Origin of the sequence: Agriterribacter sp., from assembly GCF_035444585.1 — a bacterium.
Taxonomy (GTDB): Bacteria; Bacteroidota; Bacteroidia; order Chitinophagales; family Chitinophagaceae; genus Agriterribacter.
In genome coordinates this window covers 6,917-53,384 of the sequence record NZ_DAOMOZ010000006.1, presented here as the reverse complement: position 1 = coordinate 53,384, position 46,468 = coordinate 6,917, and the positions used below count along the sequence as shown (strand labels likewise).

The 46,468-nt window shown below is 44.3% G+C and carries 36 protein-coding genes and 1 pseudogene; 17 read left to right on the top strand and 20 right to left on the bottom strand.

What is annotated here, in order from left to right:
- Positions 1–1,900 (top strand): SusC/RagA family TonB-linked outer membrane protein (locus tag PLH26_RS01265; RefSeq protein ID WP_324584158.1); only part of this gene is annotated, 1,900 nt, incomplete at its 5' end.
- A gap of 17 nt (positions 1,901–1,917) precedes the next feature.
- Positions 1,918–3,435, top strand: a complete 1,518-nt coding sequence (locus tag PLH26_RS01260) for a RagB/SusD family nutrient uptake outer membrane protein (protein ID WP_324584157.1) — start codon at positions 1,918–1,920, stop codon at positions 3,433–3,435.
- A gap of 235 nt (positions 3,436–3,670) precedes the next feature.
- Here PLH26_RS01260 and prfB read toward each other — a convergent pair.
- From prfB to PLH26_RS01230, 6 genes are all read right to left on the bottom strand, one after another.
- A protein-coding gene (gene prfB, locus PLH26_RS01255; protein WP_349770408.1) for a peptide chain release factor 2 occupies positions 3,671–4,772 on the bottom strand; the annotation gives its coding sequence in 2 pieces (ribosomal slippage) (positions 3,671–4,711 and positions 4,713–4,772; 1,101 coding nt in all).
- Between the two features lie 273 nt (positions 4,773–5,045).
- Entirely contained in the window at positions 5,046–7,106 is a 2,061-nt protein-coding gene (locus tag PLH26_RS01250) for a putative porin (protein ID WP_324584155.1), read from the bottom strand.
- A 28-nt stretch (positions 7,107–7,134) separates the two neighbouring features.
- Entirely contained in the window at positions 7,135–7,956 is an 822-nt protein-coding gene (locus PLH26_RS01245; protein WP_324584154.1) for a purine-nucleoside phosphorylase, read from the bottom strand.
- Positions 7,957–8,447: 491 nt separating this feature from the next.
- The gene (locus PLH26_RS01240) at positions 8,448–9,281 is read right to left on the bottom strand and encodes a DUF2911 domain-containing protein (protein WP_324584153.1); all 834 of its coding nucleotides are present in this window, start codon (positions 9,279–9,281) and stop codon (positions 8,448–8,450) included.
- A gap of 192 nt (positions 9,282–9,473) precedes the next feature.
- Positions 9,474–10,814: a carboxypeptidase-like regulatory domain-containing protein gene (locus PLH26_RS01235; RefSeq protein ID WP_324584152.1), complete on the bottom strand. Its 1,341-nt coding sequence runs from the start codon at positions 10,812–10,814 to the stop codon at positions 9,474–9,476.
- A gap of 145 nt (positions 10,815–10,959) precedes the next feature.
- Complete coding sequence (locus PLH26_RS01230) at positions 10,960–11,445, bottom strand: RNA polymerase sigma factor (protein ID WP_324584151.1); 486 nt, start codon at positions 11,443–11,445, stop codon at positions 10,960–10,962.
- 236 nt (positions 11,446–11,681) lie between these two features.
- Between PLH26_RS01230 and PLH26_RS01225 the strand changes: the two genes are divergently transcribed.
- The 3 genes from PLH26_RS01225 (at position 11,682) to PLH26_RS01215 (ending at position 15,478) form a co-directional block, all read left to right on the top strand.
- Complete coding sequence (locus PLH26_RS01225) at positions 11,682–13,658, top strand: vWA domain-containing protein (protein WP_324584150.1); 1,977 nt, start codon at positions 11,682–11,684, stop codon at positions 13,656–13,658.
- Between the two features lie 195 nt (positions 13,659–13,853).
- The gene (locus PLH26_RS01220; protein WP_324584149.1) at positions 13,854–14,816 is read left to right on the top strand and encodes a bile acid:sodium symporter family protein; all 963 of its coding nucleotides are present in this window, start codon (positions 13,854–13,856) and stop codon (positions 14,814–14,816) included.
- A 44-nt stretch (positions 14,817–14,860) separates the two neighbouring features.
- Positions 14,861–15,478 carry an FMN-binding negative transcriptional regulator gene (locus tag PLH26_RS01215; protein ID WP_324584148.1) on the top strand — a complete coding sequence of 206 codons (618 nt, stop codon included), beginning with the start codon at positions 14,861–14,863 and terminating at the stop codon, positions 15,476–15,478.
- A 23-nt stretch (positions 15,479–15,501) separates the two neighbouring features.
- Here PLH26_RS01215 and PLH26_RS01210 read toward each other — a convergent pair whose 3' ends face one another.
- The 4 genes from PLH26_RS01210 to PLH26_RS01195 form a co-directional block, all read right to left on the bottom strand.
- Positions 15,502–16,269: a YdcF family protein gene (locus tag PLH26_RS01210; RefSeq protein ID WP_324584147.1), complete on the bottom strand. Its 768-nt coding sequence runs from the start codon at positions 16,267–16,269 to the stop codon at positions 15,502–15,504.
- A gap of 118 nt (positions 16,270–16,387) precedes the next feature.
- Positions 16,388–17,473: a redoxin domain-containing protein gene (locus tag PLH26_RS01205; RefSeq protein WP_324584146.1), complete on the bottom strand. Its 1,086-nt coding sequence runs from the start codon at positions 17,471–17,473 to the stop codon at positions 16,388–16,390.
- Positions 17,474–17,540: 67 nt separating this feature from the next.
- Positions 17,541–18,422, bottom strand: coding sequence for a 3-hydroxyacyl-CoA dehydrogenase NAD-binding domain-containing protein (locus PLH26_RS01200; protein ID WP_324584145.1), 882 nt, complete (start codon positions 18,420–18,422; stop codon positions 17,541–17,543).
- A 202-nt stretch (positions 18,423–18,624) separates the two neighbouring features.
- Complete coding sequence (locus PLH26_RS01195) at positions 18,625–19,266, bottom strand: carboxypeptidase-like regulatory domain-containing protein (protein WP_324584144.1); 642 nt, start codon at positions 19,264–19,266, stop codon at positions 18,625–18,627.
- A gap of 151 nt (positions 19,267–19,417) precedes the next feature.
- On the opposite strand from PLH26_RS01195, the pseudogene PLH26_RS01190 reads away from it, so the two are divergent.
- Positions 19,418–20,512 (top strand): annotated as a pseudogene (locus tag PLH26_RS01190) (Mrp/NBP35 family ATP-binding protein).
- A 44-nt stretch (positions 20,513–20,556) separates the two neighbouring features.
- Here the strand turns inward: PLH26_RS01190 and PLH26_RS01185 are convergent.
- Positions 20,557–21,252 carry a uracil-DNA glycosylase family protein gene (locus PLH26_RS01185; protein ID WP_324584143.1) on the bottom strand — a complete coding sequence of 232 codons (696 nt, stop codon included), beginning with the start codon at positions 21,250–21,252 and terminating at the stop codon, positions 20,557–20,559.
- A 75-nt stretch (positions 21,253–21,327) separates the two neighbouring features.
- On the opposite strand from PLH26_RS01185, the gene PLH26_RS01180 reads away from it, so the two are divergent.
- Positions 21,328–22,359, top strand: a complete 1,032-nt coding sequence (locus PLH26_RS01180) for a phosphotriesterase family protein (RefSeq protein ID WP_324584142.1) — start codon at positions 21,328–21,330, stop codon at positions 22,357–22,359.
- 23 nt (positions 22,360–22,382) lie between these two features.
- Here PLH26_RS01180 and PLH26_RS01175 read toward each other — a convergent pair whose 3' ends face one another.
- Both PLH26_RS01175 and PLH26_RS01170 read right to left on the bottom strand, forming a co-directional pair.
- Positions 22,383–23,348 carry an NADP-dependent oxidoreductase gene (locus PLH26_RS01175; protein ID WP_324584141.1) on the bottom strand — a complete coding sequence of 322 codons (966 nt, stop codon included), beginning with the start codon at positions 23,346–23,348 and terminating at the stop codon, positions 22,383–22,385.
- An 80-nt stretch (positions 23,349–23,428) separates the two neighbouring features.
- The gene (locus PLH26_RS01170; RefSeq protein ID WP_324584140.1) at positions 23,429–24,118 is read right to left on the bottom strand and encodes a helix-turn-helix transcriptional regulator; all 690 of its coding nucleotides are present in this window, start codon (positions 24,116–24,118) and stop codon (positions 23,429–23,431) included.
- 379 nt (positions 24,119–24,497) lie between these two features.
- Between PLH26_RS01170 and asnB the strand changes: the two genes are divergently transcribed.
- Positions 24,498–26,174, top strand: coding sequence for an asparagine synthase B (gene asnB, locus PLH26_RS01165; protein WP_324584139.1), 1,677 nt, complete (start codon positions 24,498–24,500; stop codon positions 26,172–26,174).
- 411 nt (positions 26,175–26,585) lie between these two features.
- Here the strand turns inward: asnB and PLH26_RS01160 are convergent, their stop codons facing one another.
- Complete coding sequence (locus PLH26_RS01160) at positions 26,586–26,789, bottom strand: hypothetical protein (protein ID WP_324584138.1); 204 nt, start codon at positions 26,787–26,789, stop codon at positions 26,586–26,588.
- 206 nt (positions 26,790–26,995) lie between these two features.
- Here PLH26_RS01160 and PLH26_RS01155 point away from each other — a divergent pair, with 206 nt between their 5' ends.
- Positions 26,996–29,926, top strand: a complete 2,931-nt coding sequence (locus PLH26_RS01155) for an FAD-binding and (Fe-S)-binding domain-containing protein (RefSeq protein WP_324584137.1) — start codon at positions 26,996–26,998, stop codon at positions 29,924–29,926.
- 228 nt (positions 29,927–30,154) lie between these two features.
- Here PLH26_RS01155 and PLH26_RS01150 read toward each other — a convergent pair whose 3' ends face one another.
- The gene (locus tag PLH26_RS01150) at positions 30,155–30,901 is read right to left on the bottom strand and encodes an NYN domain-containing protein (protein WP_324584136.1); all 747 of its coding nucleotides are present in this window, start codon (positions 30,899–30,901) and stop codon (positions 30,155–30,157) included.
- Positions 30,902–31,136: 235 nt separating this feature from the next.
- On the opposite strand from PLH26_RS01150, the gene PLH26_RS01145 reads away from it, so the two are divergent.
- Positions 31,137–34,619, top strand: a complete 3,483-nt coding sequence (locus PLH26_RS01145; protein WP_324584135.1) for a DUF8818 domain-containing protein — start codon at positions 31,137–31,139, stop codon at positions 34,617–34,619.
- 57 nt (positions 34,620–34,676) lie between these two features.
- On the opposite strand, the gene PLH26_RS01140 is transcribed toward PLH26_RS01145, so the two are convergent.
- A complete protein-coding gene (locus PLH26_RS01140; protein WP_324584134.1) occupies positions 34,677–35,654 on the bottom strand; it encodes a DUF8428 domain-containing protein in 978 nt (325 codons plus the stop codon).
- A gap of 36 nt (positions 35,655–35,690) precedes the next feature.
- On the opposite strand from PLH26_RS01140, the gene PLH26_RS01135 reads away from it, so the two are divergent.
- Positions 35,691–36,419: a ribonuclease H-like domain-containing protein gene (locus PLH26_RS01135; protein ID WP_324584133.1), complete on the top strand. Its 729-nt coding sequence runs from the start codon at positions 35,691–35,693 to the stop codon at positions 36,417–36,419.
- A 56-nt stretch (positions 36,420–36,475) separates the two neighbouring features.
- On the top strand, positions 36,476–37,474 hold the full coding sequence (holA, locus tag PLH26_RS01130; protein WP_324584132.1) for a DNA polymerase III subunit delta: 999 nt from the start codon (positions 36,476–36,478) through the stop codon (positions 37,472–37,474).
- A 55-nt stretch (positions 37,475–37,529) separates the two neighbouring features.
- Here the strand turns inward: holA and PLH26_RS01125 are convergent, their stop codons facing one another.
- Positions 37,530–37,955, bottom strand: a complete 426-nt coding sequence (locus PLH26_RS01125; protein WP_324584131.1) for a c-type cytochrome — start codon at positions 37,953–37,955, stop codon at positions 37,530–37,532.
- Positions 37,956–38,124: 169 nt separating this feature from the next.
- Here PLH26_RS01125 and PLH26_RS01120 point away from each other — a divergent pair, with 169 nt between their 5' ends.
- A complete protein-coding gene (locus PLH26_RS01120) occupies positions 38,125–39,072 on the top strand; it encodes an NAD-dependent epimerase/dehydratase family protein (RefSeq protein WP_324584130.1) in 948 nt (315 codons plus the stop codon).
- A 148-nt stretch (positions 39,073–39,220) separates the two neighbouring features.
- On the top strand, positions 39,221–40,474 hold the full coding sequence (locus PLH26_RS01115; RefSeq protein ID WP_324584129.1) for a peroxiredoxin family protein: 1,254 nt from the start codon (positions 39,221–39,223) through the stop codon (positions 40,472–40,474).
- A gap of 10 nt (positions 40,475–40,484) precedes the next feature.
- Here the strand turns inward: PLH26_RS01115 and PLH26_RS01110 are convergent, their stop codons facing one another.
- The gene (locus tag PLH26_RS01110; RefSeq protein WP_324584128.1) at positions 40,485–41,132 is read right to left on the bottom strand and encodes a J domain-containing protein; all 648 of its coding nucleotides are present in this window, start codon (positions 41,130–41,132) and stop codon (positions 40,485–40,487) included.
- 89 nt (positions 41,133–41,221) lie between these two features.
- Between PLH26_RS01110 and PLH26_RS01105 the strand changes: the two genes are divergently transcribed.
- Together PLH26_RS01105 and PLH26_RS01100 are read left to right on the top strand one after the other, a co-directional pair.
- The gene (locus PLH26_RS01105; RefSeq protein ID WP_324584127.1) at positions 41,222–42,574 is read left to right on the top strand and encodes an aspartate aminotransferase family protein; all 1,353 of its coding nucleotides are present in this window, start codon (positions 41,222–41,224) and stop codon (positions 42,572–42,574) included.
- 159 nt (positions 42,575–42,733) lie between these two features.
- A complete protein-coding gene (locus tag PLH26_RS01100; RefSeq protein WP_324584126.1) occupies positions 42,734–43,096 on the top strand; it encodes an aminotransferase class III-fold pyridoxal phosphate-dependent enzyme in 363 nt (120 codons plus the stop codon).
- Between the two features lie 62 nt (positions 43,097–43,158).
- Here the strand turns inward: PLH26_RS01100 and PLH26_RS01095 are convergent, their stop codons facing one another.
- Positions 43,159–43,788 (bottom strand): porin family protein, encoded by a 630-nt coding sequence (locus PLH26_RS01095; protein WP_324584125.1) that lies wholly within the window; start codon positions 43,786–43,788, stop codon positions 43,159–43,161.
- Positions 43,789–43,974: 186 nt separating this feature from the next.
- Between PLH26_RS01095 and PLH26_RS01090 the strand changes: the two genes are divergently transcribed.
- A complete protein-coding gene (locus tag PLH26_RS01090) occupies positions 43,975–44,901 on the top strand; it encodes a DUF2279 domain-containing protein (protein WP_324584124.1) in 927 nt (308 codons plus the stop codon).
- Between the two features lie 29 nt (positions 44,902–44,930).
- Here the strand turns inward: PLH26_RS01090 and PLH26_RS01085 are convergent, their stop codons facing one another.
- Positions 44,931–46,178, bottom strand: coding sequence for a 4-hydroxy-3-methylbut-2-enyl diphosphate reductase (locus PLH26_RS01085; protein ID WP_324584123.1), 1,248 nt, complete (start codon positions 46,176–46,178; stop codon positions 44,931–44,933).
- Positions 46,179–46,468 lie beyond the last annotated feature (290 nt).

Here is a 46,468-nt window from a genome sequence, read left to right as displayed (position 1 = left end):
GCCGCGTATGGTTACTGAAGAGGTTCCTATTCTCCCCGTAAAATACCCCGACGGCACCTGGGCAGGTAACAGTGATATTGACGGGCTTGAAGGTGGCGCCAATCCTGTACATATTGCACAGAACCGGTATTCGCTCAATAATAATTTTCAGACACTGGGCAATACCTACCTTTTGTTTCACATAACAAAAGACCTGGATTTTAAATCTGATTTCGGATTTAATTTGAATGATCAAAAAAATAATTTTTATTCTGCAGGAGACTTACATAACCTTTCGCAGGACCAGGGTGGTGTTGCCAACCTGAATACTTACAACAATATTTACTGGCAGTCTGAAAATTATCTTACCTGGAATAAGGAATTTAATAATGGTCATAAGATGACCGCTTTACTGGGTGCCTCCTGGCAGCAGTTCAACCAGGAAAGAATGAGAGCAGAAGCGCAGAATTTTATTGATGACATTTTCCAGTGGCATTATTTACAGGCCGGATCTGTTCGTTCTGCCGAAGAGTCGCAGGATTATAAATGGGCGATGAACTCTTATTTTGCGCGTGTTACCTATAACATCAGCGACAAATATTTATTTACGGCAACAGGCCGCTACGACGGTTCTTCCAAATTCGGTACCAATAATAAGTATGCATTCTTTCCTTCGGTAGGCGCTGCATGGAGGGTATCGGAAGAAGACTTTATGAAGGACAATATCAATAGTATCATCAGCGATCTGAAGATCCGTGCCAGCTATGGTACTTCGGGCAATCAGGAGATCGGGCAATACCAGTCTATTGCACAAACACAACCAAGCACTACGGTGCTTAACGGTAGCCTCCAGTCAACCCTTATTCCAAACTATCTCGGCAACCCCGATCTGAAATGGGAAATTTCATTACAGGCCGATGCAGGTGTTGAACTCGGACTGTTCAATAACCGGGTAACACTCACGGCAGATTATTATAACCGCGTTACAAGAGACCTGTTGTTGCAGGCGCCTATTCCATGGTCGGCAGGCATGAACAGCAATTTTGTTTACATCAACGTGGGCTCTGTTAGAAATGCAGGTGTTGAATTGAACCTGAATACCGTTAATATTCAAAGCAGGGATTTCACCTGGTCAACCAACTTTATTTTTGCCACCAACAAAAACAAGATCCTCAAGTTAAAGGACGGGGATGCTGATATATTCCCCGGGCCCAATTTCCTGGGGCAAACGAATATTTTGCGTGTAGGAGAAGCTATAGGATCATTCTGGGGAAGAACAAGGCTGGGCACCTATAGTGACAAAGAAGCTGATCTTGCCGCCTCACAGGGTTTGAAGCCGGGCGACAGAAAATACCTGCTCAACCCCGACGGCTCCGAACACTACGGCATCATAGGAAGGGCTTACCCCAAATGGACGGGCAATTTCAGCAGCACCATGAATTACAAAAACTGGGACTTTACTTTCGACATCCGCTTTGTGCAGGGTGTAAATACAGCTGCCACATTCAAGCATTCTTCGGAAGACAGGCAAACGATCGCCAACAGCCTGAAAACGGTACTGGATGCGTGGACGCCGGACAACCAGAACACGATGATCTCGCAGGTAAGGAACTATAAATTTGCGCAGGACTCCAAATTTGATACCTGGTGGGTAGAAGACGGTTCTTTTATCCGGGGGCAGAATTTTGTGCTGGGCTATTCATTACCGTCTCAAACCCTGGATAGGCTTAACATAAACAGGTTGAGGATTTATGCAAGCGTTCAGAACCTGTTCATCATTACCGATTATACAGGGTATGATCCGGAAGTGGACACCTATAACAGTTCTTACGGCGCCAACGGTTCATTTTCACAGAACCTCGACTTTTTCTCTTATCCGCGTCCACGCGTATGGAACTTAGGTGTTACGCTCAATTTCTAATTTCAAAACAAATGAACATGAAAAAGATCATCTATATAGGTATCGGGGCGGCTATTTTCCTGACCGCTTCGTGCAAAAAATTCCTCGAAGAAGAACCCGCGAATTTTATTACGCCCGAATCATCTTTGTCGAGCGTTAAAGTGGCGAGAGCTTTTGCGAATGCCTGTTACCAGAACCTGCAAAGCTCCATGCTGGGTGGCCAACCTTCCTCCTATGGCGGCAATACCTGGAATTTAATGGAGTTTATGACGGGGAAATCAAACAGCGACCTGGGACAGACAAATTTTACCCTTTTTCAAAATCTCAGCTATAATGCTACTTCCTTTTATGTGGATACCTGGTGGCAGAACCTGTATAAAGGCGTAGGCGCCTGCAACCAGGCTATAGCGCAGATCCCCGGCATCACTGCACCCGGTTTAACGGATGAGATGAAAGCCAACCTGCTTGCAGAGGCGCATACGCTCCGGGCTTTGTATTATTTTTTCCTCGTAAGGATGTATGGCGATGTTCCCAATATAACGGAAGTGCCTGAATCTGTAGACGGGTTAAACCTTTCCCGCTCTCCGGCAAAGAATATTTACGACAGTATTATTATACCTGATCTTTTGCTGGCAGAACAATCAACACTGCCCTGGCAGGATAATACAGGCCTGGTTTCCATGAGTGCCGTAAAATCCATTCTGGCAGATGTGTACCTTACCTATGCCGGCGCCGCGATCAATGGCGGGGATGCCGCTTACGCCGAGTCGGCCAAACGTTCGCTGGATGTTATTACCAATGGCGGCTATACGCTGTTTCCCGAGTATACAGATATGATTGACCCCGCCAATAAAAATAAAGGCGAATTTATTTTCCAGGTGCAATATGCGGCCAGCGTACCTTCCACCAACCCGTTAACGCCTTTGACCATTCCCAACTATTCGGGTATCTCCAAATACTCCGACGAATACGGATCGGTATATCCCACTGCAGAGTTTATCGCTTCTTTTCCGGCAGGCGATAAGCGCGTAGAGGAACGCCAGTTCTTTTACAGCAGCTATCCCAGCGAAAAATCACCCGGAACAACCGTAACCTTTAAGGGGCCTTATATTTACAAATGGTTCGATGTTGACGCGGTGACCAATACCGTTAAGTCTGACCTCAACTATACATTGTACCGGCTGGCAGATGTGATGTTAATGTATGCCGAAGCATCCAACCGTGCCGAAGGCGGGCCTAATTCAAAAGCGATCCAGTATGTGAATGATATACGTGAGAGAGCCGATCTTGATCCTATCGGTTCCATGAGCCAGGATGCTTTTGAGAAAGAAGTCTGGCTGCAGCGCTATTTTGAATTGTGTTTTGAAAATAAGATGTGGTTTGATATGCTCCGGACCAGAAAAGTACACAATGATGTAACCGGTAACTGGGATGATTTTATTGGACATACCACCGTATTTAATGCAACATTTACAGAGAAACAATTGTTGTTCCCTGTGCCCAAGCAGGAAATAGATGTTAATCCAAACCTGTTGCCGAACAATACGGGTTTCTGAATATAATGTGCCGGTTCATTGATAAAGGGCTGCCGTTAAAAGGGTAGCCCTTTTCTTTTTGTATAACTGTTCAATAGCGGTTTTTATGAAGAATATGTACGAAGCGAAGACGCTTCGTATAGCAAAAATCTTCGTATAGCAAAAATCGCATAGCAAAAATTTGAAAAGAGGCCTGTGTGAAGCGTCTTCGCTTCACACGCGAATATTGTAGCCTCCGGCTACAAACAAACATATATTATGACTTGTTGCTTTCCGCTTCCTTTTCCATCATTAAGTAGGCCTTAATGAAGCCGTCTAACTCACCATCCATCACCGGCTGTACATTTCCTACCTCGTAATCTGTGCGGTGATCCTTGATCATTTTATAAGGATGGAATACATAAGAGCGGATCTGACTGCCCCATTCAATTCTTTTTTTGTTGGCATTTGAAGCATTCTTCAATTCCTCCCGTTTGCGTATTTCTTCTTCATACAAACGGCTCTTCAACATTTTTAATGCTTTTTCCCTGTTCTCTCCCTGCGTGCGGCTTTGCTGGCATTCTACAATGATGCCGGAGGGAATGTGCTTTAACCGTACAGCGGTTTCTACTTTGTTTACGTTTTGGCCGCCCTTGCCGCCACTGCGGTAGAACTCCCATTCCAGGTCGGCCGGGCTTACCGCTATATCAATGGAGTCATCTACCAGCGGGTATACAAATATGGAAGCAAAAGAAGTATGGCGCCGGGCATTGCTGTCGAATGGTGAAATGCGAACCAGCCGGTGCACTCCGCTTTCTGATTTTAAAAAACCATAGGCAAAAGGGCCGTCAAATTGCAGCGTAGCAGATTTTATCCCGGCTCCGTCGCCTTCCTGCCAGTCTAGCTCCGTAACGCTCCAGTCTTGTTTTTCGCCATACATTCTGTACATGCGGGCCAGCATCTCAGCCCAATCCTGGCTTTCTGTTCCGCCTGCACCACTGTTTATCTGCAGTACGGCAGGCAATTCATCTTCCGGCTGATTGAGCGTGCTTTTGAATTCGGCTTCTTCAATACGGTCATTGGCGAATTCGTATGCCGCTTTTACTTCTTCTTCCGATCCTTCTCCTTCTTTCCAAAAGTCGAACAGCACAGTAAAATCTTCCACTGCCGTGTGAACATCTTCATACAGCTTTAACCAGTATTCATTTAGCTTAATGTCTTTAAGGATCTGTGTAGCCCGTGCATTGTCGTCCCAGAAACCGGGGGAAAGGGTGAGCTGCTTATCACTTGCTATTTTATCGCGCCTGTTGGCAACGTCAAAGAAACCTCCCCAACACGCCAACGGCAAGTCTCATATCTTTTAATTGTTCCTGTGTCATGGCCGCAAAAATAAGGGATATCGGGGATTTGACATTTGAAATTTCAAATTTGAAATGTCAAATCTCAAATACATTCACCTGCAACAATCCTTTTTTACAAATAATCCTTTTAAAAAATGCAGGAAGGAAAATATGATCTTTTTTGTTGTCATTTCTTCTTTTTATCCGGGAATCAAAGTGCCGGATGCAAAGGTACGAAAAAGGCAATCAGTGATCAGCTTCAGCTATGAGGTGTGCTGAAAGCTCAATGCTGAAGGCTGAAAGCCAACAACCCTAGTTCACAAAATTCCAGAAGATGCCTACCTTAAAGAGCAGTCCCTGGTAAGGATACAGGGGCGCCGCCATATTGTTGTTGGTGAAAGAAAAGCCATCCAGCTCCAGCGTATTCAGGTTTTCCAGTCGTACAAAAGCGCTAAAGCTCCTGATCCTGAAGTTTACAAAAGCCGCGATATCGGGTAAATTGGCTATGCGGATGCTGTCCTGCGGGAAGAACTGGCCGGTTACGGGAGAGTAATTGTCGGCAGTGTAAGGCGTATAATACCTCGAATCTAACCCGAGGGCAATGTTCAGGTTTTTAAAGAACCGCCCCTGGAAAACAAGACGGTTCCGCAGGTAAAGCAATGGAATATTAACAGGCGTATTCCCGGCGGTTTTTTGGAGGGCTACATCTGCATACCAATGCCAGAATTTGCTTATCCTGAAATCCTTGCTGCCTTTGATCTGCAAGACGTTAAAAGGAGCGGCTTGCTGATCGGCTTCATAAAAATTTTTAAAGTATACATAATTGCCGATAAGATAATAATGACCGCCGAGCTGTAATTGTAAAGCCGGAACAGTAAAAGAGCCAAACAGGTGTGTAATATTTTCTTTATTGGTTCCGCCGGGGGGCGTTACAACCGGGAACCCGCTGGTATTGCGCAGGAGATAAGATGGTGTTCGGTTCGCATTTTCAAAACCTACCTGTAAGGAGCCCAGCTCACTGCTGAGCAATCTTTGCAGGCTGATATATGCCCGGTAGTCGCCGGCATTAAAGCCGGTAACGTAAAATTGCGCATGCGCTTCAATGTCCCATTTTTTATTCCGGGTCCTGTTCCTGTATTCGCCATGTAAAAATACATTATACAGCACATCGCGTGTAGCATCGTATCTTTTTAGAGAAAGATTTTGGAGACCGGCACCCACTTTCAGGAATTGTTGCTGGTTTTTAATATCGGGGAACTGGTAAACGGAAAAATCATTAACAACCTCTTTCCAGGAACTGCTGTATACAATAGAGTCGCCGGGGTTAAATGCTATATCATAGTTTTTTTTGTAGAACGCACTGTCGGGTGCAATGTCCTGGAACAGGTATTTGTAAGTGTTGTATTGAAGTGTATGTTCGATCCTGAAGCGCGGATAAAAGAGTTTGATAACTGTAGAATCGGTTACCACTGAATCTTTTTTACCAAAATCGTATTGTTGTCTTATCAATAGTTTGAGCTCATTGTATTTATTACCTGTTTTTAATTGTGTATTAAAGGGATCACGGCTGTATGTGGCATCACCGGCGGTATTGATGGGAATGTTGAACCGGTCTGAATAGGTGCCGGTTTTATCTACCAGAAAGCTATCGCTCGCTATGCCTCCGCTTTCTGCCGATTGCAGGCTGTTGGTGAGTCCAATGAAATATATCCCGTATCTTTTGTTGGGCGACTGGTAATAAGAGTTGAGCCGCAGGTTGGAATGATTGGTGTTCTGGCTTTTAAAGAACCCCGGTGCATTGAGGAGCCTGAACTGGAATGCGAAATTCCAGTTGGGCTTTATGTTTTGGGTGTGTAAGATATTGATGAACTGTTCGGCGCCGCTGCCGATCAGGTAGTTCAACTCGGTAAACGGGCGGGTAGTATTATAGAACCGGGTTTGTTCCGTGCTGAAAGCATAAGCGTCAAAAGCATGGAATCCCGGATCCCAGCCGGGCCTTGTTGACGGATTGAACAAAAGAGAGGTGGTGGCTGTACCGTTGTTGCCCAGCCATACGTATTCCGACTTCAGCGGCACTTTAATGTAAAAATCAATCAAAGACGAATCGAAAGTATAGGAGCGTACAGAATCAATGTATTTAAAGCGGATGCTTACCGAATCTGCAAAAGGGTCGCGGTGCTCAAATTTTATAGAATCGCCGCCTCCCGATCTGCCTCCCCGGCCCATATTGCTGATATTACCCAGCCTTCCCGGAAGCCGCTGTGATAATGCAGGTAATGCAGAACCCACCAGTATAGATAGCAGTATGTATGTAAATATTTTCTTCAATGCTGTTGGCTTAACCCTGTACCCGGCGAAAATACCTGAAATCATTGCATATCCGTTGAAAAAAATAGCTAAATCAAATAGCTTTAACCAACTCTTTAAATAAGGCGGTAAGCTTTGGCTCTGCTGCTGCTGCTGCCTCCAGCACTTCTTCATGTGTGATGATATTGTCTTCTTCCCGTATGCCCAGGTCGGTAATTACGCTTATGCCAAATACTTTTATGCCCGCATGCGCTGCTGCGATCACTTCCTGCACCGTGCTCATACCTACGGCATCTCCCCCCAGCACATTGATCATTTTGTATTCGGCACGGGTTTCAAATGTTGGTCCTGTTACACCAAAGTATACACCTTCTTTAACCGGGTAGCCCAGTTGCGCTGCAATTGCTTTTCCTTTTTTGATCAGTACTTTGGAATAAGGCTCGCTCATATCCGGGAAGCGCAAGCCGAATGCCTCCTCATTTCTGCCAATTAAAGGGTTTACAGTGGCCAGGCTTATATGATCGGTGATGATCATCAGGTCGCCTACGGCAAACGAAGCATTAACGCTTCCGGCAGCATTGCTGATCAGTAAAGTATGAATACCCAGTAATTTCATTACCCGAACAGGAAAAGCAACTTCTGCAGCGGCGTATCCTTCGTAAAAGTGCGGGCGACCGGCCATTACTACAATTCTTTTCTGGCTCAGCTGCCCAAAGATCAGCCTGCCCGAATGCCCTTCAACGGTAGAAACCGGGAAATGCGGGATCTCCGTATAATAAATCTCTTTCTCAACAATCATTTCTTCCACGAAATTGCCGAGTCCGCTGCCCAGTACAATACCGATTTCTGCCGGGAAACGGTAGCAGCTTTTGATATATGAAACGGCTTCAGTTATTTTTTCAGGCATTGCGCTCATGCGGGTATTTTATGGCGGCAAAGATACGCACTGAAGAAGGGAAAAAGAGAGGACTGTAAAAGAAGCGTTTACCCTGCCTGCATTCATCGAAACTTCCGGCTTTTTACCGGTTTTATTATACTTGAAGAGGATTATTAACGTTTTGCAAAAATAGTTTCAGTTTACCGTCCTAAATATAGACCCTATGGTTGCTAAAAAACTAAGGCTTTTTTTGCTGCTGATCCTTTTACCGGCAACGGTATGTATGCTGCTGATAGGAATGCAGCAATACCGCCATACCGCTGTAGCGCAAAATAGCCGTGCTGATGCTTCAACTGTTGCTGCCTGCACGGGAAACAAAAACTGCAAAGCCTGTAGGAATTGCAGTTCCTGTAAGCATTGTAAACAGGAAAAGGGCTTTTGCGGGGCCTGTAAATGAGAAATGCACGAATTGATTTGCAATAATTCGTGCATTTGGTGAGCATATATCTGAATCGCGGATAATAGTTGGATCAGTTCAGCGCAGCCAGTAATTTTTTGTTCAGCGCTACATAATCTTCGTTTTTTGCAATGGTAGCCAGCTCTGTAGATTTATTGGCTGCTGCAACGGCTTCTTTTGTTTTGCCCAGCTTTGCCAGGCATTTTGCCTTCTGGTGCCAGATCCAAAATGCATTGGGCTCTTTTTCTGTTGCTTTGTTGAACCAGCCAAGCGCTTTATTCAGGTCCTTGCCATTTTCAAGGTAATAAGCGGCAGCGGCGAAGAAAGGGAAATTCTCTTTTCCTTCCATGCTGCTGATCTGCGCATTGATCTTGGTGTTTACATCCGTTGTAATGGGAATGATAACGACCGTTCTGTCCCATCCGATGATCATGTCCATGGAGGATGCCAGGACGTTATCAAAAGAAATCAAAAAAGACTCCAGCGGAAAAGGAAGATCTACGGCGTTGATCTTAACACGGGCTACGTCCTGGTCTTCCTTGTAGGCAGACGGGCTGGTTACATTTAACTGTTTGGTTAAGATCACCGTCCACTCAGACGCATTGGGGATCGTAAGCAGTCCGTACTTGCCGGCCGGGATTTTTTTGCCGCCAAAAGTCACATCATCGCCAAAGCTGATAGTGGTAGCGCCGTTTGCACCTGTGCGCCATACTTTACCGTAAGGTACCAGGTCGCCGAATATGGTTCTGCCTTTTACTGCCGGTCTTGAATAAGACAGTTCAACGGCAGATAAGCCAAACTCCTGCTTTACTGTTTGCGATGGCGAAGCGGCCGGCGTTTTTAATTGTTGTGCTTCTGCAAAACAGATCACTGTAGAAAAAGCGGCAAGTAAAAAGATCTTTTTCATCTGTAGTTGTTTTTTGGTTGATTAATCAGGTCTTTTTTAATGAATAAACCCTGCTGTGCGCATTGTTTATTGCACTGTTGTTTATTGCGGCGAAGATAATGTTTACAATAATGTAATTCAAGCCCGGAAGGAAATTGAAAAGAATTATGCCAGGTTTAACAAAATATGTTTTTTATGCGGTTGTTCTAACGATCAGAACTGAACGGTAAGGGTAGCTTTTGCAGGGATGTCGCCTTCCAGTAATTTCCATTTGGGACCCTCCTTTACAACCCGGATGGCCTCCTTATTACACTGCGGGCAGGTAGAATGTATGATCTTAAAACCGGAAAGGCTCCCGTATTGGTCTACGGTAAATGCCAGGTCAACAAATCCGCGGCCTGAAGCAGGCGTTGTACCGGGCAGGCGGGTATTGTTAACTAAGTATATGTTATAATTGCCCCACCCGTCTGCAGGTGCTGCTTCAGGTATTTCACCGGGGGCTTCATCCTTTGTTATTGCTTTTTTGCTTGTCATTGCTTTTTTGCTGTGTGCCCCATAGCCCGATATGGTAACTTCTGCCAGTTGTTTGCCATCGGGCCGGAGCATGATATTGTTAACAGGAGCGCCGGCGTACAGAACCACCTGCTGTGGTTGAAAGCCTATAGATTTTATATTCACTGCCAATGATGTGTCTCCGCTCATGAGCCTGAAATTCCCTTCTGCATCGCTATACGTGCCTGCCGGTGTATGATTGATACGGATATTTACAAAAGGCAACGGTTTATTATTCTCGTCGGTTATTTTCCCGGTTATTATATGGGTAGATGCTGCCGCCGGGATATTATTGGGTATTGTTGATGAAGTGGAGCGGAGTATGTTTACGCTGCTTTTTCTTTTATCCTCTTCTTCAACTGTTTGTGCCCGCAGTACAGTGGCTGCTGAAGCCTGGTCTTCCCTGTTCACCGAAGGTGCCGGGATTACAGTATCCTTTTCTCCTTTTGCCCGGAGCGGGGCAGGGCGTGCTGTTTTTTCGGAAGTGGAGCGGGATAAGCCGGGAGTTTCTTTCTCCGGCGCCGAAGCCGGTTCAGTGGTTTGTTTACGGGTCTCATTTTCCTGCAAAGCAATATCTTCTGAACCAGCAACTGCTGCCGGCATTTCAGCAGTGTCCTGTGTTTCTTTTAATGGCGCAACTTTTTGCTCTTTTTTGTTTTGCTGCGCAATATCGTTCCCGGCGGGAGTTAGCCAGTACCAGGTAAACGCTGCTCCACACATAATAAGAATGGCCGCTGCTGCGCTCCACCATACTTTCCCGCTGCGTACAGGAATTACTTTCGTGTCGTTTTTTTCCTGCAGTCTTTTTTTGAGACCTTCTATATCCTGCAAAAAAGTTGCCGGGGAGTGCTGTGCATAGCCTTCTATTGCCTCTGCGAGGAAGGGGTCTTCCAGCGCGGCTTTTTCCATGGCATGCCTTTCCAGCGCAGGCATTTCCCGGTTCAGGTAGCGTTGTATATCCGCCGCCGTATATGATTTGATATGTTTATTGTTTTCCGGCATTGATTGTTTTAGTCAGTGGTGAATAGTGAGTTGTGAATAGTGAGTAGTGAATTGTGAAATGTCCCTGTGCCTTACACTTCATACCTCACCCTACTCGCCCATGCGGTCTGACGCTCCTTTCGTCGCGTACCGACCGCCACATTCTTCACTCCTCCATACAAATTTTCAAATTTCTTCTTCCGTTCTGAATATAGCTCCTTACCTTCTTCCATTCGTATCCAGTGATCTCGGCAATTTCGTCGTAGCATTTTTGCTGTAAATAAAACAATTCAACTGTTTTCTTCTGTTCTTCCGATAAGCTTTGAATACATTTCTCTAATTTAACAAATTGTTCTTCTTTTTCCAGCATCCCATTAAGATGCACAGTTTCCGCCGATTGCATATATTCCTGGTTAAATTTGGTGGTTTTCAGGTTCCTGGGTGTACGCAACTGCATAAGGCAGTGGTTCCGGGTAAGTGTATGAAGCCAGCTTTTAAAATTGCTTACTTCGTGCTGCTTCAGTTTCTCAACGAGTTCCTCAAAAATATTCATTACGGCATCTTTGCTCTGCTCTGCATCTTTAAAATATTTCAGGCAAACCCCGTATACCAGCTCCATATAACGCTGGTACAGGTCCGACAGTACCCGCATATCATTTGTTTGCTTATACAGGGCAATCAGCTCAGTATCCGTGTTACCGGCGGTTGATATGTTTTTAATAAAATTCAAACAATGGCAAAAAAGTAAAATCAAAGATAAAAGATAATAAGAAAGAGAAGTGCAACCGGCTCATTCCCGCCTTTGCGTATAAAAAAAAGTTCATGTGCGTGTGTAATACTGCCGGTTATGGCATCCATCATTCAAACTAAACCTTAAAAATCATTTTTATGAAGCAGGTAACCATCATTTGCGGAATGATCATTATTGCGGCCTTAACAGCTTTCTTGCCAAAAACTTCTTTTACGGTAAAAGGTACAGTAACCGATAGCACCGGCGCAGTCCTTCCGGCGGTAGCCGTTACGGAAAAAGGAACGGCAAATATCACCCAAACCGATGCTAACGGCAATTTTATCATCACCGTTTCGGATACCAATGCGGTATTGATTTTTTCATCACTGGGATTTGGTGACAAAGAGGTAGAAGTATCTGGTAAATCAATGCTCTATGTACAGCTGTCCCCAACAGCAGATAGCCTTGAGGAAGTAGTGATTACCGGCTATGGCCCTGTCAGCAAGAAAAACTTTACAGGATCGGCGGTACGGGAGGCGGAAACAAACAGGATGTTGCAGGGCAGCGTGGCAGGTGTCGCAGTACAAGCAGATGCTTCCTATCCTTCGCCTGCTGCACGGAAAGCGGGTAACCGGTATTACCGGCTGTACCAGCCGGGGGATGAGGATTTTAATACCGAAGATTATGACGGCATCACAGAAAACCGGTTTCTTACGGTGAAAGAGAACCCGTTGTCAACTTTTTCTATAGATGTGGATGCGGCTTCTTACAGCAATGTACGCCGGTTTTTAAACAACGGTCAGTTACCGCCGGCCGGGGCGGTACGCATTGAGGAAATGATCAATTATTTTCATTACGATTATCCGCAGCCGGCAAACGGGAGACCTTTTTCTATCTATACCGAGCTGTCTGAAGCGCCCTGGAATAAAGATCACCGCCTGGTATTGGTGAGCCTGCAGGGAAAGAAAGTGTCAACGGAAAATATCCCGGCATCCAACCTGGTCTTTTTGATTGATGTATCGGGTTCAATGGAAGCTGTGAATAAACTGCCACTGGTAAAGCAATCCATGAAGCTGCTAACGGATCAGTTGCGTGAAAAGGATAAGGTGGCTATAGTGGTATATGCCGGCAGCGCAGGACTGGTATTGCCTGCCACAAGCGGGGCAAATACACAAACCATTAAGGATGCTATTGAAAGGTTAACGGCAGGTGGTTCTACTGCCGGTGGTGCGGGCATTAAATTAGCGTACAACATAGCCCGGCAAAACTTTGTGCAGGGCGGCAACAACCGTGTTATTTTATGTACCGATGGCGATTTTAATGTAGGCGCCAGCAGCGATGATGATATGGAAAGATTAATTGAACAGGAAAGAAAGAGCGGTGTTTTTTTAACGGTGCTGGGCTATGGCATGGGAAATTACAAAGACAATAAAATGCAAAAGCTGGCTGATAAAGGCAATGGTAACCATGCTTATATTGATGATATGAACGAAGCGAAAAAAGTATTGGTGAGCGAATTTGGGGGCACCTTATTTACCATTGCCAAGGATGTGAAATTGCAGGTAGAGTTCAATCCGGCCAAAGTGCAGGCCTACCGTTTGATCGGTTATGAAAACCGTATGCTGAATAAAGAAGACTTCAATAACGATAAAAAAGATGCAGGTGAGCTGGGGAGCGGGCATACCGTCACGGCTTTATATGAAGTAATTCCAGTGGGCGTACAGAGTGATTTCGTAGAAAAAGTGGATCCGTTGAAATACCAGGGTGAGGCAAAACAGAGAACAGTCAATAGTTCACCTGAGTTGCTGACGATCAAGTTCAGGTACAAAGACCCTGCAGGTGAAAAGAGTAAGTTAACGGAACACCCGGTAACTGACGGGCACATTGCATTGAACAATACCTCCGGTAATTTTCGTTTTGCCGCCGCCGTGGCACAGTTCGGTATGCTGCTCACCCATTCGGAGTTCATGCAGCAATCTTCGTATAACAATGTGCTGGCATTGGCTAACTCCGCTGTCGGTGATGATGCTGAAGGTTATCGCAAAGGGTTTTTAGAACTGGTGAAGAAAGCAGGAAGCCTGGCGAAGCTGGAAAAGCGCAGCACAGGCGAAGATGAATTGGCGGGGCGAAAATAAATGCAGGCATAAAAGTATAATATCTTCGATGCGGTCGGCACCCAATATATAAGGAAGGTGAGACCGCATCTTTGATTTATGATTTGAGATTTATTTGAATTTTGTTATTTGTTATTTGGTTCCTTTCTTAAGTTTTCTTTTTCGGATTTTGAAATTAAAACGCTTCGGATTTAGTTAAACGTTGTAATATACAGCATGAAATTAGACAGGTTTGTATCGGCCCTGTTCATCGCTGTTGCGGTTGCCTGGTTTTTCCCGCAGTTTGGCGCTGCCGGAAGCAGCATTCCGCTGGATGCTATCTGCACTGCCGGAATTGCGCTGATCTTCTTTTTTTATGGCGTGAAGCTGAGCCCGGAAAAAATAATGACGGGATTAAAAAACTGGAAGCTGCACATCGTTGTTCAGGCAGCTACTTTTATTATCTGCCCCTTACTGGTGCTTACTGCTTATCCTTTTTTGCAAACAGAACACCAGGAAATGATCTGGCTGTCTGTATTCTTTTTAGCCGCATTGCCTTCAACGGTTTCTTCCTCTGTTGTAATGGTGGCTATGGCAAAAGGCAATTTACCTGCCGCCATTTTTAATGCGAGCATTTCGGGACTTATTGGCATTGTGCTGACGCCCTTATGGATGGGTTTGTTTTTACAGCAACAGCAAAACAACGTTGATTTCCTGCAAATTTATGTGAGGCTGATCGTTGAGATCATTATACCTGTAATTGCCGGTATTGCCATGCAACGTGTTATAGGACACTGGGCTGCCAGGTATGGTAAACAACTGGCTGTATTTGACAAGAGCGTTATTGTTTTGATCGTGTATAAAAGTTTTGCGGAATCTTTTTCGGACGGTACATTTTCAGGGATGCGATGGAAAGACCTGGCACTCATATGCATTATTGCTATTGTTTTGTTCTTTGCGTTGTATGGCATCATTTATCTGATCAGTATTTTGCTTTCCTTCAATAAAGAAGACAGGATCACCGCTTTGTTTTGCGGCTCAAAAAAATCACTGGTGCACGGCACCGTATTTTCAAAAGTACTGTTCAGCAATGCAGCTTTCGCCGGGTTTATGCTGCTGCCGCTGATGATCTTTCATGCGTTCCAGTTATTTATTGTAAGTTATATTGCAGGGTGGTTTGGAAGGAAAGAAAAGCATTAAGGATTGCTGTACACAATTAACTCCGGAAAATAAAAGATCAGGCTATGTATATCCCCACGGTAAATGCCATGACAGATCGTGAAGAGGTGGCTGCCTTCATGAAACGATTCAGCTTTGCAACCATCATTACTGCCAAAGAAAATTTGCCTGTAGCTACACATCTGCCCTTTCTTGTATCGGTTCGCGACGATAAGATTATACTGACTTCTCATTTTGCAAAAGCAAATGAACAATGGAAAACAATTGTTGAAAACAAAGTTTTGGTGATCTTTACCGAACCGAATGCTTATATCTCACCCGGGAACTATGATAAGGTGCTGAATGTTCCTACATGGAATTATATTTCAGTTCACACGTACGGCCGCGGAAGGCTTGTTACACAAACGGATAAAGTGATTGAAATACTGGAAGCAACTATCGGTAACTACGAATCGGCTTACATGCAGCAATGGAATGGTTTGCCTGATGATTATAAATTGAAAATGATAAAGGGCATTGTGGCTTTTGAAATTGAAGTAACGGAGCTGCAGGGAAAGAAAAAGCTGAGCCAGAATAAAACAGAGCCCGAACAAAGAAAAATCATCAGCTCACTTTCAGGTAGCAGTAACGGTAATGAGCGGCATATTGCAGACTACATGAAACGAAACCTGGATGCCGGATAAAGCATCGTGCACCTATCACGCTGCTATCCTCTTCCGGTTATCCAATACATAAAGCTGCCTGTAACTTCTCTTAAATACATGTCCCAGCACCTGAGCGCGTTGGCCGACGGAAGCATATAATCGGTGGGCACAACACTATCGGGTGGTTTAACAAAAAAAGCAGCCGGGTAAGCAACGACCTCAATACCCGCTTTGATAAAGGTTTTTTTTGCGCGGGGAATATGTATCGCCGAAGTAACCAGCAGGTAGGGTGGGGGAAGCCGTAGTGAATCAATGATCTTTCTGGCATTCGCTGCATTTTCGGCTGTATTCCGTGAATTCCTGTCCAGGGCGATCGCCTCTGGTGGAATGCCCATGGCAATGAGCTGCTGCTGAATAAAGTCTCCCTCCCTGAAGGCTCCCCGGTTAAAGACGCTGCCATCGCCTGCCGCTATGATTATTTTTTGTATATGTCCGGTTTTATACAACAACGCTGCCTGTATGAACCTGTCGCTTTGATCACTGAAATAGGTTTGTTTGTCTGTATTGTTCTTTCCCGCAAAGCCGCCTAATAAAATACCTGCGCTGTACCGTTCATCTGGCCGGAGGGTCACTTTTTCGGGCTGGTAAGCAAGGATAAGCTGGCTGATGATAAAAGGATTGGTGAAGAACAGGAGCATGATGGTGCCGGCGATATAACATCTCTTTTTTCTGACTGCTTTTTTGCTTAACCATCCCCATACAAAAACGGCTACGATCCACAGTACAGGGTTCAGCAATACAATGACGAGTTTGGAAATAATGAACATCATGCTTCAAGATACATTGCGGTGCGTAGAAACCCAAAAATAATCAGGTGACAGCAGTCAGGTATCAGGTATCAGTCGATGATGCCAGAGAGACAGCGCTATATTCCGCGAAAATGTAATGTTACTTAAATATCTCGCTTAGCTTTTTGTCAAGAAATACCGCTTCATCAGTACCGGTATATCGGCCAATGATAATACCGGCTTTGTCAATTAAAATTTTTGTGGGAAACACATGAATACCAAAAAGCGTCGTTATTGATTGTGATTTATCCGGAGTACCATCGGTATTGATTTTTACTCCGCTCAGCACATTATGCCAGATTCCTGTTCTGTCTTTTTTTACTGCATCCCGCCACGGTGTTCCGGTTTGGTCATATTCTTCAGCTACTGCAATAATATCAAATCCCTTGTTGTGATATTTGTTAAATAAGTCAATAAGATGCGGCATGCCCTGTCTGCAGGGCACACACCAGCTACCCCAAAAGTCAAGCAGTACGTATTTGCCTTTGAAGTCTGACAAGCTTAACGTATTTCCATTGATATCAGTACTTTTAAATACTTTAGCCGGTTCACCTTCGGAATTATTTTCTATTTCATCTATAGCTTTTTTTATCTCCTTTCCATAAGCACTATTTTGAATTGAAGGGGTAAGTTTTGTATAAAGTGATTTTACTGAATCTATTGTCCATCTCGTTTGATAACTCCATAATTTAAAAGCGCTAACATAAGAATTCGGGTTGTTGATTATGAATTTCCGATTTAGGTCTGAAAATTTTTCGTAAAGAGAATCAGCGTTTTTGTTTATTGAATTATATTGTTTTTGGAGCATTTCATATTCAATCTGTGTTTTTGAACCTGATATGTTAATCTCTTTAAAATGATTATATCGAACAGTTGCCGTCATTGTTGTTGGTTCCATGAAAAAATCAACAATATTTGGATTTTCTGCATCATCCATAATTTTAGGATTCCCTCTTAGAATAGCCCATGTCGGTTCTTTTATTTTTCCTTTAAAATGAAAATTTCCGTGTTGTAATTTGGAACTGTCTGTTGTGCGTTTCCCATCTATATCGTATATCAAATAGATTACCGGATTTTTAGAATTTATTACTTTGCCCTTTAAAATAAAAGGATCACCCTGCGTTTTTTGTGCATGAATATGAGGTCCGCTCAGGCATATCAGGAATAAGCAAAGTAAATGTCGCATTAATTATCATTTTCAAATTCCTGCCTGCGGTCTGACGCTCCTTCCTCGCGTGCCGACCGCGACATTTTCAAAAAGCCGGTACCAATTCCTTACTGCCGGGTGTGTATTTGTAAAATCCTTCGCTGCTTTTAACACCCAGTCTACCGGCAGCCACCATGTTTACCAGCAAAGGACAGGGCGCGTATTTGGGATTGCCAAATCCTTCATACAATACTTTTAATATGCTCAAACAAACATCCAGCCCGATAAAATCGGCCAGTTGCAGAGGCCCCATGGGATGGGCCATGCCCGATCTCATTACAGTATCAATCTCTCCAATTCCCGCTACTCCTTCATACAGGCTGTATATCGCTTCATTGATCATGGGCATAAGGACCCGGTTGGCAACAAAGCCGGGGTAGTCGTTCACAATGCAGGGGATCTTATCCAATTGCCGGGCAATATGAACAATTTCGCCGGTTACTTCTTTTGCGGTGGCATATCCGTTGATGACCTCCACCAATTTCATTACCGGCACGGGATTCATAAAATGCATGCCGATAACCTTTTCGGCACGACCGGTAACTGCAGCTATAGCTGTAATGGAAATAGAAGAAGTATTGGTGGCCAGTATGCATGAGGGCGGAGTAAATGCATCCAGCTCTTTAAATATTTTTAACTTGACTGCCTGGTTTTCCGTTGCTGCTTCTATTGCCAGGTCGGCTTTGGCAACGCCTGTTTCTATGCTGGTAGAAGTGTGGAGGGTTGAAAGTATCCTGTCTTTTGTTGCCTGCGTAATGATCCCTTTGCTTACCTGGCGGTCTGCATTTTTAGAGATGGTCTCAATGGCTTTTCCCAATGCAGCTTCGCTGATATCTGTAAGCGTTACATTAAACCCGTACTGCGCAAATACATGAGCGATGCCGTTGCCCATGGTGCCTGCGCCAATAACAGCAATGTTTTTTATCATGATCGTATGTTGATGGGGTATGGGCTGTAGGCTTTCAGCTATCGGCTATGAGCTGTGAGCTTTGGGCGATCAGCTTTCAGCAATCGGCTTTGAGCGATCAGCATGCTGACATGTCTCGCCTTTCACTTCTCACGTTTCACCCCTCACCGTGTGAAATCACTCACTACTCACCACTCACAATTCACAATCCACTACTCCTCACCTAATTTTTCTTTTTAAAATCCCCTCTTTTCCATGCTTTCACAAATTCACTCCATGCGAACGGATTAAATATGTTCATAGGTGGTGCCTGCCCGCTGTAATAGTAGCCCTGGGCATTTTTGCTTAATGCATAATTGGCAGCTTCGCCGCCATCGCGGGGTAAAGACCGGGCCAGTATCCTTCTTTTGGCTTCGCTGGTATTTTGACGGGCAATTTCTATCCCGTCATCCGGAACATCATTATTAACAAAATCGCGCTCAAACTGTTCACGGGTTGGCCGGGCTTTGATAATAGCTGTAGGAAGGTAAATGGTGTCTTCGGCCAGTAGTTTCACCATATTGTATTGGTTCCCTTCAAGGTTGGTCGGGATCTTGTCTGTTTCACTCCTGTAGGACACATGCGAAAACTGAATTTCATCACCTTTTAATACCACTATCGAAAAAACGCCCTGCTCATTGGTGATGGTTCCCCTGTTTTGCCCCTTTACCATTACTGTTACTCCCGGGATGCCTTTTAAGCTGTCGTGCGTCATTACTATACCATATAACTGAACAACAGAGTCTTTCAGGGATTCAAACTGCGCTTTTGCCGCGAAGGGGATTAAAAAGAACGAGAAAAAAATATATCGTAAAAAATGTTTCATTAACCTGTTAGATGAACTGCAATAATACCCTAAAATCACTACTCAACCATTCAAAAAACCCAATTTAACCCGAACGTACGAAAAAAACAAAGTAAGCATTTATGGGCTTAACTTTGCGGGACAATATTTTTTTTAACAAAAAGTTCGGCAGATGAAAGAAAGTGATATTCTGAAAGCGCTGGGAAATGTAATTGAGCCCGATCTGGGTAAAGATCTCGTAACACTAAACATGGTTAAAGACATTGTAACAGAAGGAGATAAGGTTTCTTTTACAGTTGTGCTTACTACGCCTGCATGCCCTTTAAAAGATATGATCAAAAACGCATGTGTAAATGCGATACACCTGCTGGTAAATAAAAATGCAGACGTAAATATAAAATTTACAGCCAATACCAACAGCAACCGGAAAGACAATAAAGCCTTATTGCCGGGAGTGAGAAATATTGTTGCTGTGGTAAGCGGTAAAGGCGGCGTTGGCAAATCTACGGTGGCGGCTAATTTAGCCCTTGCGCTGGCAGAAGGTGGCGCTTCTGTGGGGCTGATGGATGCCGATATCTACGGGCCAAGCGTACCTATGATGTTTGGTGTACGGGGTGAAAGACCGCTCATGAAAAAACAGGGCGAATAAGGTATTATCATCCCACTGGAAAAATTTGGCATAAAGCTGATGAGTATAGGCTCGCTGGTAGATGAACGGCAGGCGATCGTATGGCGCGGGCCCATGGCAAGCAGCGCCATACGGCAGTTTGTAACGGATGTGGAGTGGGGTGATCTGGATTACCTGGTAATTGATATGCCGCCAGGTACCGGCGATATTCATCTAACATTGGTTCAAACGGTTCCTGTAACAGGAGCAGTGGTAGTAACCACTCCCCAGCCTGTAGCACTGGCAGACGCCAAAAAAGCCATTGCCATGTTTGGACAGGCTCAGATTAAAGTGCCCGTTATCGGGCTGGTAGAGAATATGAGCTGGTTTACGCCGGCAGAACTGCCAGAAAACAGGTATTATATTTTTGGAAAGGAAGGCGGTAAGCGATTGGCTGAAGAATTTGATATTCCTTTTTTGGGACAAATACCATTGGTGCAGGGCATAAGGGAAGGCGGTGATATAGGCATACCGGCAATGGTCAGCGATGATGAGATCACGCGGAAAGCCTTCAGCAGTTTTGCTGGCAACACTGTTCGAAGCATAGCCATGCGCAATGCCAACATGGATGCAACTAAAATTGTGGAGATCGTGGTATAATGCTGCCGGCACCCGGCGCAGGGAGGGACAAACGCGGAAACGGATTATTCTACCATACTGAATGCAGTGAGGTATTTATCAATATATTCCTGCATATACTTTGATTTGTATTGCATTATAAAGCGGGGATGTTCGAGCGCTGTGATCTTTTTAAAGAAACCATGTGTGTTATTTAGCCCGAGCAGTATCTTTTCATTTTTACCGCTGCCCAGGCAAAAGCATATATCGGTATCTATTCCCAATGCAATTTGCTTTTTGATGCTCCGGATCATAAAATCATGCGCGGCGGCGGCCAATGCTTTACTGTCATAAAAATTATAATTCACTTCTTTTCCCAAACTGTTTTTTATGGTAAAGCCCAGAGGGCAGATGGAATTGATATAGAATTTTCCATAAAATTTTTCCGGACCGCCATATATTTCTATCATATTATATATAAATACGGATGAAGGTTCGTGTGCCGGGGCTCCGGGGTATGCGATCGCGCATTTTTCAACCAGTCTTTTGGGATCGGTAAATGGAACGCCTGTTAATCCTGCCCCAAATCTTCCGGGGTTGATGCCCAGGATAATGTGCCGCCGGTTATTGTCGCTATAGTATTTTTTGTAGAAAGCAGATGAAACGGCCAGGCTGTTTTTATTCTCGCGGAAAGGATTCATTACCCGTATACCGGGCGGTAATTTACCTGTGAAATGCAGCGATTGGTTAAATGCAATTACTTTATCGGCAAATGTTGACATATAGTGAAGGAAGGTAAGTAATTTTATAAAGGGAAATGGACATATCAATCTCAAATCTCCAATTTCAAATATTCCATGCATCGCAAAGATTTTATCCGTTCAGGCTTTTTATTGTGCACGCCTTATGTGCTGCCCTTGCGGGGCATAATGCGCACCTCCGCGGGGGATGAAGATTATATAATGACCGTAAACGGGCATATCCCTGCTGCCCGTGCAGGGTTTACACTAACACATGAGCATATCCTGGTAGATTTTATCGGTGCAGACAAAATAACTACATCCCGCTACAATGCAGATGAAGTATACAATAAAGCGCTGCCTGTTTTGCAGGAAGCTGTAGAGAATGGTTGTAAAACCCTGGTGGAATGCACACCCAATTATCTTGGAAGAAATACAGCTTTATTGCAGAGATTATCGAAAGCCAGCGGGCTTCATATAATTTCCAATACCGGTTATTATGGGGCCGCAAAAGAAAAATTTTTGCCTAAGCATGCTTATACCGATTCGGCCAAACAACTGGCAGCACGCTGGATCAACGAATGGGAAACAGGTATAGAAGGTACCGGTATCAAGCCGGGCTTCATTAAAACCGGCGTGGATGCTTTCCCGTTATCCCCGGTACAGCAAAAGCTTATTGAGGCGGCAGCATTAACGCATTTATCAACGGGATTAACTTTTGGGGTGCACACAGGCAACGGGGAAGCTGCGCTGGAGGAACTGAAGATAATAAAAGCTATGCGTGTGCGTCCTGAAGCGTGGGTGTGGATTCATGCGCAAAGCGAAAGGAACAGGCAGGTTCATGTACAGGTTGCAAAAGAAGGGGGATGGGTTTCTTTTGACGGGCTCAACGATGGTTCAGTGCAGCAATACATACAATTTTTGAAGGATATGAAAGCAGAAAAGCTTTTGCACAGAACGCTTATCTCTCATGATGCAGGCTGGTACCATGTAGGCGAGCCCGGTGGTGGTCGGTTCAGATCTTTCAATACCGTTTTTAAATTGATGTTGCCTTTGTTGAGGAAAGAGGGATTTAATGAAGGTGAAATACAGCAGGTTTTTATTGTTAACCCGGCCAAAGCATTAACGGTTAAGGTTAGAAGAGCGTAGCTTCCCGCTGCTTCTATGCTGCCTTACTGCCAAGCCACAACAACCTTTCCTTTTGTTCTGCCCGTTTCTATTTGCGCATGGGCTTTCGCTATGTCAGCAAAAGAAAAAACATCTGAAACATGTGATTTAACAATGCCTTTCTCCAGGAGGCTGGCTATTTCCTTCATGTCATTGCCGTTCGATTTTACTTTAAAAGCATAGCCATGCATTCCTTTTGCAGCGGCTTTTTCTCCAACTGCTTCATTCATCCCGGAAGGGATGCTGATGATGGTAGCGCCTTTTTTCATCACGCCTATGGAACGGTCAATGCTTTCTCCGCCAAGCGTATCCAATACAAAATCAATATCCGATACCTGTTCTTCCAGTGGCGCAGCGTTATAGTTAATATGTTTGTCGGCGCCGAGGCCCAATACAAAATCCCTGTTTGCCACCGAAGCGGTTCCCGCTACCCATGCACCGGAATATTTAGCTATTTGCACGGCATAATGTCCTACGCCTCCCGCAGCGGCGTGGATCAGCACTTTTTGCCCTTTTTGTATAGAAGTAAATGCTTTCATAGACTGCCATGCGGTTAATGCGGCAAGTGAAGCCGCGGCAGCTTCATTAAAAGAAATATTGAGCGGCTTTAACGCGAGGTGAGCGGCAGGAGCTGCTACATATTCCGCATAGGCTTTGCCGTGGCCGGGGAAATTGACCATACCAAATACTTCATCGCCTTTTTTAAATGCTGTAACACTTTCACCGGTTTCTGTTACTATGCCCGAAATGTCCCAGCCCAGTATCAATGGTGTTTCATCTTTCAGCATTCCGGATAGCCCTTTGCCCGAACGGGTTTTTGCATCAATAGGGTTGATGGCGGCCGACTTCACTTTTACCAGTACTTCTTCGTTTGTTATTAACGGAACCGGCGCTTCTTCCAAAACCAGGTTCCCGGTATCGCCAAAGCCGTGCAATACAATTGCTTTCATTAAGTTATTTCCCTGAGTCATAGTATCAAATTAAAATTTCAAAAAAAGCCTGTTGTGCTTAATTTATTTGGCAGGCTGTGCACCTGTTGCTCCGTTGCCGGCTAATAATTAACGGGCAACAATTTCATGTATTCATTGATGTCTCTATGATCTTTTTTCCGGAATGCAGTTCCTGAAGACGATAACTTTAAAATGCGGGACACTCTGAAATCACGGTAATCATTGCGCCACCAGCACCATGCGATCATATGCCAGTTAAAAGCATAGAATATAAGACCTATGGGTTCTATTGCCCTGGCGCTAACCTCGTCATTCATATTCTGGTATTCCAGGTTAAGAATGGTTTGGGTGGATATGGCATTCTGGATCCCGGATAAGTAAGCGAAATTATTTCCGCCAAACGAGCATGTTACTGTTTTGATCTGGGATTGTAATTGTTCCAGCTTTTCTTTCTGGTTTCCGCGCAGCACCGACCGTACTTTGTTCAAAGCCGTTTCGTAGTGCTTCCGGATGGATTGATCGGAAAACCGGGCGGTAATGCTTTCCATGAGTATCAGTGCATTGGCTTCTTCATTGGTAAATGATACCGGCGGTAAAAAATAGCCTTGCACAATAAAATAACCCCGGCCATTTTCAAAGCTTACCGGTACGCCAATTTCCGTAAGCGCTTTCACGTCGCGGTACACCGTGCGTATGCTTATTGAAAACCTGTCGGCTATGCGTTCCGCAGGCATAAATTTTTTGGATTGCAGCATGGTTAAGATGCCCATGAGCCGGTCAATTCTATTCAATGCTTTCTGATTTTAAGGTTTAAAATTAAGCACAAACTGCTGACCGGAGAAGTGTGCTCTGAATTTTGCATCTTCTTCTCATATTTCACGTTTGACAGCAATTTATACCTGAAGCCCTTGTGGTGGTATGTAACACACGTGCCACGGCAATTAAAAAGTTTTAAGTTGACGACCATAGCGACCACACCAACCGCGACTCCGCTGTAGGCGGTCTCGTCATCTATAAAATGCACATACCAATCAATTTTTAAATATTTTCTTCTTAACTGTTGATTATTTTAAATATTTTCAATTAAATAATCAAAAATATTTTCCATATCTCAATATTTTACCTAATTTTAATGAAATTTTTCAATAAAAATATTAAAACGAAATATTTATGTGTGGCATAGTTGGCGTATTCGATTGTAAAACGGGTACAGAATCGCTCCGACCTAAGATACTGAGCATGTCGAAAAAGATCCGCCACCGTGGTCCGGACTGGTCGGGTATATACAGCGATGACGATATTGTTTTAGCGCACGAGCGTTTGGCAATTGTGGATCCCCAGTCGGGCAGGCAGCCTTTGTATACAAAAGACAAAACGCTGGTACTTGCAGTAAACGGGGAAATATACAATCACCGGGATATTCGCAAATCATTGCCCGGGTATGAATTTTTAACCCAATCCGACTGTGAAGTAATACTGGCTTTATACCGCGAGAAGGGCATTCATTTCCTGGAAGACCTGAACGGGATATTTGCATTTGCTTTATACGACAAAACAGACGGGTCTTATTTTATTGCCCGCGACCATATCGGCATCATTCCGTTTTACATGGGTTGGGATGAATGGGGCAATTTTTATGTTGCTTCCGAATTGAAAGCGCTGGAAGGCGTTTGTAATAACATTAAGGAGTTTTTACCGGGGCATTATTTATACAGTAAAGACGGCGGCTATGAATTGAAACGCTGGTATAAGCGCGATTGGGAGCAGTATAAAAATGTAGAAAACAATGTTTCAGACATTGCCGTTTTACGCAAGGCCCTTGAAGATGCGGTACACCGCCAGTTGATGAGTGATGTGCCCTATGGCGTTTTGCTGTCGGGAGGGCTCGACTCCTCTATTATAGCGGCGGTTACCAAAAAGTTTGCTGCCAAAAGAGTTGAATCCGGCGACACACAGGCTGCATGGTATCCGCAGCTGCATTCATTTGCCGTGGGCTTAAAAGGCTCGCCCGACCTGGCAGCGGCGCAAAAAGCGGCCGACCATATCGGTACAGTGCATCATGAGATCCATTTTACCATACAGGAAGGATTGGACGCAATTAGAGATGTGATCTATCATTTGGAAACCTATGATGTAACCACCATAAGAGCCTCCACGCCTATGTACCTGATGGCGAGGATCATTAAGTCTATGGGTATAAAAATGGTGCTGTCGGGCGAAGGTTCAGATGAATTGTTTGGCGGTTACCTGTATTTTCATAAAGCGCCCAACCCGGAGGCCTTTCACGAAGAAACCGTACGCAAACTGGGCAAACTGCATTTGTATGACTGCCTGCGCGCCAATAAATCACTGGCTGCCTGGGGCATAGAGGGTCGGGTGCCGTTTTTAGACAAAGAATTTATGGATGTGGCTATGCGGTTGAACCCTGCAGATAAAATGGCCAAGGATGGTAAAATAGAAAAGTGGATCCTGCGTAAGGCTTTTGAAGATTACCTGCCGGAAAGCATTGCCTGGCGGCAGAAAGAACAATTTTCCGATGGCGTGGGGTATAGCTGGATTGATACGCTCAAAACCATTGCCAGCCTGAAAGTTACGGATGAGCAGCTTGCAAACGCGAGGTACAGGTTTCCTGTTAACCCGCCGATGTCGAAGGAAGAATACCATTACCGTTCCATATTCAGTGAACATTTTCCGTCGGATGTAGCGGCAGCCTGTGTGCCTTCCGTGCCTTCCGTGGCCTGCAGTACGCCTGAAGCGCTGGCCTGGGATAAATCTTTTCAAAACCTCAATGACCCTTCCGGACGTGCAGTGGCCACTGTGCACAACATGGCGTATGAGGAAAAGTAAGATGCGGTCGGCACCCGACGCAGGAGGGTCAGCATCGCATCCGAACGCAAAGCACCGGAGAACAAATAATAAGAACCAAATCACAAGAACCAAATAAATTTCAAATCCGAAGTCTTAAGCGCTAAATCCGAAGGGAAGAACCAAATCACAAAAGACAAGAACCAAATAAATTTCAAATCTGAAGCCATAAGCTCTAGATCCGAAGAAAATACAACAATAAACAAAAAATTAAAAACCATAAATTTCCGGAAATCCGGAGATGCGGTCGGCACCCGATGCAGGAGGGTCAGCACCGCGTCTGAACGCAAAGCACCAAAAGACAAATTACAAGAAACCAATAAATATCAGATTTCATCCGAAGAGTGCTGCCAGATCAGCTCTGAGCAATGAGTGCTGATAGCTGAAAGCTGCTTACTCAGGCAGAACAGGGCCGTAGTGCAATTTCTTTCCTATCTGGTCTTTGTCGGGAAAAAGGATATCATGGGCGGTTTCATATCCTTCATTGGCAACCTGATTAAGCATGCTCCTTTCTTTATAGCGGCGGGCGGCATATACAGCCAATCCGGCCAAAAAGCCGATGGCCACCGCAACGAGTACTTTATCGGATTTTTTCATCTTTTTTATTACAAAGATAAAGCTGCAAAACATATACCATGTTAAATGATGTTAATGTATACCGGAATTTATCATATTTAAAGAAGGCGCCGCGGCTTTCGTTATCAGCATTCTTAAAAATAAAAAGCTAAATTCGCTTCCGGATATCAGAGATCTGATTACCAAAGATAAACACCCTAACCACGATGATTTTTACATTTTAAGCAATGACGACAACTCAATTGGTGCAGCTTTCGCAAACCCTGGAAGGTGAATTCTATTACGATAAAACGATAAGAACATTATATGCAACCGATGCTTCAGCTTACCGCGAGATGCCTTTGGCGGTTGCCATACCCCGGACAGTAGCAGATATTAAGAAACTGATCGCGTTTGCCCATGCGCAAAAAACTTCACTGATCCCGCGAACAGCCGGCACATCACTTGCAGGGCAGGTAGTAGGCAATGGTATAGTGGTGGATGTATCAAAATATTTCACGCAAATACTTGAGCTCAATACAACAGAAAACTGGGTTCGTGTGCAACCCGGCGTTATAAGAGATGAGCTGAACCTTTTTCTCAAACCCCATGGATTGTTTTTCGGTCCCGAAACATCTACTGCCAACAGGGCAATGATGGGCGGCATGGTGGGTAATAACTCATGTGGCTCCAACTCCGTAATTTACCGCAGTACACGCGAGCACCTGATTGAAATAAAGGCTTTGCTGAGCGATGGTTCCGAGGCGGTATTTAAAGCCCTGGATATAGAAGCTTTTCATGCCAAATGTGAAGCGCCCACGCTGGAAGGGAAAATTTATCAAAATATCCGGAGCTTATTGAGCAATTACGAAACGCAGCAGGAGATCCGAAAGGAGTTTCCTAAAAAAACAGTAGAAAGGAGAAACACGGGCTATGCTGTGGATTTACTGCTGGAAACCGCGCCTTTTGCCGCGGGTGAGGAAGATTTTAATTTTTGCAAGCTTATTGCCGGATCCGAAGGCACACTGGCTTTCATAATCGAAATTAAATTGAATGTAGTTCCGTTGCCGAAGGAATCCGGGCTGCTTTGCGTGCATTTTAATACCATAGATGAATCGCTGAGAGCAAATTTGATAGGATTAAAATACCGGCCTTCGGCGAGCGAACTGATAGATCATTATATTCTTGAATGTACAAAAGACAATATCGAGCAGCGTAAAAACCGTTTTTTTGTGCAGGGTGATCCGGGCGCTATACTGGTAATAGAGTATACCCGCGATACAAGAGAAGAAATTACTGCTATCGCCAAAGAGGTAGAAGCGGAAATGCGGGCAGCCGGACTGGGTTATTATTTCCCTTTATTGTTTGGCGATGATACAAAGAAAATATGGACGCTGAGAAAAGCCGGGCTCGGCCTGCTGAGCAACCTGCCTGGTAATGATAAGGCGGTGCCGGTAATTGAAGACACCGCGGTAGATGTAAATGATCTTCCTGCCTATATACGCGAATTTAATGAGATACTTAAAAAGTACAATCTCTATTCCGTGCATTATGCGCATGCGGGCAGCGGGGAAATACACCTGCGTCCCATCATCAACCTGAAAACCAAAGAAGGAAATCTCCTGTTCCGCACCATTGCCGAAGAAATAGCCACACTGGTAAAAAAATACAAAGGCTCATTGAGCGGCGAGCATGGCGACGGACGGTTAAGGGGGGAATTCATCAGGCAAATGATCGGTGAAAAAAACTATCAGTTGCTCAAAGCGATAAAGAAAGCGTGGGACCCGCACAATATTTTCAATCCCAACAAAATTGTTGATACGCCGGCCATGAATACCATGCTGCGCTATGAGCCCGGTCAGCGAACGCCTGCTTTTAAAACCGTTTTCCGATACCCCAACCAGGATGTGTTGCAGCATGCGGAACAGTGCAACGGATCAGGCGACTGCCGTAAAACACATTTGTCGGGAGGAACCATGTGCCCCTCCTATATGGCAACCAAGAATGAAAAAGATACTACGAGGGCGAGAGCCAATATTTTAAGAGAGTTTCTTACGCATTCAAGCAAGATCAACCGTTTTGATCATAAAGAAATTTATGAAGTAATGGATCTGTGCCTGAGTTGCAAGGGTTGCAAATCGGAATGTCCTTCCAACGTGGATGTGGCCAAGCTGAAGGCCGAATTTTTGCAGCAGTATTACGATGCCAACGGTGTGCCGCTGCGCAGCCGGCTCATCGCCAATTTTACCAGGTTATCGAAAGCAGGTGCGTTGCTGCCGGGGTTATACAATACGTTAATGACCGGTAAATTAACTGCCGGCCTGGCAAAACGCATCGTCGGGTTTGCTCCCAAACGTTCCATGCCCGGATTGTACAGCACTACATTAAAGAAATGGTACAATAAACATTGCCGGCAGCAAACAAAAAGCAATACCAGAAAAGTATACCTGTTTTGCGATGAGTTTACCAATTATAACGATACCGAAACAGGCATCAAAGCGATCTTACTACTGGAGGAACTGGGGTATGAAGTGATCATCCCCGAACACACGGAGAGTGGCCGGTCGTGGCTTTCCAAGGGGCTTTTGCGCAAGGCAAAAGTGATTGCCGAAAAAAATATAAAGCTCCTGTCTCCATTAATAAATGAACAAACACCACTGGTGGGGATAGAGCCCTCTGCCATACTCACTTTCAGGGATGAATACATTGATCTTGCCGACGACGCATTGCTGGACGAAGCAAAACGATTATCGGCAAATGTATTTACCATTGAAGAATTTTTAAGCCGTGAAACAGATGCGGGGAATATTACCACTGAGCGGTTTACAAAGGAGCAAAGGAAGATCGTTTTGCACGGGCACTGTCACCAGAAAGCATTGTCGTCTATGGCTCCTTCGGTTAGAATATTGTCACTGCCTCAAAATTATGTCGTGCAGATCATTCCTTCCGGGTGCTGCGGAATGGCCGGATCATTCGGGTATGAAAAAGAGCATTACGATCTTTCCATGCAAATAGGCGAGCTGGTATTGCTGCCCGCCGTTCGACGGCAGGCGGCGGATGTAATCATTGCCGCGCCGGGCACCAGTTGCAGGCACCAGATCAAAGACGGGGCATCAAAAAAAGCTTTACACCCGGTAGAAATATTGTATGATGCCTTGCTGGGGAAGGAAAAAAAATAAAACGCCTTCGCACAGATATTTGTTGCCACAGCGCATAAAGAGCATACGGTTTAATAAATCGAAGACATCTTATAAAAAGTAGTAACCAAAAAGGTCTTAATCCCGTTCATGCTGTGCAACAGGTTCATGTTGTAACTTTTGAAAGAAATAAGATGGACGGGAAGGTACGGAACGCTGCATGCCAAATCACACTGCCCTTGCAGACGCCGGTATTCGGGATGCTTTGCTTTACCCGACCCTGATATATACCAGCTTTACATGTTTTCTCCCGGTGTCGCGTTCATCAATTTCAAAGCCGGGTAAGCTTTTGATCAGCGGCAATAGTTTTGCATAACCGTAATTGCGCGGGTCAAAATCAGGACGCTTTTTTAACAAAAGGTTCCCCAGGTCTCCAAGGAACGCCCATCCATTTTCATCGGCCAGATCATTGATGCTGGTGGTAAGCAGGTTGGTAAGATTCTTGTCGGTTTTATTCAGTATTCTTTCTTTTTTGGTTGTTTCTTTCCGACGGGCAGGTTTGGCCGGAACTTCCTCTTTGCTTAATATTTCTATATATATAAATTTATCGCATGCTGCACGGAAAGCCCCCGGGGTTTTTTGTTCGCCCATGCCAAACACCTTCATGCCTGCTTCCCGCAGCCGCGTGGCCAGCCTTGTAAAATCACTGTCGCTGCTCACTATACAAAAGCCATCTACCCTGCCTGTATATAAAATATCCATTGCATCTATGATCATTGCCGAGTCGGAAGAATTTTTCCCGGTAGTATAGCTGTATTGCTGAACAGGAGATATAGCATGATCCAGTAAAACGGTTTTCCACCCCGCAACATGTGGCTTGGTCCAGTCGGCATAAATGCGTTTAAATGTTGGTGAGCCGTACTTGGCAACTTCTTCCAGGATGCCACTGATGAGCCGGTAAGGAATATTATCGGCATCTATGAGAACCGCAAGGCGGAGATCCTTTGTATTTTCCATGTATTGTTTGTTGATTGGCACAAAAGGTAGCCATAATTTGAAAATTTGAAAATTTGGAAATGTGAGAATGTGGAAATGAAGCGGTCGGCACGCGACGAAGGAGGCGTCAGACCGCGCATTTAATGCGGAATGTGAAAAGGCTCACAACTCATCGCCTTTATCCCCTCATTTTCTTCTTTTTCTCATTGATATACAATAATTTCTAACTTTAAGCATTGTTACAAAAAGGGATGGATTGAAAAACCGGCTGCTATTGATATTGTTGTGCTTAACGGGAATACAATTTGGGCTTGCCCAGCAAAATCCTTCACTGTCGAACCTGCGCAAAAAAAAGCTTCCTGTTCTGCCGGATACCCTTCGTTTAGACACATTGAGCATTATTCCGGGAACGTTTCTTGTTTCGGATGCCGACAGCAATGACTATACGCTGGATATTTTTAACGCCATGCTCATATGGAAGAAAAAACCCTCAGCCGATAGTGTGTTGATCAGCTACCGGGTTTTCCCCGGCAAATTTAACACGGTATACCAGCGGATGCGCTTCGACAGCATCAGCAACAATTTTCTTGCATCACCTGTAACCATACAGGATGCCGGGTCACTCCAAAATTCCATTTTTGATTTTGGCAATATAAACTATAACGGGAGCTTTGGCAGGGGGCTTTCTTTTGGCAACCAGCAGGATGTGGTGCTCAATTCTACACTCAACCTTCAAATGAACGGATACCTGGCCGACAGTATCCGGGTAGCTGCGGCTATAACCGACAGCAATATTCCGATCCAGCCCGATGGCAATACACAGAATTTAAATGAATTTGATAAGGTGTTTATCCAGTTTAAAAAAGGGGGGTGGCATTTTGATATTGGCGACATAGATATCCGCCAGCAGCAAAGTTATTTTCTTAACTACTACTCAAGACTGCAGGGTGCTGCTTTCGGCCGTGAAAGCAGGATCAGTCCCTCAATAACCAATCGCCTTTTGCTCAGCGGCGCTATTGCAAAGGGTAAGTATACCCGTAATATTTTTAATGGTATAGAAGGGAACCAGGGACCATACCGCTTACAGGGGCCAAACAACGAATTGTTTTTCATTGTGCTGGCAGGTACCGAACGGGTATTTATTGACGGGGAACTGATGCAAAGGGGGGAGGATCAGGACTATGTGATCAACTACAATACTGCTGAACTTACATTTACGCCCAAACGGATGATCACAAAAGACAAACGTATTCAGGTGGAGTTTGGTTATGCCGACAGGAACTATCTCAATGCTCAATTATACGCTTTTGACGAAGCAGCCGTAGGAGAAAAACTTAAAATAAGGGTTGCGGCCTATTCAAACAGTGATGCTAAAAATTCACCCATCAATCAAACCCTCGATCCCCGGCAAAAACAATTTTTGGCCGATATTGGCGATAGTGTGCACCACGCATTGTATCCATCGCAGGTATTGGATACCTTTTCGGTAAATAAGATCCTGTATAAAAAAGTAGATACCATTTTCAATAATGGCGTGCATGATTCTGTATATGTCTATTCTGTTTCCCCTGCCGATGCCCTGTATAATCTTGCTTTTACGGAGGTGGGACAGGGAATGGGCGATTATGTGCCGGATGAAACAAGCGCTGCCAACGGGAAATTGTTCAAATGGGTGGCGCCGGATGCCAATAATAACAAACAGGGAAGGTACGATCCGGTAATACTGTTGGTTGCCCCCAAAAAACAGCAACTGCTGAGCATAGGGGCCGACTATATGGTTTCTGCCCACACACAGGTGAGCACCGAAATGGCGGTGAGCAGCTATAACGTGAACAGCTTTTCGGCAAAAGATAAAAGCGACGACAAAGGCTTTGCTGCAAAGCTGGTATTGAATGACAGCAGGCAACTGAAAAAGAGCGGGAAAGGACCGGCACTGGTGAGCCGGCTGAGTTACGAATGGGTACAAAACAGGTTCAAACCTGTTGAGCGGCTGCGTGGGGTAGAGTTTTACAGGGGATGGGGTCTCCCTTTAAATGTGCAGTCCGCTACCGAAAATCTTTTTCATGCCGGGGTAGCGCTTAACAGTAAGAATGGCAATTCCATCCGGTACCAGTTTGAACACTACAATCGTGATGACGGATACAGCGGCGTTCGCAACAGCATCCTGCAACAGTCCGACTATGGCAATTGGCATTTTAACAACCAGTTCGATATTACCCGTTTCAACCTCAGGGAACAAAAGGGATATTATTTTAAACCCGCTATTGATGTGGCGCGGGACTTTCCCAAACTCGGCAACTATCGAATAGGCGGAGGATACAGCGGTGAACGCAATTATGTACAATACAAGCAGTACGATTCGCTAACTACCGGCAGTTTCTCTTACGATATATGGCAGGCCTATCTTAAATCTTCTTTAAATAAACCCAACAAATGGGGGATAACCTATTACACCCGCCGCGATAAATATCCCTACCAGGCAAAGCTGGTAGCGTCCGACAGGAGCAGCAATATCAATGCCTATGCCGAGTTGATGAAGAGTGAAAAACACCAGTTGAAAGTAAATGCTACCTACAGAAAATTAGATGTGATTGACAGCAAGGTCACTTCACAGCAATCCGAAGAAACCATTCTGAGCCGGGCAGAATATTTTCTCAATGAATTTAAAGGATTGATAAATGGCAATGTACTGTATGAAGTGGGAACAGGACAGGAGCAGAAAAGGGATTTCACTTACGTGGAAGTGCCGCCCGGACAGGGCGAATATACATGGAACGACTACAACAGCAACGGTATTCCGGAGCTGAATGAATTTGAACTGTCGCAGTTCCGGGACCAGGCGAAATACATTCGCATATTTACGCCTACCAATGATTTTATAAAAGCAAATTACCTGCAGTTTAACTATAGCGTCGTTGTTAATCCGCGTTCAATGATCGACATGAAAAAAGCGAACGGCTTTCAAAAATTTCTTACCCGCCTGTATTTTCAAAGCGCTTTACAGGTATATAAAAAGGAAAGCTCGGGTAAGCTTCGGTTTAATCCCTTCACCGTTCCTTTATCCGACACCTCTTTACTTGTACTGAACCAGGTGTTCAGCAATTCTTTTTCGTTTAACCGCTTCAGCAGTATATGGGGCATGGATCTCAATAATATCCGCAACAGCAATAAAGCCTTTCTTACCTACGGGTATGAAAGCCGGGAAGTTAATGAATGGAATGTAAAAGGCAGATGGAACATAACCCGGTCGTTCCTGCTGGAATTATTGGCCAAAAAGGGACAAACCGGCCTGGTAACGCCAAATTTCGACAACAGGAACTACAATATAGAATCGCATGGAATAGAACCGCGGCTTTCTTTTATCCGGGGCACCAACTTCCGTATAGCGCTGGGATATAAATATGATGATAAGCAAAATACGGATGCCGCACAAAAGGCGATCATCAATTCCCTGATCAGTGAGGCAAAATACAATGTGCTTTCCAGCAGCTCGGTCACTGCTAAGTTTACCTATAGCCAGATCAGGTATTCCGACCCGGGGAATGCCAACATACCCAATACCACCGTGTCATACATTATGCTTGATGCATTATTGCCGGGGAAAAATTTTTTATGGACCGTTGATTTTACCAAACGGCTCACTTCCTATCTTGAACTGAACTTTCAGTATGAGGGAAGGAAGGCAGGCGTTTCCAACACGGTGCACATTGGCCGCGCCTCGTTAAGAGCCCTGTTTTAAAATGAAAACCGGAAGCATTGCTACTCCCGGTTTTCCGAATATAATGGAGGAATATTATTATCCGAATATGCCACCTTTTTTAAGTGTAACAGCACCTTCTCCAATTTTGAAGCCATTCTGGTATACCTCAACCTTGTAGGTTCCCGGCTGGTACTTATCGGTTTGTTTCAGATCAAAGCTTACATTTTTGCGTTTGCCCTGTTCGTAATCAATAGATACTTTATTGGTAAACTCTTTATCACCATCTTCCCTGGTGTTAACAGATCCTGATCCAAGCCCGTCTTCTTTCACCACCTGCCCTTCCGGATTGGTAACAATTACATACAGGTCTTTTGTGCCGGTTACGGATAACCTGTTTTCCACATCAAACGAAACCCTGAATTTATCGGCCCTTTTTGCCCTGGAAGTTTCTGATTCCTTACCGCTTTTCTTTTCATTGATGGCAGCAATATGGAAATTAGCGGCATTCAATGTAGAGCCTACGTCAACCTGACTTGAAAGCTCCTTGTTTTCAGTTAACTTGGTGTTCAATGTATCCGTTAACTGTTGCTTTTCCGTAGTAAGTTGTTGTTTGTCGGCTGTTAACTGTGTGTTTTCTCCCTGCAGTCTCTCAATTTCCAGTACGTATTCTTCAATTTTTCCGTTCAGTTGGTTGATCAGCTTGCGCGCTTCCGACAGGTCGGCCGCGGTTGCATTTTGCTTGTTGATCAGTGTTTTTATCCTGCTTCTCATGCTGGTAACGTCTTTGTCACGTGTTTTAACCAGGCTGTCGAGCTTTGTATTTTCAGAAGTCATTTTATCCAGGCGGATTTCAGCAGCCTGGTAATCTGTTAAAAGCTGGTTTCTTACCGAATCCAAAGAAGCATACTGAACATCCTTTTGCTGAATTACTTCCTTGGTTTTACTTTTATCGTAGATAATGTAGCCCCAGGTACCTAATAAGGCGGCGATCAGTACGCCGTATATTATACCGCGGTTGTCTTTTTTTGGTGGTTGGGGCTGGCTTGATGCTGAGGGATAGTTTGAAGCGCTCATAGTTTATTTTTTTTGAGTTTAAACAAATTTAGAGATATGATACATCAATTAAACTTAACAAATTTATTGGTTATTGATATAGAAACTGTTCCCGGAACCCCTGATTTTCAATTGTTACCGGAATATTGGAAGGGGCTCTGGCAGGACAAGATTTCCAAAACCATGCCAGAAAATATTTCGCCCGACGAATCCTACCTGCAAAGGGCCGGTATTCTGGCTGAATTTGGGAAAATCATCTGCATTTCAACAGGCTTTTTTTATCATGAGACAAATGGAAAATTGTGTTTCAAGATCAAGTCGTTCAGTGGCGATGATGAAGCCGCCCTGCTTATTGCTTTTGTGGATTTGCTGAATACATTCCGTGAAAAAAGAGGCATTTTTGCAATTGCAGGACACAATCTCAAAGAATTTGATATCCCGTACATCTGCAGGCGGATGCTGATACTGAACATTCCTCTGCCCGATTATCTCCAGCTAAGCGGTAAAAAGCCCTGGGAAACCAACCTGGCAGATACGATGGAATTATGGAAATTTGGCGATCATAAAAATTATGTATCCCTTAAACTGCTGGCCGCCGTTTTGGGCATTGATACCCCAAAAGACGATATTGACGGAAGCATGGTAAAAGATGTATATTACGAGGAAAAAAACCTCCCCCGCATAGTAACCTATTGCCAGAAAGATGTTGTAACCGTTGCCAATATTATCCTGCGGTTTAAAGGCATGTCTTATCTGGAAAAAGAAAACATTACAATAGTAGAATGAGTATCGGATTTGTTAATGTTAACCGATAAACCGATCAGGCTATTTAACTTACCAACATGAGCGTCGAAAAGATCATTACAGACTGGAAGCAAAAAAAAATTAAACCGGTATACTGGTTAGAAGGTGATGAGAATTTTTATATTGACCAGTTGGTTGAATATGCAGAACATCATATCCTTTCTGAAGAGGAAGCCGGATTTAACCTTTCCGTTTTTTATGGTAAGGATACCAATTGGGCCGAACTGGTCAATGCCTGCCGGCGCTATCCCATGTTTTCCGATAAGCAGGTAGTCATATTAAAAGAAGCCCAGCAGATGCGTGATTTGGATAAATTGGAAGCCTATGTAGAAAACCCGCTGCTTTCTACCGTGCTGGTGGTTGCGCATAAGGAAAAGAAGCTGGATGGGCGCAGCAGACTGTCAAAACTGCTAAAACAGCATGCCGTGGTGCTGAGCACAAAAAAAATTTACGAGAGCCAGTTGCCCGAATGGGCCAATGAGCAGGTACAGAAAAAAGGTTTCACAATTTCGCGGAAGGCGGTGATGTTGCTGATAGAACATATTGGAAACGATATGAGCCGGATCAACAATGAAATTGATAAATTGCTGGTGAACCTCGGCAGCCGGAAGTCTATTGCTGAAGAAGATATCGAACAGTATGTTGGCGTAAGCAAAGAATACAATGTTTTTGAATTGCAGGAAGCGCTGCAACGCAGGGATGCGGCAAAAGCAATGCGCATCATTCAGTATTTTGGATCCAATCCCAAAGCGGCTCCCATTCAAATGGTGATGCCTGCGTTGTATAATTTTTTCAGTAAAGTATACATGCTGTTTGCCGTACAATCGAAGGATGAAAAAGCAGCGGCTGCCGCTATAGGCGTTAATCCCTATTTTATTAAAGACTATATGGTTGCAGCTAAAAATTATGGTTATACAGGCATTGAGCAGGCCCTATTGCTGCTTCATCAGTATAACCTCCGCAGTATTGGAGTAAATGATGCGGGTACCGGGGATGCTTCGCTGATGAAAGAAATGGTGGTCAAGATAATGCAATAATGCGGACTGCATATTGTTTGCAACCCGCATTATGTATTTAAAAAAATCATAGTGATCAGCGTTCAGGGGGAGGGGCAGGCAGGGTTATTTTGCTTTCGGGGTGTTCTTTCCCGTTATGACAGGTAATACATGTGATCACTGTTTTCCCTTCTTCCACATAGTCAAAGTATTTTTTGTTGATCTTTGCTGTCATGCGCATCATATCCCGGGCTACGTTTTTTTCAGGTTTCTCATCACTTGAAAAATCAAGCTTTTTGGGATTTGTTTTGGAAGGCGCATGGCAGTGATTGCATTTTACACCCAAAGAAACATTGAATCCTTTCATTATCTTTTCCAGTTCCTCGTGACTGATGTCTTTAGGAAGTACTTTAAGATTGGGTTTGGGTTTTTTGTCCTGGACAGTAGTAGCGGCTACACCAACCATAAGAATAAAAACCAGGGATATGCCCGCTAAAAATTTCTTTTTGTGCAATTGATACATAGCGATAGAATTTCCCGTTAAAGTAAAATTTTCTTTCTTACATACCAATTTTATTTTTGTGGTTTAAAAGGGTTCGTAGTTTATGGTCGGGAAGTTTATGGTTTGGCGATAGGTTGCCGCTTGGCTTCCCACTTACCACTTACTACTTACTACTCAATTACACAACAACATGATAAAAGAAAAGATACTGGTCATAGGTGCATCCGGGCAGATTGGCGTGGAGCTAACCCTTGCTTTGCGGAAGATATATGGCAATACGCAGGTGGTTGCATCCGACCTCAGAGAAGAGAACGACCTGTTAAAAGGCACGGGGCCTTATGTTTCCCTGGATGTGATGAATAAAGAAATGCTGCATGTGCAGGTGATCAGACAAAATATAACACAGGTATATTTACTGGCAGCCATTTTATCGGCAACAGGTGAAAAAAATCCCGGACTTGCATGGCATCTTAATACACAAAGCTTATTGAACGTGCTGGATATTGCCAGGGAAGAAAAATTGCAGAAAGTGTATTGGCCAAGCAGCATCGCGGTATTTGGACCGACTTCCCCGCGGCAAAATTGTCCGCAGCAAACCATAATTGAGCCCACTACCGTGTATGGCATAAGCAAATATGCAGGCGAATTCTGGTGTAAATATTACAATCAGCGTTTTGGCGTAGATGTTAGGAGCCTCCGCTACCCTGGATTGATCAGCTATAAATCTTCACCCGGCGGCGGTACAACCGATTATGCTGTAGAGATATTTACCGAGGCGCTGGAGGAAAAAAAATACACCAGCTTTTTGAACGCCGGCACTCTTTTGCCCATGATGTACATGCCGGATGCCATCAGAGCCACTATTGAGCTAATGGAAGCCGACGCCGCTAAAATATCGGTGCGAACCTCGTATAATATCGCTGCCATAAGCTTTTCACCCATGGACATTGCGGCGGAAATTAAAAAACATATCCGGGGGTTTGTTATGGAGTATGAACCGGATTACAGGCAGGCTATTGCCGATAGCTGGCCGCAAACCATTGATGACAGCGTGGCCCGTAAAGACTGGGGATGGGAACATGAGTATGACCTGTCACGTATAGCCGCTGATATGCTGGATAACCTGGCGCAGAGGTAGCGATCAGTATGATGGCTACCGGTTGTCAGCCATCAGTGGCGACAGATCGCTCAAAGCTCCTGTGTTTGCTTTTGCTGACCGCCTACCAGCTTATTGTCACCGCCTCCTTTAAGTTTTGTATTTTTGTGCTTTAATTGAATTCAGCTTTATGAAACAAACAATATTGATGCTAACCCTGTTAATAAGCGGGCTGTATACTCAGGCGCAGCAAAAAAATGATCTCTCCGGCGGGCAATGGCGCGGAGAACTGCAACGGGCAGACGGAAATAATATCGTTTTCAATTTTGAAATAAGCAAAAAGTCAGGTAAGCCCATCGCTTACATCCGCAATGCCGCGGAGCGCCTGGCCGTTGATGATATAACCATAGTAAAAGATTCTGTTTTTATCAGGCTTCCCTTTTTTGATTCTCAGTTCAGAGCGGCTTTTATTGATCACAACCGGATAAAAGGCGTTTGGATCAAGCGCCTTGCCGACCGGAACCTGGTTATGCCTTTTACGGCAGTAAACAATGGTACAAAAAGCTACCGGTTTAAAACTTTGAATAAAAAGCCTGCCGCTGATATAACCGGTCGGTGGGCAACTTCTTTTTCTGACGCAAAACATACGCGTACTATTGCAGCTGTAGGCGTTTTTAACCAGGAAGGAACGGTATTAACAGGCTCTTTTCTTACCCCCTCCGGCGATTACCGCTATCTCGAAGGCGTGGTTGACGGCGATTCGCTTAAGCTGTCGGGCTTCGACGGGGGGTACGCGTTATTGTTTACAGCAAAAATTGATGATGCCGGCAACATCAGCGGCGGAAAATATTTTTCGGGTGTGGGAGCGCCCAGGATATGGGAAGCCAGTAAAGATGCGGCAGCTCAGTTATCCGGTAATGCTTCTTCCGCACTTTTAAAGCAGGGGGCCTCCCCGAAGCTGGATTTCACTTTTAAAGATGTGGACGGCAAGCCCGTTTCTATAAACGAACCCAGGTTTAAAAATAAAGTAATAATAGTACAGATATTGGGCTCGTGGTGCCCCAATTGTATGGACGAAACGGTTTTTATGCACGAACTCTATAAAAAATATAGATCCAAAGGAGTAGAGATAGTGGGACTGGCTTACGAAAGAACAGCTGATTTTACCCGTTCGCAGCAAAGCGTTCGAAATTTCATGAAGCGGCTGAAAGTAGAATACCCGGTGCTTATTACCCCCGTTGCCGTGAGTGATCCTCAGCGTGCCGAAAAAACATTGCCCCAGTTGGAAAAAATACCGGCTTTTCCTACTACCATTTTTACAGACCGTAAAGGAGAAATACAAAAAATACATGCCGGCTTTAACGGCCCCGGAACAGGAGCCGATTATGAAAGGCAAAAGAAAGAATATTATGAGATCATAGATAGCCTGCTTGAGGCAAAATGATACTGGTTTATTATGTAAGACTGTAGATCATCGAGCAGATAATAAGTGTGATGAGCAATACAAGAAAGGGATAATATTTTTCCCAGTAATTCCTTTTTTTTGAAGCATGTACAAAATCACGGATTGTTTTTATAGCTGTTTCATTATTCCCTGCCAAAAGGTTTAACTGGCCGGCTATTGTACCGGTATACTTATAGGGCAGTTCAGATGAAGCGGATAAAAGCTGCAGAATGAGTTTTTGATTTAAGGCTTCATCTTTGTGATGCAGCAATACATTTATATTGCTTTCAGAAAGGATGTTTTTTATACGATGGTATATCACTTCCTTATTCATTCTGAATATATCCATAGACGCCATTTGTTTATTCAGCTTAATGCAATCATTTAGTATTGTTACCGGTGTTTGACCCCATTTCATATGAATATCGCTGCCGGGGAAACGCAATTTCCATTCGTTGTGATACTTTGCCCTTTTTGAAGGGTGAGACAAGGTTTCATAGGCTTCCTGTAGTTCCCTGAACTGCAAAACAGCGAATTCATTTCCTGCATTAACGTCGGGGTGATACTGCAGTGCCAGTTTTCTGAACTCTTTTTTAACCGCTTCCAGAGTGGCATTGGGTGGAATGCCTAAGGTTTTATAATGATTTTTGAAAGCCATAACCGGAGGAGCAAATTTCCCAAAAACAAACAATAGCGCCCAAAGAAAGTTTATATTGTTTACAATTACTAAACAGTTAATTTTATCGCATGAAAGATCTGTACAACCGCACGGAAGGAGATATCAATTTATCTGCCTCCCGCAATGCATGGTATAAAATAATTGACCATGCCGGAACCCAGCAGTATTTAAATGAAGATGCGCAATATTTCCTGCATCAGTCCATGTCTACACCCTGTTTGGATGTATTGCAGTCATGCGAAGGCATCTATATTACAGACCTTACCGGTAAGTCTTATATGGACTTTCACGGCAACAATGTACACCAGGTAGGTTACCGTAATCCGTATGTAATGGAAAAAGTAAAAGCACAGATGGATATATTGCCGTTTAGCCCCCGCCGGTATACCAATATCCCTGCTATTGAACTGGCTAAAAAGCTGGCTTCCCTTTTCCCTGGCGATCTGAACCGCGTATTGCTGGCGCCGGGTGGTACTTCAGCTATCGGTATGGCGTTGAAGCTGGCGAGGATCGTTACCGGTAAACATAAGGTAGTATCGCTATGGGATTCTTTTCATGGCGCCTCCTTAGATGCCATTTCTGCGGGAGGCGAACAGGTGTTCCGCAAAGGCATGGGTCCTTTAATGCCCGGCGTGGAAAGGATACCGCCACCCACTTCGTACAGGGGCGTTTTTGGTGACGATGTGAATGATGTTGTGTATGCAGACTATCTTGAATATGTAATAGAAAAAGAAGGCGACATAGGCGCTTTTATTGCAGAAACCATACGCAATACCGATGTGCAGATACCTTCAAAAGCGTACTGGAAAAGAGTAAGGGAAATATGCACACGTCATAATGTATTGCTTATTTTGGATGAGATACCCATTGCTTTTGGCAGAACCGGCAAGATGTTCGCCTTTGAGCATTACGGTATAGAGCCCGATATTGTTTGTGTGGGAAAAGGGTTGGGAGCAGGCATTATGCCACTTGCGGCTATGGTTGCCCGTGATGCGTATAATATTGCTACGGATGTATCGCTCGGGCATTATACGCATGAAAAAAGCCCGTTGGGTTGCGTAGCTGCAGCAGCCATGATTGAGTTTATTGAAAAGGAGCAGATCCTGGAGAAAGTGAATGCCGATGCCATATTTATGAAAAACGAACTGGATGCGCTCAAACAAAAGCATGCTTTAATAGGTGATGTAAGAGGCATAGGTTTGTTGTGGGGAATAGAGCTGGTAAAGAACAGGGACACGAAGGAAAAAGCGGTTGAAAAAGCAGAAATGATATTGTACGAATGCCTGGCCAACGGGCTGAGCTTTAAAGTTTCGCAGGGCAATGTATTGCAGTTGTCGCCGCCGCTGACCATAACCCGGAAGCAGCTAAAAGAAGCCATTGGTATAGTAGATGCTGCGATTGCAAAGGCAATGGGTAAATGATAAGAATGGACGTATCCGTTGAGTGAAAACTGTTTTTATTTTTGGAACGGAGTTCCGGAAGAACATAGGGTATACGAAGTCGGAGACATCGTACAGCGAGTTGAGTGAAAACTGTTTTTATTTTTGGAACAGAGTTCCGGAAGAACATAGGGTAGCTGCGTGGCTGCAGCAGCCATGATTGAGTTTATTGAAAAGGATCGGATCCTGGAGAAAGTGAACACCGATGCCCTGTATATGAAGGACGAACTGGATGTGCTCAAACAAAAGCATGCTTTGATAGGCGATGTAAGAGGTATAGGATTGTTGTGGGGAATAGAGCTGGTAAAGAACAGGGATACGAAGGAGAAAGCAGTTGAAGAAGCGGAGATGGTATTGTACGAGTGCCTGGCCAACGGGCTGAGCTTTAAAGTTTCGCAGGGTAACGTATTGCAGTTGTCGCCACCGCTGACCATAAGTCGGCAGCAGCTAAAAGAAGCCATTAATATAGTTGATGCGGCTATTGCGAAGGCGATGGGCAAATGATAATAAAAAGGAACTAACGCTTTTAACCGTTAATTCCTTTTTCTTTTTTTACTTAAAACCGGTTATTTTTTGCTTCCCAGCATATAGCCAAAAGAGAGTCCTGCAAACCTTGTGCTTACATTACCCAGTTCAGTATCGACATCGGAAATGTTGCTCAATCCATGCGTATAGTTGGCGCTTATGAAAAGGTTACTGGCAAACTGGTAACCCAGGGTTACATTTGCTCCCAGTTCAAATCTTTTAAGCACGCTTTTTTCTTCGGTTACTCCTTCCACTCCCTGTTTTTTGTACCAGTCTTCGGTGCCGTCATCACCTTTAAGTTTAGCAGACAACCCATAAGACAGGTTGGGTCCCAGTCCTAAAAAGAAACCTCCTGTTTTATACAGAAAATTAACAGGAAGGTCAATCGCGTACAGATTGATATTTGTTTCTGAACCGTATGCCGTGCTTTTTGAGTTGAACAATAGCTGGGGTTGAACAGAAAATGTTTCTGAAAGCGATATGTCGGCCACGCCTCCAAAATGAAATCCTGTTCCTAAGGCGGCCACCCTGCTCCACTCTCCATCGTATTTCGTTTTCATGGAAAATGTGTTTTGCTGGATGCCGGCTTTTACGCCAAACGATACCTGCTGGGCTTTAAGCGTTGCGCAGCTAACTGCAAGTGCAGTCATCAATACAAATGTTTTTTTCATTGATTTTGGGTTTTATGATGTACCAAAACTGTAATTTCCGGTACGAAAGCATGTAAACGGTAACGCGTGTACGTAATTGCATGACCCGGCTGTATAGCAATTGTAATTATCATAATTCAATTGTTCCTGTTTTTTCACGTACAGACATAACTGCTAAACTTTTTGTTACTTCGCTCATCTTATCGTATGCGCAGGTTAAACCGTATTATATCTAAAGCTTCTCTTTTTATGGTGCTATGCCTGGTAACGGAGTATGCGCATACCCAGCATTTTCTTCCGCCGTCTGATACCTACAGACCCGACAGGTTAAAAAAAGTGGTCATTACCGAAGTAGCCATAAGCGCCGCCGTAAGCATTGGGTTGTATTATCTCTGGTATAAAAAATTTCCCCGCAGCAGGTTCCATTTATTCAACGACAACAGGGAATGGCTGCAGATGGATAAAATAGGTCATGCTGCTACCGCTTATAATATTGGTGTGCTGCAATACGATATGATGCGCTGGTGCGGCGTAAAAAAAAATGACGCCATTGTTATTGGCTCTGCAACGGCATTGGGCGGGCTAACGATCATTGAGATCCTGGATGGGTTTTCAACGCATTGGGGCTTTTCAAAGGGAGATATGCTGGCCAACCTGGTAGGCACGGCTATATTTGCTTCACAGCAGCGCTGGTGGGATGAACAACGGGCAACGATGAAATTTTCTGCTCACATTTCACCTTATGCACAATACCACAGAAGCGAGCTGGGAAAATCCTGGACATCCCGCATACTTAAAGATTATAACGGACAGAGCTACTGGCTATCCTTTAATATAAGATCATTTTTACCTTCCTCGTCATCCTTTCCTAACTGGCCATCCATAGCATTGGGATATGGAGCCGATGGCATGATTGGCGGGCATACCAATCCCGACAGCATTAAAGGAAATCCTGTTCCGCATTTTGAACGAACCCGCCGGTTTATGTTATCGCCCGATGCCGATCTTTTCAGGGTGCGCTCTATTGCACCTGTAGACGCAGCCACTTACCTGCTGAAGCCTTTTAAATTTCCGGCGCCCACACTGGAGATCAATTCAAAGGGGAAGCTTAGGTTTTACGGCTTATATCACTGATAAAACCTGAGATGAAGCTGCCGCGTTTACTATGCGGATAAAGAAGGTGCTGAAGTCCATTCCCTGATCAAAGCTTCAATTTTATCTTCTGCATTGTAAAAAGAAGCTATTTTCCTGATCACGTTTTCAACCAGCGCATCGGGGCAGGAGGCGCCACTGGTAATAAGCAGCTTTGCAGGACTATGCTTCGGAAGAAAACCCGTGGTCAGCACTTCTTCTTTGGTATGAAAATTATAATGAAAGATCTTTTCTTTCGATTGGATCTTGCTTTCGCTGCTGATAAAGTAGGTGGGCAGTTTTTCTTCACATAATTCTACGAGGTGAGAAGTATTGGAACTGTTGTAACCGCCTATTACCAGCGCAATATCTGCATCTGTGCCCAGCATACCCGAAACAGCGGTTTGATTGTCATTGGTAGCATAACACAGCGTATCCCTGGTATCGGCAAAGCGTTCTGCTGTATTGGCTTCGGTTAGCCCGTAGTGCTGTACCATTACCTGCTTAAGATAGTCTGCAATGGCCTGTGTATCGCTTGCCAGCATGGTGGTTTGGTTTACAACACCTATGCGTTGCAGATCTTTTACCGGATCAAACCCTTCGGAATATCTTCCTTCAAATTCCTGTATAAATTGTGCTGCCTTTTTTTCGCCGGTGATGTATTTGGCCAGCTCAACGGTCTCGCTCATATCATTGACCACCACGGTGGGTGCATTGACTGCACTGTGCGAAAAAGTGGCACGCGTTTCTTCGTGGCGGGGCTTCCCGTGTATAACAATACTATAGCCCCTTCTGGCAATTTGCTCCGACCGGTTCCATACTTTTTCAACAAAGGGACAGGTAGTGTTAAAACGTTTGGTTTCGAGTCCTATATCGTGTAATTTCTTTTCAATATGAAGTGTAGTGCCAAAGGCCGGGGTAATAACAATATCATCGGCAGTGAGCGATTCAAAGGGCAATAATTGTTTCCCACGGGTATCCTGTAAAAACTGTACGCCTCTTTCCTGAAGGTCTTCATTTACGTGAGGATTGTGGATCATTTCGCTCAGCAAAAAAATCCTTTTACCCGGATTTTCATCAACCGTACGGAAAGCAATTTCAATAGCATTTTCAACACCATAGCAAAACCCGAAATGTCTTGCCAGGTAAATGTGTAAATCACCCAGGTCAAGCAGGGTTGGACTGAAATCTTTTTTCATCTTATCCTGCTGTTTACGCTTTTGTTTTATGGCAGAAATAAGCGGACTCCGGTATATAATAGGAACATTAAACTGTTTCATGTAAGGTCAAAATACAATATGCAAAGGTAAGAAGTTTAGCGTAAGCAAAAGAGCGGTGTAACTGTGAGTTTAAATGCTAAAAACCCAAAACAAAGGCACATAGGCACAATAGGAACATAGAGCACAATAGAGTAAACAAACTATGTGTATCTATCTGCCCCTATGATCCTATGTGTTAAAAATAAAATCCAAAGCACATAGGCACAGCAGGAACATAGAGCACAATAGAGTAAACAACTATGTGTATCTATCTGCCCCTATGATCCTATGTGTTAAAAATAAAAGCCAAA

What these genes read in the sequence shown, in the direction of transcription:
- PLH26_RS01085 (WP_324584123.1), bottom strand. Translation starts at nt 46,178, where the DNA reads ATGAAACAGTTTAATGTTCCTATTATATACCGGAGTCCGCTTATTTCT.
- PLH26_RS01215 (WP_324584148.1), top strand. Translation starts at nt 14,861, where the DNA reads ATGTATATCCCCACGGTAAATGCCATGACAGATCGTGAAGAGGTGGCT.
- asnB (WP_324584139.1), top strand. Translation starts at nt 24,498, where the DNA reads ATGTGTGGCATAGTTGGCGTATTCGATTGTAAAACGGGTACAGAATCG.
- holA (WP_324584132.1), top strand. Translation starts at nt 36,476, where the DNA reads ATGAGCGTCGAAAAGATCATTACAGACTGGAAGCAAAAAAAAATTAAA.
- PLH26_RS01125 (WP_324584131.1), bottom strand. Translation starts at nt 37,955, where the DNA reads ATGTATCAATTGCACAAAAAGAAATTTTTAGCGGGCATATCCCTGGTT.
- PLH26_RS01220 (WP_324584149.1), top strand. Translation starts at nt 13,854, where the DNA reads ATGAAATTAGACAGGTTTGTATCGGCCCTGTTCATCGCTGTTGCGGTT.
- PLH26_RS01110 (WP_324584128.1), bottom strand. Translation starts at nt 41,132, where the DNA reads ATGGCTTTCAAAAATCATTATAAAACCTTAGGCATTCCACCCAATGCC.
- PLH26_RS01105 (WP_324584127.1), top strand. Translation starts at nt 41,222, where the DNA reads ATGAAAGATCTGTACAACCGCACGGAAGGAGATATCAATTTATCTGCC.
- PLH26_RS01200 (WP_324584145.1), bottom strand. Translation starts at nt 18,422, where the DNA reads ATGATAAAAAACATTGCTGTTATTGGCGCAGGCACCATGGGCAACGGC.
- PLH26_RS01225 (WP_324584150.1), top strand. Translation starts at nt 11,682, where the DNA reads ATGAAGCAGGTAACCATCATTTGCGGAATGATCATTATTGCGGCCTTA.
- PLH26_RS01135 (WP_324584133.1), top strand. Translation starts at nt 35,691, where the DNA reads ATGATACATCAATTAAACTTAACAAATTTATTGGTTATTGATATAGAA.
- PLH26_RS01090 (WP_324584124.1), top strand. Translation starts at nt 43,975, where the DNA reads ATGCGCAGGTTAAACCGTATTATATCTAAAGCTTCTCTTTTTATGGTG.
- PLH26_RS01245 (WP_324584154.1), bottom strand. Translation starts at nt 7,956, where the DNA reads ATGAGCGCAATGCCTGAAAAAATAACTGAAGCCGTTTCATATATCAAA.
- PLH26_RS01205 (WP_324584146.1), bottom strand. Translation starts at nt 17,473, where the DNA reads ATGCGACATTTACTTTGCTTATTCCTGATATGCCTGAGCGGACCTCAT.
- PLH26_RS01160 (WP_324584138.1), bottom strand. Translation starts at nt 26,789, where the DNA reads ATGAAAAAATCCGATAAAGTACTCGTTGCGGTGGCCATCGGCTTTTTG.
- PLH26_RS01150 (WP_324584136.1), bottom strand. Translation starts at nt 30,901, where the DNA reads ATGGAAAATACAAAGGATCTCCGCCTTGCGGTTCTCATAGATGCCGAT.
- PLH26_RS01240 (WP_324584153.1), bottom strand. Translation starts at nt 9,281, where the DNA reads ATGAAAAAGATCTTTTTACTTGCCGCTTTTTCTACAGTGATCTGTTTT.
- PLH26_RS01140 (WP_324584134.1), bottom strand. Translation starts at nt 35,654, where the DNA reads ATGAGCGCTTCAAACTATCCCTCAGCATCAAGCCAGCCCCAACCACCA.
- PLH26_RS01235 (WP_324584152.1), bottom strand. Translation starts at nt 10,814, where the DNA reads ATGCCGGAAAACAATAAACATATCAAATCATATACGGCGGCGGATATA.
- PLH26_RS01230 (WP_324584151.1), bottom strand. Translation starts at nt 11,445, where the DNA reads ATGCGGGTACTGTCGGACCTGTACCAGCGTTATATGGAGCTGGTATAC.
- PLH26_RS01185 (WP_324584143.1), bottom strand. Translation starts at nt 21,252, where the DNA reads ATGTCAACATTTGCCGATAAAGTAATTGCATTTAACCAATCGCTGCAT.
- PLH26_RS01260 (WP_324584157.1), top strand. Translation starts at nt 1,918, where the DNA reads ATGAAAAAGATCATCTATATAGGTATCGGGGCGGCTATTTTCCTGACC.
- PLH26_RS01095 (WP_324584125.1), bottom strand. Translation starts at nt 43,788, where the DNA reads ATGAAAAAAACATTTGTATTGATGACTGCACTTGCAGTTAGCTGCGCA.
- PLH26_RS01120 (WP_324584130.1), top strand. Translation starts at nt 38,125, where the DNA reads ATGATAAAAGAAAAGATACTGGTCATAGGTGCATCCGGGCAGATTGGC.
- PLH26_RS01210 (WP_324584147.1), bottom strand. Translation starts at nt 16,269, where the DNA reads ATGATGTTCATTATTTCCAAACTCGTCATTGTATTGCTGAACCCTGTA.
- PLH26_RS01195 (WP_324584144.1), bottom strand. Translation starts at nt 19,266, where the DNA reads ATGAAACATTTTTTACGATATATTTTTTTCTCGTTCTTTTTAATCCCC.
- PLH26_RS01155 (WP_324584137.1), top strand. Translation starts at nt 26,996, where the DNA reads ATGACGACAACTCAATTGGTGCAGCTTTCGCAAACCCTGGAAGGTGAA.
- PLH26_RS01175 (WP_324584141.1), bottom strand. Translation starts at nt 23,348, where the DNA reads ATGACTCAGGGAAATAACTTAATGAAAGCAATTGTATTGCACGGCTTT.
- PLH26_RS01180 (WP_324584142.1), top strand. Translation starts at nt 21,328, where the DNA reads ATGCATCGCAAAGATTTTATCCGTTCAGGCTTTTTATTGTGCACGCCT.
- PLH26_RS01250 (WP_324584155.1), bottom strand. Translation starts at nt 7,106, where the DNA reads ATGATTTCAGGTATTTTCGCCGGGTACAGGGTTAAGCCAACAGCATTG.
- PLH26_RS01115 (WP_324584129.1), top strand. Translation starts at nt 39,221, where the DNA reads ATGAAACAAACAATATTGATGCTAACCCTGTTAATAAGCGGGCTGTAT.